The following is a 57,671-nucleotide window of genomic DNA, read 5'->3' as shown; positions in this document are numbered from 1 at the left end:
GGTGCTGGAGCGGGCCGCCGCGGCGGGCGGTACCACCGCAATGGCCGGTGGGCACTTCTATCTCGGCGGGGGAACCGCGGTCCAACAGGCAACGGGGAATGACGACTCACCCGACGAGATGTACAAGTACTTGGTTGCAGTGTCGCGCAACCCCGAGCACGACAAGATCCGGGCGTATTGCGATGGCAGCGTCGAGCACTTCAACTGGCTGGAGGATTTGGGCTTTCAGTTTGAGCGCAGTTACTTCCCGGGGAAGGTGGTCGTTCCGCCGGGCACAGAGGGCCTCAGCTACACAGGCAACGAAAAGGTGTGGCCCTTTTGCGAGCAGGCCAAGCCGGCGCCGCGCGGGCACTCCGTACCGGTGCCCGGCGAGTTGGGCGGCGCAGCAATGGTCGTCGACTTGCTGGTCAAACGTGCCGACGAATTGGGCGTGCAGATCCGCTACGAGACCGGGGCAACCAACCTCATCGTCGACGACGACGGCGTCGTTGTCGGCGTCGCCTGGAAGCACTTCACCGAAACCGGCGCGGTCAGGGCCAAAGCGGTCATCATCGCCGCCGGTGGTTTCGCCATGAATGCGGACATGGTCGCCGAGCACACTCCCGCGCTGGGCCGGCAGCGGCGCACCAAGCACCACGGTCTGGTGGCGCCATACATCCTGGGCAATCCCAACGATGACGGACTGGGCATACGGATGGGTGTTTCGGCGGGCGGGGCCACCAAGCATATGGACGAGCTGTTCATCACCGCGGCGGCCTATCCACCGGAAATTCTGCTGACCGGTGTGATCGTCAACAAGGAGGGCAAGCGTTTTGTCGCCGAGGACTCCTACCACTCGCGCACGTCAGCGTTCGTGCTGGAGCAGCCCGACCAAATCGCTTACCTGATCGTCGACGAAGCCCACACCGAAATGCCCGAGATGCCGCTGATCAGGTTCCTCGACGGCTACGAGACGATCGCCGAAATGGAGGCCGCGCTGGGCATTCCGGCGGGCAACCTCGCAGCAACGCTGGACCGCTACAACGAATTCGCGGCCAAGGGCGAAGATCCGGATTTCCACAAGCAGCCGGAATTCCTTGCAGCACAGGACAATGGCCCTTGGGCGGTGTTCGACCTATCGCTCGGGCGGGCGATGTATTCGGGGTTCACCATCGGCGGGCTCGCCGTCACGGTCGACGGCCAGGTGCTACGCGAGGACGGCACGGTCATCGCCGGCCTATATGCGGTGGGGGCGTGCGCGTCGAATATCGCCCAGGACGGCAAGGGGTATGCCAGCGGCACGCAGCTGGGCGAGGGGTCCTTCTTCGGCCGCCGCGCGGGCAGCCACGCGGCGCAGGCCCGCTAGACGCGGGCGGGCGCGCCTTCGACGGGGCCCAGGCGCCACTGGCCGCCCTCGCCGAGGAGCTCGAGGCGTTGGTGGTGATGCGGCTCGACAGTGCTGCGGTGGCTGACACTGACCAGGATGGTGCTCGGTAACTCGTTGCGCAGCAACCGATACATCGCCGACTCCAGTCCTTCGTCCATCGCGGACGTGGCCTCGTCGAGGAAGACTGCTTTGGGTTTGGTCAGCAGCACGCGGGCGAAGGCCACCCGCTGCTGTTCTCCGGGCGAGAGCACTTTCACCCAATCCTGTTGTTCGTCGAGCCGGTCAACCAGATGCGGCAGCACCACCTTGGTCAACGTGTCGCGCAGCTGCGGGTCGGGTATGTCGCCTGCCGCGGCCGGGTAGGACACCACCGCGCGCAGATCGCCCAGCGGCACATACGGCAGCTGCGACAGGAACATCGTCTCGTTCGGCCCGTCGGGCCGCCGCAAAGTCCCTGTTGCATAAGGCCACAACTGTGCGAGGCTGCGCAGCAGTGTCGTCTTGCCGCTGCCCGACGGACCGGTGATCACCAGCGTGTCACCCACCGGCAGGTGCAGGTCGAGCATGTCGATGAGCTGGTCGCCGTCGGGGGTGCGAACCTCCACCCCCTCGATGTCGACGGCGTCGTCGACGCTGGCGGTGCTGAGCAGTTCGGGTAGTTCGCGGGCTTCCGCGTCGGCCACGACCAGGCCGTGCAACCGGATGATCGCAGCGCGGTAGCTGGCGAACCGGTCGTAGGCATTGCGGAAGAAGGACAGGCCGTCGTGGATTTTCTCGAACGCGATCACCGACTGGGTGACGTCGCCGAATTTGATCTGGCGGTTGAACAAGCGCGGCGCTTGGAGCAGCCAGGGTAACGGCACGATCGCTTGGCTGGCCGAATAGTTCCAGCCGGTGAACCCGACGGTCCGGTTCACGAAACGCAGGTAATTGGTGATGATCGGCCGGAAGCGCTCGCGCAGTTGCACCCGTTCGGCATGCTCGCCCCGGTAGAACCCCACCGCCTCGGCGGCGTCACGAACCCGCACCAGCGCATAGCGAAACGCCGCGTTGGTGAGCTCGTTGCGGAAACTGAGCCAGATCAACGGCCGGCCGATCCAGAACGCGATTACGCTCGCCACAAGCACATAGAGGATGACGATCCAGAACATGGCCCTTGGGATGGTGAACCCGAGGATGGTCAGAGTGCCGGAAAGTTTCCAGAGGATGGCGGTGAAGGAAAACACCGACAGCACCGAATAGACCGCCCCGAATAGCAGTGTGCTGTTGCTGGCGTTGTGGGGCACGTTCGGGGTGGCCCCCACGCCGCTGGTGAACACGTCGATGTCTTGCTGGATGCGTTGGTCGGGGTTGTCGATGGTGCTGTCGATGAACCGTCCCCGGTAGTAGGCGCGGCCCTCCAGCCAGTCGCCGGTGAGTCGTTCGGTGAGCCAGATCCGCCACGACACGATGAATCGCTGCGTCAGATAGATGTCGAGCATCACCCGCAGCACGTACAGCACTGCCATGATGCTGAAAATCAGCAGCGACATCCAAAAGCCATGCACACCAGACTGTTTCACCTTCTGATTGCCGGTCGCAATGCCCTGCACCGCGGTCTGGACCGAGGAGTAGAGGTCGTTGGACTGGTAACTGAACAGGACGTCGAGGCGCACCGCGATCACGACCGACAGCAGCAGGACGCCCAGCATCAGCCAGACCGGAAGGCTGTGCCGGCCGGTGAAATAGCCACTGGTGATCCGCCAAAACTGATGGCCCCAGGGCGTGAGCAGCCGCAGCAGCGACAGCACGACGATCAGGCACGCCGCGCTGATCAGCCACGCCAGCGCCACCCACGACAACGAATCGGTCAGCGCGTGACCCCAATTGATGGATGGCTTGAACAGCTCCACGGTCCGACTCTCTACTTGACGAAACCTTCCCGCGAAGGTACCGGAGGATTGTCGATAGGCTGCCCGCATGGGCACTGATGCTCCGAGCAGCTACCACGCCGGCCGGCTGATCGCGCGGCGGCTGAAGGCAAGCGGGATCGACACCGTCTTCACGCTGTCCGGCGGCCACTTGTTCTCCATCTACGACGGGTGCCGCAGCGAGGGCATTCGGCTGATCGACACCCGCCACGAACAGACCGCCACCTTCGCCGCCGAGGGTTGGTCGAAGGTGACGCGGCAACCCGGGGTTGCGGCACTGACCGCAGGCCCTGGTGTGACCAACGGGATGAGCGCGATGGCCGCCGCGCAGCAGAACTGCTCGCCACTCTTGGTGCTGGGCGGTCGCGCGCCGGCGTTGCGGTGGGGCATGGGATCGCTGCAGGAGATCGACCATGTGCCGTTCGTGGCGCCGCTGGCCCGCTTCGCCGCCACAGCCCAGTCGGCCGACCAGGTCAGCGGACTCATCGACGACGCCTTGCGGGCCACGGTCGGGGCGCCGTCGGGAGTGGCCTTCGTCGATTTCCCGATGGATCACGTGTTTTCGGAAGCCTCGGACGACTCGCGGCCCGGCGCGTTGACCGACCTGCCGGCGCCGGCCCCGGCCGACGGCGACACACTCGACCGAGCCGTCGGCTTGTTGGACGCTGCCCGGCGTCCGGTGATCATGGCGGGCACCAACGTGTGGTGGGGTCACGCCGAAGCGGCGCTGCTGCAGTTTGCCGAGCAACGGCGGATACCCGTGCTGATGAACGGCATGGCGCGTGGGACGGTGCCCGCCGACCATCCATTCGCTTTTTCCCGAACACGGTCAAAAGCGTTGGGAGAGGCCGATGTTGCCATCGTCGTCGGGGTGCCGATGGACTTCCGGCTGGGCTTCGGCGGGGTATTCGGATCCGAGACTGCGCTGATTGTCGCCGATCGCGCCGCACCCGAGCGCGAACATCCCCGGGCCGTTGCCGCCGGGCTCTACGGTGGCCTGTCGGCGACTCTGACGGCGCTCAGCGAAAGCAAGGGCAGCGGCCATGACGACTGGGTCGCCGACTTGCGGGCGGCCGAGAGCGCAGCGCGTGAAGGCGAGCAGGCCGAGTTGGCCGACGAGCGAATCCCGTTGCACCCGATGCGGATCTATGCCGAGCTGGCGCCCCTGCTGGAACGCGACGCGATCATCGTCGTCGATGCCGGTGACTTCGGCTCGTACGCGGGGCGGGTGATCGACTGCTATGTCCCGGGCGCCTGGCTCGACAGCGGACCGTTCGGTTGCCTGGGCTCGGGTCCCGGCTACGCGTTGGCCGCGAAACTGGCCCGGCCCGAGCGTCAAGTCGTGTTGCTGCAAGGTGATGGCGCATTCGGGTTTTCCGGGATGGAGTGGGACACCCTGGTCAGGCACGGGGTGCAAGTCGTCTCGGTGATCGGCAACAACGGCATCTGGGCGTTGGAGAAGCACCCCATGGAGGCGTTGTACGGGTATTCGGTGGTGGCCGAATTGCGCCCGGGCACCCGCTACGACGAGGTGGCCCGCGCGCTGGGTGCCCACGGCGAGCTGGTTTCCACCCCTGCCGAACTTCGCCCCGCGCTGAAACGCGCCTTCGGGAGCGGCTTACCCGCCGTCGTCAACGTGCTCACCGACCCGGCGGTCGCCTATCCGCGCCGATCCAACCTGGCGTGAGTACCGTTGTTTTGTGCCTAAGACCACCACCGCGTCGCAGGGCCGCCTGAGCAGCCGATTCTGGCGACTGCTGGGCGCCAGCACTGAGAAGAATCAGAGCCGGTCGCTGACTCAGGTGCGCGCGTCGGCGGACTACGACGAGAAGGCCGCCGGCCTCGACGACGAGCAATTGCGCAAAGCCGCCGGCCTGCTCAAGCTCGGCGATCTCGCCGACTCCGCGGACATTCCGCAGTTTTTGGCCATCGCCAGGGAAGCCGCCGAGCGGTCGACCGGTTTACGGCCTTTCGACGTGCAGCTGCTCGGGGCGCTGCGGATGCTCGCCGGGGACGTCATCGAGATGGCCACCGGCGAAGGCAAAACGCTGGCCGGAGCCATCGCGGCCGCCGGATATGCGCTGGCCGGCCGACACGTGCACGTTGTCACGATCAACGACTACCTGGCCCGCCGTGATGCCGAATGGATGGGCCCGCTGCTGGAGGCGCTGGGCCTGACCGTCGGCTGGGTCACCGCGGAGTCGACGGCCGAGCAGCGCCGGGCCGCCTACAAATCTGACGTCACCTATGCGTCGGTCAACGAGATCGGCTTCGACGTGCTGCGCGACCAGTTGGTCACCGATGTCGAGGACCTGGTGTCGCCGAACCCGGATGTGGCGCTGATCGACGAGGCGGACTCAGTGCTTGTCGACGAGGCGCTCGTGCCGCTGGTGCTGGCCGGAACAACCCACCGGGAGACGCCGCGGCTGGAGATCATCCGGCTGGTCGGCGAGCTGCAACCGGGCAAGCACTACGACACCGACTCGGACAGCCGCAATGTGCATTTGACCGAGGACGGCGCGCGCTACGTCGAAGCCAAGCTCGGCGGCATCGACCTGTACTCCGAGGAACACGTCGCCACCACGCTCACCGAGGTGAACGTCGCGCTGCACGCACATGTTCTGTTGCAGCGCGACGTGCACTACATCGTGCGCGACGACGCGGTCCATCTGATCAACGCCTCGCGCGGGCGCATCGCCCAGCTGCAACGCTGGCCGGACGGCCTGCAGGCCGCGGTCGAGGCCAAGGAAGGCATCGAGACCACCGAAACCGGTGAAGTGCTGGACACCATCACGGTGCAGGCGCTGATCAACCGGTATCCAACGGTGTGCGGCATGACGGGCACCGCACTGGCCGCCGGTGAGCAGCTGCGCCAGTTCTACAAGCTCGGCGTCTCGCCAATTCCACCGAACACCCCCAACATTCGCGAAGACGAAGCCGACCGCGTCTACATCACCGCAGCCGCCAAGAACGACGCGATCGTCGCGCACATCATCGAGGTGCACGAAACCGGCCAACCGGTGCTGGTCGGCACCCGCGATGTCGCCGAATCGGAGGAGCTGCACGAGCGGCTGCTGCGCCGCGGGGTGCCCGCGGTGGTGCTCAACGCGAAGAACGATGCCGAGGAGGCCCGGGTGATCGCCGAGGCCGGCAAGCTCGGCGCGGTAACGGTGTCGACCCAGATGGCCGGCCGCGGCACCGATATCCGGCTGGGTGGCTCAGACGAAGCCGACCACGAGAAGGTGGTCGAGCTGGGCGGCCTGCACGTGATCGGCACCGGTCGGCACAACACCGAGCGGCTGGACAATCAACTGCGCGGGCGCGCCGGGCGTCAGGGCGATCCGGGGTCGTCGGTGTTCTTCTCCAGCTGGGAAGACGACGTGGCCGCGGCCAACCTGGAGTCCCACAAGCTGCCGACCCAGACCGACGAGGACGGCCGGATCACAAGCCCCAAGGCAGCTGGGTTGCTGGACCACGCACAGCGGGTCGCCGAGGGCCGGATGCTGGATGTGCACGCCAATACCTGGCGCTACAACCAATTGATCGCCCAGCAGCGCGCCATCATCGTCGAGCGGCGAAATACGTTGCTGTCCACCGCAACTGCGCGTGAGGAGCTCGCCGAGCTGGCGCAGAAACGATATGAAGAGCTGTCCGAGACGTTGTCCGAAGAGCGGCTGGAGAAGATCTGCCGGCTGATCATGCTCTATCACCTCGACCGCGGCTGGGCCGATCATCTGGCGTACCTGGCCGACATCCGGGAGAGCATCCACCTGCGTGCGCTGGGCCGCCAGAATCCGCTGGACGAATTCCACCGGATGGCCGTCGACGCGTTCGCGTCGCTGGCCGCCGACGCGATCGAAGCTGCCCAGCAGACCTTCGAAACCTCCCCGGCGATCGAGGAGGAACCGGGGGTGGATCTGTCCAAGTTGGCCCGCCCCACCTCGACATGGACCTACATGGTGCATGACAACCCGCTCGCCGATGACACCCTCTCCGCGCTGAGCCTGCCCGGGATCTTCCGATAGGGTCACGCCTCATGGAGCCCGCGGCCGCGCGCGACCGGGTGCTGACGGTGCCCAACGCGCTGAGCGCGATCCGTTTGGCGCTGATCCCGCTCTTCCTCTACCTGCTGCTGATCGCTCATGCCAACGCATGGGCGGTGGTCATCCTCGTGTTCAGCGGCGGATCGGACTGGGCCGACGGCAAGATCGCCCGGCTGCTGAACCAGTCCTCGAAGCTGGGGGAGTTGCTGGATCCGGCCGTCGACCGGCTGTACATGGTGACCGTGCCGATCGCTTTCGGGCTGCGCGGCATCGTGCCGTGGTGGATCATCGCCGTGCTGTTGGCGCGCGACGTCCTGCTGGCCGCGGAACTGCCGCTGCTGCGCAGCCGCGGGTTCACCGCACTGCCGGTGATCTACCTCGGCAAAGCCGCGACTTTCGCTCTGATGTCGGCCTTTCCGCTGATCCTGCTGGGACAGTGGGACGCCTTGTGGAGCCGCGTTGTGCTGGCCTGCGGCTGGGCGTTTTTGATCTGGGGTCTGTACCTGTACCTGTGGTCATTCGTGTTGTATGCGGCTCAGGTGGTGCTGGTGCTGCGCCGGATGCCCAGAGTGGATGCCCGGGGCGCCCATGGCTGACCAGGCGCTCGGCGGATATGATCCCCATGCCGGCCTCAATGTCCACGAGGCGGGACAACCGCAGCTCATCCCGGTGCCGTCGCTGCTGCGCGCCCTTCTGTCCGAGCACCTCGATCCCGGTTATGCGGCGGCCGCGGCTCGACGGGAAAGCTCAGGCAGGCCGCCGGCGCGGGTCGCCGCCTGGGGCTGGCAGGCGCTGGCGGCGTTGCTGGTGGCCGCGGTGTTCGCCGCCGCCGTCGCCCAGGCCCGGCTGGTCGCGCCCGGTGTCAGCGAGGCTCAGCAGGTGCTGGCGGCCAGCGTGCGCTCGGAAGAGGCATCCGTCAACGAATTGGCCGCGCGCCGTAGCTCGCTCGCGACGCGAGTCGACGACGTCCAGCGGCGGGCGCTCGTCGACGACGCTGAGGGCCAGCGACTTTTGGCCAGCCTCGACAAGCTGGGCCTGGCCGCCGCCAACACGCCGGTGATCGGTCCGGGGCTGAGCGTGACGGTGACCGAGCCCGGCGTCGGCCCCAATCTCTCCGACGTCTCCAAGCAGCGGGTTGCCGGCAGCCGGCAGATCATCCTCGACCGGGATCTGCAACTGGTGGTCAACTCGCTGTGGGCCAGCGGCGCAGAGGCGATCTCGGTCGGCGGCGTCCGAATCGGGCCGAACGTGACCATCCGGCAGGCGGGCGGCGCGATTCTGGTCGACAATAACCCCATCAGCAGCCCATACACGGTCCTAGCAGTCGGGCCACCGCATGCCATGCAGGATGTCTTCGACGGCAGCCCCGGCCTGCGCCGGCTCCGGCTGTTGGAGGCGTCTTACGGTGTCGGCGTCAACGAAAGCGCCCGCGACGGGCTCACGCTACCCGCCGCGGCGGTCCGAGATGTCAAGTTCGCCAAGCAGATTGGAGACCGACCTCGATGATCGGTATTGCGGCGCTTGTCGTCGGCATCGTGCTGGGCCTGGTTTTTCACCCCAGCGTGCCGGAGGTCGTCCAGCCGTATTTGCCCATCGCGGTGGTTGCCGCCCTCGACGCGGTGTTCGGCGGGTTGCGGGCTTACCTGGAGCGGATTTTCGACCCGAAGGTTTTCGTGGTTTCGTTCGTGTTCAACGTCTTGGTCGCCGCGCTGATCGTCTATGTCGGCGACCAATTGGGCGTCGGCACCCAGTTGTCCACCGCGATCATCGTGGTGTTGGGTATCCGCATTTTCGGCAATGCCGCGGCGCTGCGGCGCCGCCTATTCGGGGCGTGACGGCATGAGTGATTCCGATCCCGAAGCCACACCGCAACAGCCCGACGCCAAGGCCGACGAGACCGCCGCGCATCACGGCCGGCACGAACTGCCGCCGAACCAGCGGCGCGCGCTGCTCGTCGCGCTGCGGCGCGGCCGCACGGTGTTCGGCGCCCTGGCAGTCCTGCTGTGCCTGCTGCTGGGGGTCGCCATCGCCACCCAGGTCCGTCAGACCGAATCGGGGGACTCCTTGGACACGGCCCGTCCGGCCGACCTACTGGTGCTGCTGGATTCGCTGCGGCAACGGGAGGCCACGCTGAACACCGAAGTGGCCGACCTGCAGCGCACGCTGAGCGCGCTGCAGGCGTCTGGCAGCAGCGATCAGGCGGCGATCGAGAACGCCCAGTCCAGGCTTGCCGCGCTGTCGATCCTGATCGGCACCGTGGGCGCCACCGGGCCCGGCGTCACCGTGAAGATCGAGGACCCGGGACCGGGTGTGGCACCACAGGCGATGCTCGACGTGATCAACGAGTTGCGCGCAGCCGGCGCCGAGGCGATCGAGATCCGCGACGCCCACCAGGCGGTGCGAGCCGGTGTCGACACCTGGATCATCGGCGCTCCGGGCGCACTGACCGTCGACAACAAGACCCTTACGCCGCCGTATTCGCTTCTGGCAATTGGGGATCCGCCGACGTTGGCGGCCGCGATGAATATCCCCGGCGGCGCAGTCGACAGCGTCAAACGCGTCGGGGGCAGCATGACGGTCCAGCAAAACGACCGGCTTGAGATCACCACCTTGCGACAACCAAAACCGCGCCAATACGCTCGGCCCGTCAAGTGAGCCACCGAAGAACAGGAAGACCGTGAGCGAAATCCCGGCTGATTTGCACTACACCGCCGAACACGAGTGGGTCCGCCGCACCGGTGACGACACCGTCCGGGTTGGGATCACGGACTTCGCGCAGTCCTCGCTCGGCGACATCGTCTTTGTACAGCTGCCCGACGTGGGCACCGACGTGACCGCCGGGGAATCCTTCGGCGAGGTGGAGTCGACGAAGTCGGTGTCGGATCTGTTTGCGCCCGTCTCAGCGAAAGTCGTTGCCGTCAACGGCGATCTGGACGCCAGCCCGCAACTGGTCAACTCCGACCCCTACGGCGCGGGCTGGCTGCTCGACCTGCAGCTCGATGGTCAGGCCATCGAGCAGGGCTTCGCGGAGCTGCTGGACGCCGAGGGCTACCGCGGCACGCTGGCCGAATGACCCTTGTTATCGTCCCAACGCGGCTCAGGAGCCGCCGATCCGGCGGTGCAGGGCACATTGCGGTCCCGTGCGCGGTACGGTCGACACATCGACGGTCACGCGGGTAAGCAGCCGGCCCAGCGGGACCCAAAAGAAGCGCGACAGCGGCCAGTGAGGAGCAGCGGGTGACGGAGAAGGACAACGACCAGACCTCTGACGAAGTCACCGTGGAGACAACATCGGTTTTCCGCGCCGACTTCCTCAACGAACTGGACGCTCCCGCGCAAGCGGGTACCGAGAGCGCGGTCTCTGGCGTCGAGGGACTGCCGGTCGGCTCGGCGTTGCTGGTCGTCAAACGAGGACCAAATGCGGGTTCTCGCTTCCTGCTCGACCAGCCAACCACATCGGCTGGTCGGCATCCCGACAGCGACATCTTCCTCGACGACGTCACCGTTAGCCGCCGGCACGCCGAATTCCGGCTGGAGAGCGACGAGTTCCACGTGGTCGACGTCGGCAGCCTCAACGGCACCTACGTCAACCGGGAGCCGGTCGACTCGGCTGTGCTGGCAAACGGCGACGAGGTTCAGATCGGAAAATTCCGCCTGGTGTTTTTGACCGGGCCGAAGCCCGGTGGCGACGAGGGAGGACCAGGAAGCTAGTGACCGCGCCCGAGACCCCCGCGCTGGGCGGGATGTCAATCGGGACAGTCCTGGACTTGCTGCGGCCGGACTTCCCCGATGTGACGATCTCCAAGATCCGCTTCTTGGAGTCCGAGGGCCTCGTCACACCGCAGCGCGCCGCATCGGGCTATCGCCGCTTCACCGCCTACGACTGTGCCCGGTTGCGGTTCATCCTGACCGCTCAGCGCGACCACTACCTGCCGCTGAAGGTGATCAAGGCGCAACTGGACGCTCAGCCCGACGGCGAGCTGCCAGCGTCCGGATCGCCTTACGGCATACCGCGATTGGTGTCGGTGGTGGGCGAGGCTCGGGCGGAAACGGGGCCAGACCCGGCGGCGATGGCACCCGCCCGCGCTCGGCTGAGCCGGGAGGATCTGCTGGAACGCTCGGGCGTGGACGCCGAACTATTGACGGCGCTGCTCAAGGCAGGGGTGATCACCACGGGGCCGGGAGGGTTCTTCGACGAGCATGCGGTGGTGATCCTGCAATGTGCGCGGGCGCTCTCAGAGTACGGCGTCGAGCCACGCCACCTGCGGGCTTTTCGCTCGGCGGCCGACCGGCAATCCGACCTCATCGCCCAGATCGCCGGCCCGCTCGTCAAGGCCGGCAAGGCCGGCGCCCGGGACCGCGCTGACGACTTGGCGCGAGAAGTCGCCGCGCTGGCGATCACCTTGCACACCTCGCTGATCAAGTCGGCCGTGCGCGACGTTCTCCACCGCTAAAGGACTAGACTTTTCTCGACAGCTTGTCGCGTGCGGAGGGCAGACACAGATGGGTGAAGTTCGCGTGGTCGGCATTCGCGTCGAGCAGCCGCAGAACCAGCCGGTGCTGTTGCTGCGCGAGGCCAACGGTGATCGGTATCTGCCGATCTGGATCGGCCAGTCGGAGGCCGCCGCAATCGCCCTCGAGCAGCAGGGCGTCGAGCCCCCGAGGCCACTGACACATGACCTGATCCGGGATCTGATTGCTGCGCTTGGGCATTCGCTCAAAGAGGTGCGGATCGTCGACCTCCAGGAAGGCACGTTCTACGCGGATCTGATCTTCGACCGCAACATCACGGTGTCGGCGCGGCCGTCGGACTCGGTCGCCATCGCGCTTCGGGTCGGCGTACCGATTTACGTGGAAGAGGCCGTGCTGGCCGAGGCCGGGCTGCTGATTCCCGACGAGAGCGACGAGGAGCCCAGCACCGCCGTCCGGGAAGACGAGGTCGAGAAGTTCAAGGAATTCCTCGACAGCGTCTCGCCCGACGATTTCAAGGCGACTTAGGCCCGGCGACCGATGCAGGCCGGAACGGCCTGAGGAGGAGCCGGGCAGTCGGCCGAGCCAAGATCACGGATCCGTCTCATCTGCGCGCTCGACCAAGACACGCCCGCCGGATAGCGTGGAGTCATCGCCGCGGCGGCCATACTTTTGATGTCGACCTGATTGGTTCTACAAACACGACGGCGGGTCGGAAAGCGTATGCTCACAAGCACTCGGCCTGAGCAAACGCGGCTACCGGGCAGCCAGTAACGAGCGCGATCGGCGAGAGGAAGCATCGTGGGCGATCAACCACGTCAAGGCCAGCTGGACCTCGAGTCGGGCGCCGTGACCGCAGAAGACGCCGCAACCAGCCCCGACCAGACCGCCAGCAGGCCCAGCGAACCAGTGCAGGCCGGCCTCTTCCCCGACGACTCGGTGCCCGACGAGCTGGTCGGCTACCGCGGGCCCAGCGCGTGCCAGATCGCCGGAATCACCTACCGCCAGCTGGACTACTGGGCGCGCACATCGCTGGTGGTGCCGTCGATTCGCAGCGCCGCCGGGTCGGGCAGCCAGCGGCTGTATTCGTTCAAGGACATCCTGGTCCTCAAGATCGTCAAGCGGTTGCTGGACACCGGCATCTCGTTGCACAACATCCGCGTCGCGGTCGACCATCTGCGCCAGCGCGGGGTACAGGATCTGGCCAATATCACCCTGTTCTCCGACGGCACCACGGTGTATGAGTGCACCTCCGCCGAGGAGGTCGTCGACCTGCTGCAGGGCGGGCAGGGCGTGTTCGGCATCGCTGTTTCCGGTGCCATGCGGGAGCTGACCGGGGCGATCGCCGACTTCCCAGGCGAACGCGCCGACGGCGGTGAGTCGATCGCCGCCCCCGAAGACGAGTTGGCCTCGCGGCGCAAACACCGCGACCGCAAGATCGGCTGACGCTCGTCTCTCGTTGAGGCGGCCCAGTAGACTGGTCACCGCATCGCCGTTGCGCGGGAGAGTTCCGTGGCCGCCAGCTACGGACGCCGAAGGAGCAGCACCTCTCCGTCAACCTCTCAGGCACCCGGACCGCGCAGCCTAACGATGCTTCTGGAAAGCGGTGACGACCGGTAGCGGCCTTCACCCGCCGATGGGGAAAGGCGACCCGCACTGCAGGGGCGCCGAATCTCTCAGGCGCCCGGCGCGGGTGAAGACAGAGGGAGAGGGCCCATAGAGAACTGACGCCCTCTGCCCATGTCAGGAGTCCGCAATGGCCGACCACACAGAACCCCGGTTCGCCGACCGGCACATCGGCCTCGACGGCGAGGCCGTCGCAGCCATGCTCCACGTCATCGGCGTCGACTCGCTCGAGGATCTAGCGGCCAAGGCGGTGCCGAAGGGAATCCTCGATGCGCGCCTCAACGGCGGCGCGGCGCCCGGCCTGGACCAACTGCCGCCGGCGGCCAGCGAGGCCGAGGCATTGGCCGAATTGCGCGCGATGGCCGACGCCAACACCGTTGCGGTGTCGATGATCGGGCAGGGTTACTACGACACGCTGACGCCGCCGGTCCTGCTGCGCAACATCATGGAGAACCCCGCGTGGTACACGGCGTACACGCCGTACCAGCCGGAGATCAGCCAGGGCCGGCTGGAAGCCTTGCTGAATTTCCAGACCATGGTCGCCGACCTGACTGGTCTCGAGATCGCGAACGCCTCCATGCTCGACGAGGGCACCGCGGCCGCCGAGGCGATGACCCTGATGCACCGCGCGGTCAAAGGGAAAGGAGCTGGCCGGCTCGCGCTTGATGTCGACGTGTTCGGCCAGACCGCGGCCGTGCTGGCGACGCGCGCCGCGCCGCTCGGCATCGAGATCGTCACCGCCGACCTGCGCGATGGGCTGCCCGACGGTGAGTTCTTCGGCGTTATCGCGCAACTGCCCGGTGCCAGCGGCCGGATCACGGACTGGTCGGCGCTGGTGTCGGCGGCACACGAGCGCGGCGCGTTGGTGGCCGTCGGCGCCGACCTGTTGGCGTTGACGTTGCTGACCCCGCCTGGTGAATTCGGCGCGGACGTGGCGTTCGGCAGCACCCAACGGTTCGGTGTGCCAATGGGATTCGGCGGCCCGCATGCCGGATACCTGGCGGTGCACGCCAAGCACGCCCGCCAGCTGCCGGGCCGTCTGGTGGGTGTCTCCCGTGATGTGGATGGGTCGCCGGCCTTCCGGCTGGCGCTGCAAACCCGCGAGCAGCACATCCGCCGCGACCGGGCGACCAGCAACATCTGCACCGCACAGGTCCTGTTGGCCGTGATGGCGGCCATGTACGCCAGCTACCACGGCGCCGAGGGGCTGATCGGGATCGCGCGACGCGTGCACGCCCATGCCGAGACCATCGCCGGCGCCTTGGGCGATGCGCTGGTGCACGACAAGTACTTCGACACCGTGTTGGCCCGGGTCCCCGGACGCGCCGACGAGGTGGTCGCGGCGGCCAAGGCCAACGGCGTCAACTTATGGCACGTCGACGCCGACCACGTTTCGGTGGCCTGCGACGAAGCCACCACTGATGCCCACGTGGCGGCGGTGCTGGACGCGTTCGGAGTGGCGGCCGCGAAACCGCTGCGGGTCGAAATCGAAACCCGCACCTCGGAATTCCTGACCCATCCCGCCTTCACCCAATACCGCAGCGAGACGTCGATGATGCGGTATCTGCGTGCGCTGGCCGACAAGGATGTTGCCTTGGACCGCAGCATGATTCCGCTCGGCTCATGCACGATGAAGCTCAACGCCGCCGCGGAGATGGAACCGATCACCTGGCCGGAGTTCGCGCGCCAGCACCCGTTCGCGCCCGCCTCCGACACCGCCGGGCTCCGCCAGCTCATCGACCAGCTGGGCACCTGGCTGACCCAGCTCTCCGGCTATGACGCGGTCTCACTGCAGCCAAACGCCGGGTCGCAGGGCGAGTACGCGGGCCTGCTGGCGATTCACGCCTACCACGCCAGCCAAGGGGAGCCGCACCGCGACATCTGCCTGATCCCGTCCAGTGCGCACGGCACCAACGCCGCGTCGGCGGCGATGGCCGGCCTGCGGGTCGTCGTGGTGGCCTGTCGCGAGAACGGCGACGTCGACCTCGACGACCTGAGGGCCAAGGTCCGAGAGAACGCCGAGCAGCTGTCGACGCTGATGATCACCTACCCGTCCACGCACGGTGTCTACGAGCACGACATCGCCGAGATCTGCGCGGCCGTGCACGACGCCGGCGGCCAGGTGTATGTCGACGGCGCCAACCTCAACGCCCTGGTCGGCCTGGCCCGGCCCGGGCGGTTCGGCGGCGACGTCAGCCACCTGAACCTGCACAAGACGTTCTGCATCCCACATGGCGGCGGCGGCCCGGGCGTGGGGCCGCTAGTGGCCCGCTCGCATCTGGCCCCCTTCCTGCCGGGGCATCCACTGGCACCCGAACTCCCGGCGGGCCCGCCCGTGTCGTCGGCGCCGTACGGGTCCGCCTCGATCCTGCCGATCACGTGGGCCTACATCAGGATGATGGGCGCCGACGGCCTGCGAGCGGCGTCGCTGGCGGCGATCGCGTCGGCCAACTACATCGCGCGCCGGCTCGACGAGTACTTCCCGGTGCTCTACACCGGCGAGCACGGCATGGTCGCCCACGAATGCATCCTGGACCTGCGGCCGCTGACCAAGGCGACGGGCGTAACTGTCGACGATGTTGCAAAACGGCTGGCCGACTATGGTTTTCACGCTCCGACCATGAGCTTCCCGGTCTCGGGCACGCTGATGGTGGAGCCCACCGAAAGCGAAAGCCTGGCCGAAATCGACGCGTTCTGCGAGGCGATGATCGCAATCCGCTCCGAGATCGACCGGGTCGGCGCGGGCGCATGGCCGGTGGACGACAATCCACTGCGGGGCGCGCCGCACACCGCCGAATGCCTGGTGGCCGACCGGTGGGATCACCCGTACACCCGCGAGCAGGCCGCCTACCCGCTCGGCAAGGCGTTCCGGCCGAAGGTGTGGCCGCCGGTGCGCCGCATCGACGGGGCCTACGGTGACCGCAACCTGGTCTGCTCATGCCCGCCGGTGGAGGCCTACGCGCACTGACTACCGTGGGGCACATGCCCCGCGTGGACTACGTCATCCAATATGTCGAGTCGCTCGCCCGGTCGGTGCAGTTCTACCGCGACGTGATCGGGCTGCAGGTGCGGATCGAGGGCGACGGCTACGTCGAATTCGACATGGACAACACCAAATTCGCGCTTTTCGAGCGATCAAAGCTGCCGATGCTGATCGGCCGCGACGGCGGCAGCCCGCCGTGCGGCGAAATCGGCTTCCTGGTCGACGACGTCGATCGGGAAGCGGAGCGGTTGCGCGCGCTCGGGGCCGAGCTCCTTACCGGACCGATGGACCGGCCATGGCGTGAACGGACGCTGCACATCGCCGACCCGGACGGCAACGTCATCGAATTCGCCCAGAAGCTGCCGGCTGGTTGAGGATTCAGCTCAGGAAGGTGGCCAGGGCCGTGGCCAGCGCGGGCGAGGCCGAGGTGTCCAGGTTCTGGTAACCGCCACCGGACAGATGCGCGACGGCTTCCCAGGTCGCCCGGTCCGGATCGGAGCCGAAGTCGATCACGTTGACTTCCACCGGCTTGGCCGGGTCAACGCTCTTCTTGATGAAATCCTGCAGCCCCGGGCCGTCGAGAGTCTGATCGGTGTGCGGTCCCTTGGTTATCACCAGCACCGAATTCGATTGCCCGGGACGGAAATTGGCCAGCGCGTCCTTGTAGATCATCCGCAGAGTGGTGAACGACACCGCGCCACCGGCTGACGCGTGTTGCTTGTCGAGTGCGGCGGTGAGCGCGTCCGACCGCGGCTTGCCGTCGACGGTATCGGCCAGCGGGCCGGCCTTCACCTCCGTTCGGCCTTCCGTGCCGTCGAACGTCCACAGGCCGATCACCGAGTTGGGCGGCAGCGCCTTGATCCTGTCGTTGAGCGCAGCCACCACATTGGCCAGCCTGCTCTTGCCGCCCTCGTCGGTCGTCATCGACTGCTCGAGCATGATGATGGCCGCCGGGCCGCCCGACGGTGTGGTCACCGTATTTGCCAGCGTGGCCCGCATCGATTCATCACCGACCGACAGCGTCGACGGCAGCGCAGTGAAATGGGTGACGTCGCTCTTCGGCGGCTTGACCCCCTGAACGCGAAAACCCGCTTTGGCCAGGGCGTCCAGCTGGTCGGATTTGCGCATGAACCGGGCGAACGCGCTGGCGGCCGTCTGTTGGTCCTGCGACAGCCACGACCCACCGAGCAGGACGGTGGGGTAGTCGGCGACCGCGGCCGGTCCAGGCGGCAGCCAGGACGCCAGTGTGCTGCCGGCGTCGGGCAGCGACTTGCCGCGTTGGAACAGTTGCTGTTCGGTGGTGACCACCGCGTGCACCGGCGCCGTCGCTGGATCACCCGGCTGCAGCAGCGAATTCATCGCTTCCGTGAGTGTGTTGTCGGCCAGCTTGGGCTGGCCGTCGATCAGTGTGCGCACCGCGCCGCTACCGGCGGTGGGCGGCGCACCGGGCGGCGCGGAAGCCGCCGCCACGGCCTCGCCCGCCAGATACGTGGCGTCGCTGTTGTCGCCGAGCGGCAGCGCCAGCCGCAGCGACCCCCAGGCCGGCAGCTTCAACGCGGCCAATCCGTCGGGTTTGCTCTGCAGGCCGGGCAGCGTCGCCCAGTTCTGGCCGCCGAGCGCACGTTGAAGTTCGGGCCGCACCGCAAGCAGCACCGGGGAGGTGACCAGTGAGCGGCTGTCGGTGATGGTTTCCCTGCCGGCCGCCGCCGCCAACCGCGCCGCCGACACCGAACTGCCCGGGATCCACAGCGCCGGCCGCTGCCCCAGGTCTTTCGGCCAGTTCCCGATGAATCCGTCGACGACGGCGTCGGAGCCCGCGGATTTGACCCCGACGACCACGCAGTGGTCGCCGACCGGGCCGGCCGACTGGTTGTACCGCTCGGCGAACTCCTGCACCGGCTCGACGATCGATGGATCGACGATGACCGCGACCGTCTCCTTCGTCCCGACGCACCGCGCGGCCGCGGTATGGGAGCGATGGGACAACGCATCGCCGAAGAACCGCCACAGGATGACAGCGGCCACCACCACAACGACCGTGACGAGGGCCGCGATCACCCCGATGCTGACGCCGCGCCGCCCGCCGTCACTGCGGTGACCGCCGCGCCACTCGGCACCGCCGCGATGGCCGCCGCTCGATGGCGGGGGCGGGGCGGCCGGCGGCTGCTGCGCGCGGCGCGGGAACTCGGGGAACTCCTCGGTGGTCTCGGCGTCGCCGACGGACGGCTCCTCGGTGCGCTCGCCGAAATGGTCGTCGTAGTCGGCATAACCGGGGTCGTCGGGGAACTCATCCGGGTAGTCGTCGCGCGGGTGATCCTCGTGGCCCAGATCCCGTCGATCGCCGGCGGGTTCGTCCCCGGTCTCGTCGGGGTCGGGAATGCTGTGCCTACCCATCAGGCACTCGAGCGGGCCTTAAATTCACGACGGCGCCGATGCAGAACCGGCTCGGTGTATCCGTTGGGCTGCCGCGTCCCGGACAGAATCAATTCCTCGGCGGCCAAAAAGGCGACGCTGTCGTCGAAGTCGGGCGCCATCGGCCGATACGCCGAGTCGCCCTCGTTCTGCCGGTCCACCATCGGAGCCATCCGCTCCAGGCTGGCCCGCACATCCTCTTCGGTGATCACGCCGTGGTGCAGCCAGTTGGCCAACAACTGGCTCGAAATCCTAAGCGTGGCACGGTCTTCCATCAGCGCGACGTTGTGGATGTCGGGCACCTTCGACGAGCCTACGCCCTGGTCGATCCAGCGCACCACATAGCCGAGGATGGATTGGCAGTTGTTGTCGAGCTCCTCACGGATCTCCTCGGGCGCCCAGGCCAGCTCCTTGGACAGCGGGATCGTCAACAGCTCGTCGATGGTGGTGCGTTTCTTGCCGGCCAGCTCTTTCTGCACCGCGATGACGTCGACCTTGTGGTAGTGCATGGCGTGCAGCGTCGCCGCGGTGGGCGACGGCACCCAGGCGGTACTGGCGCCGGCGCGCGGCTGCGCGATCTTCTGCTCGACCATGTCGGCCATCAGCTCGGTCATCGTCCACATGCCCTTGCCGATCTGGGCGTGCCCGGCGAACCCGGCCGCCAGGCCGGTGTCGACGTTGTTGTCCTCGTAGGCCAGGATCCACGGCTGGCTCTTCATGGTGCCCTTGCGCACCATCGGCCCGGCCTCCATCGAGGTGTGGATCTCGTCGCCGGTGCGGTCCAGAAAACCGGTGTTGATGAACACAATCCGGTCGGCGGCGGCCTTGACGCACGCCTTCAGGTTCACGGTGGTGCGCCGCTCCTCGTCCATGACCCCGACCTTCAGCGTGGTCTGCGGCAGCCCGAGCACGTCCTCGACCCGGCTGAACAGCTCGGTGGTGAACGCGACCTCGTCGGGGCCGTGCATCTTCGGCTTGACGATGTAGATGGACCCGGTGCGGCTGTTCGCCAGCGGACCGTTGGCCTCGCCCGCCTTCAGCCCATGGATGGCGGTCAGGCCGGTGAACAGCGCATCCATGATGCCCTCGAACACCTCGTTGCCGTCGGCCCCGTCGTTGTCGAAGACGATGGCGTCGTTGGTCATCAGATGGCCCACGTTGCGGACGAACAACAGGGCACGCCCCGGCAGGGTGAACTCGCCGCCGTCGGGCGCGCTGTAGGTGCGGTCCTCGTTGAGCACCCGGGTGAACGTCTTGCCGTCCTTGTCCACCTCGGCGGCCAGGTCACCCTTGTTCAGGCCCAGCCAGTTGCGGTAGGCGCGGACTTTGTCGTCGGCGTCGACGGCGGCCACCGCGTCCTCGAAGTCGATGATCGTGGTGACGGCCGACTCCAGGACGACGTCCTTGATACCGGCGCGGTCGGTCTTGCCGATCGGCGATTCGGGGTCGATCAGGATTTCGATGTGCAGTCCGTGGTTGACCAGCAACACCGACCAGCCGGGCGAGCCGAGCTCCCCGGTGTAGCCGGCGAACTGGCCGGGGTCGGCCAGGCCGAGTGATCCGTCCTCGGTCGCGACCTTCAACTGGCCGTCTTCGAGGCTGAGCCCGGTGGCGTCGGCCCATGACCCCGATTCGAGGGGCACTGCGTCGTCGAGGAACTTGCGGGCATAGGCGATCACCTTGTCGCCGCGAACCTTGTTGTAGCTGGTGCCCTGTTCCGCGCCGTCGCTTTCCGGGATGACGTCGGTGCCGTACAGGGCGTCGTAGAGGGAACCCCAGCGGGCGTTGGCGGCATTCAAGGCGAACCGGGCATTGGTGACCGGCACCACCAGCTGCGGGCCTGCTGTCGTGGTGATTTCGGGGTCGACGCCGGACGTGGTGATCGTGAAGTCATCGGGCTCGGGAACCAGATAACCGATTTCGGTGAGGAATTGGCGGTACGCCTCCGGGTCGATCGGCTCGATGACGTGATGGCGGTGCCACTTGTCGATTTGCGCCTGCAACTCGTCACGGCGGGCCAGCAATTCCTGATTGCGCGGGGTGAGGTCGGTGACCACCTTGTCGACGCCGGCCCAGAAGCTGTCGGGGTCGATGTCGGTGCCGGGCAGAGCCTCGGTGTTGATGAAGTCGTACAGCACCCGGGCGACGCGCAGGTTCCCAACCGGCACGCGATCTGTCATCGTTCTCCTCCGCACTGACCTCGATGGAATTGTGCTCAGCCTACCGGCCAGTAGCCTCACGACTCGCACCCGGCGGCGCGTGTCAGCAGGTCACACCGGTCCAGCAGCGCCGCGCGCAGCGGCCCTGCACGCAGCGCAATGGCACCCTGGCAACGCACGTATTCGGCGCGGCCGGCGTGCTGATCGACGGCGATCGGTGTGTACCCGTAGCTGCTGAGGTCATACGGGCTGGCCCGCATGTCGATTTCGCGCGCATCGGCGGCCAGTTCGAGGCAGTCCAGCAGCAGCTCGGAATCGATCAGCGGGCTGAGTTTGTAACACCATTTGTACAGGTCCATGTTGGCGTGCAGGCACCCGGGCTGTTCCCAATCGGGCTGGCCGGCACGGGTCGGCACGCCGGCGTTGCGCGGCGCGGCGTCGGCGGTAAAGAACCGGAACGCGTCGAAGTGGCTGCACCGCAACGGCATTGACTCGACAAGCGAATCGGTCGCAGCGGCGCCCAGCCGCAACGGCACGCGGTCGTGGCGCACCGCACCGCTGCGATAGACCATCGCCCACTCGTGTAGACCGAAGCAGTTCAGCCGGGCCGGGCGCCGCGCGGTCGCCCGCAGCAGCCGCGACACGAAGCCGATCGTGTCCAGCCGGCTGCGTAGATAGCCCCCGCTGACCGTGATCCCGTCGACGTCGATTTGGTAGCCGCGACGGCCACGGTAGCGACGGATCGCGTCAGCGCCCGCGAGCACCACCCCATAGCCCGGATGCCAGCAGCGCAGCTGGCGGGGCCGCAGGTTGTAGTAGCTGAACAGGAAGTCCCACACCGGATGGGGCTGCGCCGCGCGGCGCGCATTCAGGAACGCCTCAACGCGCGCCCGATACTTGTCGGCGCGCGCCATCCACTGCTCGGCGTCCAGCACCTCACTGGACACGATGGGTCCCGTCACGCACGGCGCCGACGAGGTCCTCGACCAGATCCTCGAGCGCCACCATCGCCACCACGTCGCCGTTCTGCCCGGTGACCAGCGCCAGATGGCTGTTGCTGCGACGCATGCGCGACAGCGCCTCGGGCAGCGGCATGGCCTCGGGAATCTCCGGCAGGGGGCGCACTATCGACAGATCGACGACGGCGCGCGGGTCTTGGTCTTTTTCCAGACCCAGCTTCAGTACATCCTTGATGTGCAGGTAGCCGATGATCCGGCCGTTGGCGTCGACCACCGGAAACCGCGAGTAGCCGGTCTCGGCGAGGGCCTTTTCGACCGCGCCGATCGTCGGCCCAGACCCGGCCGCGGCCACCGGCACCGCACGGATGTCGGCGACCGGCACCGCGACGTCGGCGACGACTCTGCCGCGAATCTGCAGGGCCCTGGCCAGCCGGCTGTGCTCCTCGGGGTCCAGCAGCCCCTCGGAGACCGATTCGGCGATCATCTCGCTCAGCTCGACGGTGGAGACCGTGACGTCGAGTTCGTCCCGGGGCTCCACCCGCAACGCACGCAGCGTCGCATGCGCGCACCGGTTGTAGAACGCGATGATCGGCCCGGCGGCACGCACATACACCAGGTAGGCCGGGATCAGCAGCATCGCCGCCTTCTCCGGACCGGCGATCGCGATGTTCTTCGGCACCATCTCGCCGAGCAGCACATGCAGCGTCACCACAATGGCCAGGGCAACCACGAATGACACCGTGTGCAGCAGTGCATCCGGGATGCCGACCAGGTCGAACGGGGTGTGCAGCAGATCGGCGACCGCGGGCTCGCCGATCCGGCCGAGCAGGATCGACGACACCGTGACACCCAACTGGGCCCCCGCGAACATCAACGGGAGCTGCTCACCTGCCCGGATCACGGTGACCGCGCTCGACTTGCCCTGCTCGGCGAGCGCTTCGAGGCGGTCGCGGCGCGCGGAGATGAGAGAAAACTCCGCGCCCACGAAGAACGCGTTGGCGCCGACCAGCAAGATGGTCGCCAGCACGCTCAGCACGTCGCCCATCAGCGGGTCCTGCCCGAATCGGCTGGAGGCCGCAGTTCGGTCAGCTCGAGCAGGTCGATGCGGCGACCGTCCATCCTGACCACCCGGGCCTGCCAGCGGGTGGCGTTCTCGGATAGGCCGTCGGGCTCGAACGCGGTCAGCTGCACGGTGTCACCGCTCACCGGGATGCGGCCGAGCTGTTGCAGCACCAGCCCGCCGATCGTCTCGTACGCGCCCTCGGGCGCGCGATAACCGGTGGCGGCGGCAACCTCGTCGATGCGCAGCAGTCCCGACACCCGCCAGCCATCGCCGGCCGCCACCACGTCCGGCGTGGCGTCGTCGTGTTCGTCGCGAACGTCGCCGACGATCTCTTCGATCAGGTCCTCGACGGTCACCATGCCGGCGGTGCCGCCGTACTCGTCGACGACCAGCGCGGTTTGCAAACCGTTGGCGCGAATCTGCGCGATCAGCGCATCGCCGTCCAGTGTCGAGGGCACCACCGCGACGGGCTGCGCGACGGCGGTCAGCAGTGTGTGCTTCCGCTCGGCGGGCGGAACTTCGAACACCTGCTTGACGTGCACGATGCCGACGGTCTCATCGAGGTCTCCGTCGACGATCGGGAACCGCGAGAACCCGCTCTCGGTTGCCGCTGCGACCAGATCGGTGATGGTGTTATCCCGTTGTAGCGCAACAATTTTCGATCGCGGAGTCATCAGCTCTTCGGCGGTCAGGGTGCCGAACTGAAGCGATCGATGCAGCAATGTCGCGGTGGTGGGGTCCAGCGAGCCGCTCCGCGCGGAGGTACGGACCAGTGACACCAGTTCCTGCGGCGAGCGCGCCGACCGCAGCTCCTGGGCCGGCTCGATGCCCAGCCGGCGCAGGATCCAGTTCGCCGTTCCATTCGTCAGCCGAATGGGCACGGTCATCACCCACGAGAACAGCAGCTGCATACCGGCGACGGCGCGGGCGGTCGGCAGCGGGCGCGCCACAGCGAGGTTCTTGGGTACGAGCTCACCGAAGACCATCGACAGCGACGTGACGATCACCAGGGCCAGGAACGTGATGACCGCGTCAGTAACCCGGTTGGGCACGCCGAGCGCATCCACGGCCGGGTCCGGTAGCTCGGCGACCAACGGTTCGGTGAGATATCCCGTCACCAAGGTGGTGATGGAGATCCCCAGCTGGGCACCGGACAGCTGGAACGACAGCGTGTGGTGTGCCCGCCGGATGTGGCGGTCGCGGCGCCCGCCGTCGCGCGCGTTGGCCTCGACGGTGCTGCGCTCCAGCGTGGTCAGGGAGAACTCGGCGGCCACGAACAACGCGGTGCCGAAGGTGAGCAGCACGATGGCCAGCAGGCTGAGCAGCGTGATGAGAACATTCATCGGGTGCGCCCCCGGGTACCGCGAGCCATAAAAGCCCTCACCAGCCGAATGGCAGCGGGTGACCTTCGGCGAAGCCCGCCGCCGACTGCACGCCGATCACCGCCCGTTCGGACAATTCGGCCAGCGTCGAGGCGCCGACATAGGTGCAGGTGCTGCGCACCCCAGAGGTGATGTGGTCGAGCAGGTCCTCGACGCCGCCGCGGTCGGGGTCCAGTCCCATCCGGGAGGTCGAGATCCCTTCTTCGAACAGCGCCTTGCGGGCCCGCTCGAACGCGCTGTCGGCGGCGCTGCGGGCGACCACCGCACGCTTGGAGGCCATGCCGTAACTCTCCTTGTACGGCTGGTCGTCCCGGTCGCGCATCAGGTCGCCGGGGGATTCGTAGGTGCCGGCGAACCACGACCCGATCATCACGTTGGACGCGCCGGCCGCCAGCGCCAGGGCCACGTCGCGCGGGTGGCGCACGCCGCCGTCGGCCCACACGTGTCCGCCGAGCTGCCTTGCCGTCGAAGCGCATTCGAGCACCGCGGAGAACTGCGGCCGGCCGACACCGGTCATCATCCGAGTGGTGCACATGGCGCCGGGGCCAACACCGACTTTGACGATGGACGCCCCGGCGCTGATCAGGTCCCGCGTGCCTTCAGCCGACACCACATTGCCGGCGGCAAGTGGCACACCCAGGTCCAGTGATGAGATCGCCTTGATGGCGTCCAGCGCCTTCACCTGATGCCCGTGTGCGGTGTCGAGGACCACGATGTCGACCCCGACCTCGGCCAGGGCCTGGGCCTTGGCCGCCGCATCGCCGCTGATGCCGACCGCCGCGCCGATGCGCAGCCGGCGGTGCGCGTCGGTGGCCGGGGTGTAGATGCCGGCGCGGATCGCGCCGGTGCGGGTCAGCACACCGGCCACGGTGCCGTCGGCGCCGGTGAGCACCGCAACGTCGACCGGGGCGTGCTCGAGGAGATCGAAAACCTTTCGCGGGTCGGTGCCGACTGGGGCGGTGACGAAGTCGGTGATGGCGATGTCGCGGACTCGGGCGAAGCGATCGACGCCTTCGCAGCAGGATTCGGTCACCAGGCCGATCGGACGGCCCTCGAAGGCCACCACCGCCGCGCCGTGGGCGCGCTTGTGGATCAGCGCGGTCGCGTCGGATACCGAGTCGTCGGGTTCGAGCATCACCGGGGTGTCGACGACCAGGTCGCGGCTTTTGACGAAGTCCACCGTCTGCTGCACGGCGGTGATCGGAAGGTCTTGCGGCAGTATGACAATCCCGCCGCGGCGGGCCACGGTCTCGGCCATGCGCCTGCCCGCGACTGCGGTCATGTTGGCCACCACCACGGGGATGGTGGTGCCGGAGCCGTCGTGAGTGGACAAATCGACGTCGAACCGTGACTCCACGTCCGAGCGGTTCGGGACGATGAACACGTCGTCGTAGGTCAGGTTGTACGCGGGCCGTTGCCCGTCCAGAAACCTCATCGGTGTTGGTATGCCCCCTTTACGCCGATACCTCGCTGCGGTCCCCACTCCACAATGTATGGAATTTGCCCGGCGCGTCGATTCGCCCATAGGTGTGGGCGCCGAAATAGTCGCGGAGCCCCTGGGTCAGCGCGGCGGGCAGCCGTTCGGTGCGAAGCGCGTCATAGTAGGACAGCGCCGAGGAGAACCCGGGGATCGGGACACCCAGCTGGGTGGCCGTCACCACGACGCGCCGCCAGCCATCGATCGCCGATTCGATCGCATTGCGGAAATACGGCGCCACGATCAGCGTCGCCAGGTCCGGGTCGGAGTCGTACGCCTCTTTGATCCGGTTGAGGAATTTGGCGCGGATGATGCAGCCGCCGCGCCAGATGGTGGCCAGGTCGCCGGGCGTGATGCCCCAGTCGTATTCGGCGCTGCCGGCCTGAATCTGGTTGAAGCCCTGGGCGTAGGCGATGATCTTCGACGCGTACAGGGCCTGACGAACGTCTTCGATGAACTGCGATGCATCGCCGGGCTTGGCGCCGAGCTCGCCCGAGGCCAGCCCGGTGGTGGCCTTGCGCTGGGCCACCGAGCCCGACAGGGCGCGGGCGAACACCGCCTCGGCGATGCCGGTCACAGGCACGCCCAGGTCAAGCGCCGACTTCACCGTCCAACGGCCGGTGCCCTTCTGCTCGGCCTCGTCGAGGATGACGTCGACAAGCGGCTGGCCGGTCCTGGCGTCGGTCTGGCGCAGCACCTGCGCGGTGATCTCGACCAGGAAGCTGTCGAGATCGCCCTTGTTCCACTCGTCGAAGACGTCGGCGATCTCCTCGGCGTTCTTGCCGAGCCCGTCGCGCAGCAGCTGGTAGGCCTCGCCGATCAGCTGCATGTCGGAGTACTCGATGCCGTTGTGCACCATCTTCACGAAATGCCCTGCCCCGTCCGGGCCGATGTGGGTGCAGCACGAAACGCCGTCGACGTGCGCGGAGATCTCTTCCAGCAGCGGGCCCAGCGATTTGTAGGACTCCGCGGGCCCGCCCGGCATGATGGACGGCCCGTTGAGCGCTCCTTCCTCGCCGCCGGAAATGCCGGCCCCGACGAAGTGCAGCCCGCGCTCCCGCATGGCTCTTTCGCGGCGGATGGTGTCGGTGTAGAGCGCGTTGCCGCCGTCGATGATGATGTCGCCTTCCTCCATCTCGTCGGCCAGCTGTTCGATGACGGCGTCGGTGGGGTCGCCGGCTTTGACCATGATCAGCACCCTGCGCGGCTTCTCCAGCGCGGCAAGGAATTCGGTGACGGTTTCGCTGCGCACGAAATTGCCGTCGTCGCCATGCTCTTTCAGCAGCGCGTCGGTTTTGGCCACCGACCGGTTGTGCAGCGCCACGGTGTAGCCGTGCCGCGCGAAGTTCCTGGCGATGTTCGAACCCATTACCGCCAAGCCGGTGACTCCGATTTGCGCGGTACCGGCAGTGTTGGACTCCGACGGGCTCATGGGTTCGCCTTTCAGGTTCGCGGCTTGTGGCCAAGCCTTTCACCGAACACTGTGGCACAGCAGGATTCAGGCATCGGCAAAGCAGTCCGGCTCAGCCGATGACCGGGTAGCCGACGAACAACCTGTGCAGCTCGGTGAGCCAGGGGACCGCCAGCGCGACCGTGGGCACCACCAGCACCGCCGCCGCGGCGAGATAGGCGGCCGCCGACAGCAGCAGGCTGTTGCCGCGGCCCGACAGCCGGCGCACCCGCAGGAGCGTGTTGGCGGCACTGGCGGCCAACGCACCCACCGGGGTCCGACTCGAGGCACACGTCACCAACGCACGGGCCAGTGGAGCGCGGCCGGCGGCACGCACCGCGGCGTCGTCGGCCAGCAACTCGACCAGCAGCTGCACCGCGTCCAGCGCGCTGGCGCTGCGGACAAAGCGGGGGAAAGCGGCGTGCACGGCGGTGAACGCCTCGAGAACAAGATCGTGACGGGCACGCAGATGCGCACGCTCGTGGCTCAGGATGGCGGCAACCTCGGTTTCGCTGAGCGAGTCCAGTGTGCCCTCGCTGACCACCACTCGCCGGCGGACCCCGGGCAGACAGTAGGCAAGCGGTTGCGCGACCTCCAGGATGCGCAGGTCACGGCCCCTGGTACAGGCCCGGTCGGAGACGTCAGGTGCCACTCCGAGCAGATCGACCAGCATCCGGTGGTGGGCCCGCCGCCGCCGGGTGGCGATCGCCACCCGGATCACGGACATCGCCAGCCGGGCCCCGACAAGGAGGGTGAGCGCCAAGACCGCGACGTCCAGCACCCACAGCGGCAGGCCGAATCGGTTTATGTCACCGGTCAGAGTGGCCGTCGGCCGACCGTCGGGGCCGGGCACGAACAGCCGGCTGGCGATCGCGATGCCGGCGCTGAAGGTGGAAAGCACCGCGGCGACCGCGATGGCCTGCCAGAGCACCATTGCGGCGCGCGGGGCGCGCAGCGGCCAGGTCGCTCGTGCCAGCAGGGCCGGCACGGGGCCGACCAGCAGCACCGCGAGGATGGTGAAGGCCAGCGCGGACACGCTGCCAGTCTCCCTCAGCCCTCAGCTTGATCGCCAGCAGTTGGGCTATCGCGATGGCTGGCTTCCAATTCGGCCAGCGCCCGCCGAAGCGCGTCCGCCTCGTCGGCGCCGACCCGCTCGACGAAGTGCACCAGCGCGGCCTGCCTGCTGCCCGAGTCGGCGGCCTGATCCAACGCATCGACCATGAGTCCGGCGACCAGTTCGTCGCGTCCGTGCATGGGCGCGTAGCGATGGGCGCGGTCGTCGCGGATCTGGGATACCAGGTTCTTCTTGGCCAGCCGCTGCAGGACGGTCATCACCGTCGTGTAGGCCAGGTCGCGGTGCATCGACAACGCTTCGTGGACCTGCCGGACGGTTTGCGGTTCGGGTGTCGACCACAGGTGGTCCATCACCGCCCGTTCGAGATCTCCCAGGCGCGTCTGCTTAGCCATAGTCGTTCATCTCCTGTGCAATGACGTAAGCGTACTCCGGCTTACTACGGCGTGTCGTACCGGCCTGCGGCGAGCGGCAGATGTGACGGCCGTCACAGCGCGTACCTCCTTTGTATGGTTAGGCTAACCATACAAAGGAGGTCTGGTGGCTACCCTCATCGATGATCCGCTCATCGCGGCGATGACCGTCGACCGCGTGCTGCCGCTGCACGAGTCGAGTCGGCGGCTTCGCGAGCTGTACCCACAGTCGCCACGTGTCTACGGAGTCGCGGTAATGGCGGACGTCTCCATCCGCCGGTGGTGGCCGCTGGCATCGGCCCTCGCGACCAACCGCCTGCAGGACATGTTCGCCGCTGCGGCGGCGGACATGGACCGTCGCGCCGCCGCCCGGCAATTAGCGGGCACGCTGGTGCACACCGTGATCGGGCGAGTGGTCGCGCTGGTGGTGCTGGAGGGGCGGGCATGGGACACCGGCCTGGAGAACCTGTGGGTTCATGTCGACTCCGACGGGGCCATCGACTGGGCCGGCGTTGTCGATCCGACGGTTCGGGTGCTGCCCGACGACCCGTATTTCGCGGACCCGGAAGGCGATTCGCATGGAGTGGTTCGGCTACCGAGCGAGGCGGCGCTGGCCACCTGGGTCGCACACCGCTGTCACCGCACCCTGGAACCGCTGTTCGCCAAGCTGTACGCGGTCAGCGGCGGCGCGCTTTCGATCGCGGCGATGTGGCACATCGTCGGCTCCTTCGTGGTGGCCGCCGCGACCCAGGTGCCCCAACTGGCACGCGCCGACGAGGTGACGGCGATGCGCCGCGGGCAGGCCGTTCTCGATGCGCTGGTGGGCTTCGGCCTGCCGGTGCGCGGTCGATCGACACTGCGCCGTCGAACATGCGCAAACCCTTGCGAAATTAGGGCAGCCTTTCCTATGCTTCTTGCATCGAGCGATTAATGGCCGCGACGGCGTCCTGAGGGCTGCAGTGACCCCCGGTCAACTCGATCGGCGGACCCCGTGCCAGGCGCACGGGGTTCGCCCGTTTTCCGATGGTGTAGACACAAAGGCGTGCAACCTGTGCAAGGCTCCGTCGTCCCGCCGGGCTTCGAGTCGACGTTCGACAACGAGATCGGCCTGGTATTCACCGAGCTGACCCCCGACGGCGCGCGGGCGCAGCTTGAGGTGCAGCCAAAACTGTTGCAGGCGTTCGGCATCGTTCACGGCGGCGTGTACTGCTCGATGATCGAGAGCATGGCCAGCGCGGCCGCCTACACCTGGCTGGCCGCCAACGGCGGCGGTGCCGTCGTCGGCGTCAACAACAACACCGACTTCCTGCGCGCCATCAGCGAGGGCACGGTGTACGGAAAAGCAGAGCCGGTGCACCGCGGCAGGCTTCAGCAATTGTGGGTGGTCACCATCAGCGGCCAGGACGACCGGGTGGTGGCGCGCGGCCAGGTGCGGTTGCAGAACCTCGAAGCGCCGCCCGGCTAGCTTGCCTTGGCCGCCTCACCGGCGTGCGCCTCGGCGGCCAGTACCGCCAGCTGCTCCAGCCGGGTGCGGGCGAACGCCTGCTGTTCGGTGATCGTCAGCTGGCCACGCCGACCGCTCAGGAATGTCACCATCCACGACAGCACGGTGGTGATCTTGTTCTTGAAGCCGATCAGATACACAAGGTGCAGCAACAGCCACGCCAGCCAGGCGATCAGCCCGCCGAACTCCAGCGGGCCGATCTTGGCCACCGCGGAAAACCGGGAGACCGTGGCCATCGAGCCCTTGTCGAAATACTGGAACGGCTCGCGCTCGGCCGGGTCGGCGCCGGCGAGTTCGGCTTTGATCGTGCCCGCCGCGTACTTGCCGCCCTGGATCGCGCCCTGCGCCACCCCGGGCACGCCTTCGACGGCGGCCATATCGCCGACCACGAACACGTTGGGGTGGCCCGGAACAGTCAGGTCGGGTAACACCTTCACCCGCCCGGCGCGATCGAGTTCGACCCCGGATTGCCGAGCGAGATCCCGGCCCAACGGGCTGGCCGACACCCCGGCCGACCACACCTTGCAGGCCGATTCGATTCGCCGGGTGGTTCCGTCCGGGTCCTTGACCGTGATCCCGTTGCGGTCGACGTCGGTGACCATCGCGTCGAGTTGGATCTCGACGCCCATCTTCTCCAGCCGCGCGGCGGCCTTTTTGCCCAGCTTTTCGCCCATCGGCGGCAGCACCGCAGGAGCGGCGTCGAGCAGGATGACCCGCGCCTTGGTCGGGTCGATGTGCCGGAATGCGCCCTTCAACGTGTACTCGGCCAATTCGGCGATCTGCCCGGCCATTTCGACGCCGGTGGGACCGGCGCCGACGACGGTGAAGGTGAGCAGCTTCTTGCGACGCTCAGGATCGTTGGACCGCTCGGCCTGTTCGAACGCGCTGAGGATGCGGCCCCGCAGCTCCAGCGCGTCGTCGATCGACTTCATGCCGGGCGCGAACTCGGCGAAGTGGTCGTTGCCGAAGTAGGACTGCCCCGCGCCCGCGGCGATGATCAGGCTGTCGTAATGGGTTTCGTAGGTGTGGCCGAGCAACTCCGAGACGACGAACTTGCCGGCCAGATCGATATGCGTGACGTCCCCGAGGAGAACCTGGACGTTGCGCTGCTTGCGCAAAATCACCCGGGTCGGGGGAGCGATGGCTCCCTCGGCGACGATGCCGGTTGCGACCTGGTACAGCATCGGCTGGAACAGGTGGTGGGTGGTGCGGGCGATCAGCTTGATGTCGACGTCGGCGTGCTTGAGCTTTTTGACCGCGTTCAGCCCGCCGAATCCCGATCCGATGACGACCACCCGGTGCCGAGCACCCGGCGCAGCAGTGTCTCCCGGTTGGGCACTCATGGTTTGGGCTGCTCCTCGACGGCGACTGCAGTTCTCTAATCACCGTAGCCGCCCGGCCCTGCCATCACCCAGCGCGACGTTGTGTGATCAGCCACATCCGCGCTGCGTCGGTGGCGGGGAAATTGGGTACTCGCAACAACAGCCGATTCCAAGGAGGCACGATGGCCAAGGATCATGGCCCAAGCGTCAAGAACGACAAACAATACGAGGGCCTGCGCAAGAAGGGGATGAGCAAGTCTCGGGCCGCGGCGATTTCGAATTCGCCGGGATCCTCCAGCAGAGGGGGCAAGAGTTCAGGCAGCAGCCAAAGCAGCCGCAGCAGCGGCCGCGGCAGCGGCGGCAACACATCCCAGAAGAAGGCCGCGGGCCGCAAGGGCGGCAAGAAGTCGAGTTAGGCCGCCCGCAGCGCCTCGGCGGCCGCCGCGACAACGCCGGGCGTATAGACGGGCATGTTGATGATCACGCCGTCGACCCCGGCGTTGAACACTTTTGCTTTTATCTGGTCGGCCACTGACGCGGCCGAACCGACAACCATTCGTTGGCGCATCTCGGCGGGAATCATGTCCTCGGTGGCGTTCTCGTCGACCATCACGGTCAGCAGCATGCTGGTCTCCAGCGTCGAGCGGTCGCGCCCGACCTCGTCGCACCGCTTGGCCAGCGCGTCGAGCTTGCCGGGCAGCTCGTCGAATCCGGCCATGATGTTGAGGTGGTCGGCATACCGCGCGGCGATGGAAAAGGTCTTCTTCTCGCCGCGCCCGCCGATCAGTACCGGAATGCGGTCGCGGTAACAGGGATTGGCGAACGCCGACTCGGTGCTGTACCACTCGCCCGAGAAGGTCGACGGCTGGCCCTTGATCATCGGGTCGATGATCTGCAGTGTCTCTTCGAGCCGATTGAACCGGTCGGTGAACGTGCCGAACTCGAAACCGAGTTGGCGGTGTTCGAGTTCGAACCATCCTGCTCCGAGGCCGAGAATCGCCCGGCCCGCACTCACCACATCGAGGGTGGTGATGATCTTGGCCAGCAGCGTGGGATTGCGGTAGGTGTTGCCAGTCACCAACGCCCCCAACTGAATTCGCTCGGTCGACGTAGCCAATGCACCCAATGCGGTGTAGGCCTCGAGCATCGGTTGGTCGGGGGAGCCGAGCGCCGGCAGCTGGTAGAAGTGGTCCATCACGAAAACCGCGTCGAATCCTGCCGATTCGGCTTCGCGCGCTTGCGCAATGACCGTGGGGAAAAGCTGTTTGACGCCGGTGCCGTAGCTGAAGTTGGGGATCTGTAGTCCCAGCCGGATAGTCACGCGTTCACCGTAACGACCGGCGTTCGGCGAGGCTAGTTATGCGAACTGAGCCAGCGCGCCGTGGCTGACGTGCAGCACCTGCCCGGTGATGTGGCGAGCCGCGGGAGTGGTGAGGAACAGCGCCATCCGCGCGACCTCTGCGGCGGCCGACGGCGGCGTGCTGGTAAGCCCCTCGTAGCCCGGCTGGGCGCCGCGGCCCGCGGCGACGGCGTTGACGGTGATACCGCGGGTGCCGAAGATGGTGGCCTGCCCGGCCACCCAGTTCGCCAGCGCGGCCTTGATCGCGGCCTCGGCGCTGCCGGCGCGGGGATTCTCCGGGACCACGCTGATGATCGAGCCGCCCGATCGCAGGTGGTCACCGATGGCCTGCACGGCCAGCACGGTCGAGAGCACGGTGGCGTCCAACGCGTTGCGCCACGCTCCGGCCAGGTCGGCGAGGGTGTAGGTGCGGGGGTCACCGACTGCAAAGCGCGGCGCGGGCACGTTGACGATCGTGTCGAGGTGGTGCGGGAACAGCCCGCGGACCTCGGTCAGGCTGGCCGGGTCGGTGATGTCGCAGACGATCGCGTCGACGTCGAGCTCCTTGGCGACCACCTCGAGGTCGTCGCGGCGTGCGCCCGCCAGCGTCACCTTGTGGCCGGCATCGCGAAAGCCCTCGGCAACGACGCGACCCAGATCGGTGTCACCCCCGGTGACCAGCACATCCACCGCTATGACCTCCTTGTATTAGCGCTGAACCGCAGCAGCAGTCCAGTCGATGTTACTGGACAGTAGCTAGGGATGAAACTCCGGACCGGGCACGACACGGACACGAGTTGGAAAACCTTGACGGCTCGACGCCCATTAGGGTTCACCCATGCGTCGGATCTGGGTGCTGGCCGGTTTCCTGTCCCTGATCCTGGTGACGCACCTGACCGGCTGCGGCTCGAAATCACCGTCGGCTTCGCAGTCGTCGTCGCCCAGCCCCTCGTCGGGCAAGGTTGTGGTGTTTGCCGCCGCATCGCTGAAGCCGGCATTCACCCAGCTCGGCGAGCGGTTCCGAACCGAAAACCCAGGCGCGAGAGTCGATTTCGACTTCGCGGGCTCCTCAGAACTGGCAACACAGCTGACCCAGGGTGCCTCCGCCGACGTGTTCGCTTCGGCGGACACCGCGCAAATGGACACCGTCGCCAAGGCGGGCTTGACCGCCGGCACCCCGGTGAATTTCGCCTCCAACACGTTGGTGATCGTCACCGCGCCCGGGGATCCCAAGCAGATCCACTCCTTCGCCGACCTCGCCAAACCCGGGCTGAAGGTCGTGGTGTGCCAACAGCCGGTGCCCTGTGGATCGGCGACGGGACGCGTCGAGAACGACACCGGCGTGCATCTCAACCCGGTCAGCGAGGAGCCGTCGGTGTCCGACGTGCTCACCAAGGTCACCAGCGGCGAGGCTGACGCCGGCTTGGTCTATGTCACCGACGCGCTCCACGCCGGTGGCAAGGTGAGCACGGTCAAGTTCCCCGAAGCGGCCCGCGCGGTGAATGTGTATCCCATCGCCGTCCTCAAGCGTGCGGCCCAGCCGGCGCTGGCGCATAAGTTCGTCGATCTGGTGACCGGTGAGAAAGGCCAAAAAGTGCTGGGCCAGGCCGGTTTTGAGAAACCGTAAGCCAAGCCCTGAGAAGCAGCCGTGAACAGACCTGTCGGTGTGCCGCGCTGGGTGTACGTCCCTGCCGCGGTGGGAATCATCTTCGTCGCACTCCCGCTGGTGGCAGTCGCGGTCAAGGTCGACTGGCCGCACTTCTGGTCGCTGATCACCAGCACGTCGTCGAGGACGGCGCTGTTGTTGAGCGTCAAGACCGCCGCCTCCAGCACCGCGCTGTGCTTGATATTCGGCGTGCCGATGGCGCTGGTACTGGCGCGCAGCAACGCGCGGCTGGTTCGGTTGCTGCGACCGCTGATCCTACTGCCGCTGGTGTTGCCGCCGGTGGTCGGTGGAATCGCGTTGTTGTACGCGTTCGGCCGGCTCGGCCTCATCGGGACGTATCTGGACGCGGCCGGTATCAGTATCGCGTTCACCACCACCGCCGTTGTGCTGGCGCAGACCTTCGTGTCCCTGCCCTTCCTCGTCATCGCGCTGGAAGGTGCAGCCCGTAGCGCAGGAGCCGACTACGAGGCAGTCGCGGCCACCCTCGGTGCCCGCCCGAGCAGGGTGTGGTGGCGGGTGACGCTGCCGCTGCTGCTGCCCGGCCTGGCGTCCGGGGCGGTGCTGGCGTTTGCGCGCTCGTTGGGGGAGTTCGGCGCGACGCTGACCTTCGCGGGTTCACGGCAGGGAGTGACCCGGACACTGCCACTGGAAATCTATTTGCAGCGGGTGACCGACGCGGACGCGGCGGTGGCGCTGTCGATCCTGCTGGTGGCCGTCGCCGCCGTGGTGGTTCTGGGACTGGGCGCCCGCAGGTTGGCCGGGGTGGAGGCCAGGTAGCCGGCGATGAGCGAGTTAGAGCTTCGCGCCGCGGTAGCCGAGCGCAACCTCGATGTGCAGTTCTCGGTGGCCGCGGGCGAAGTGCTCGCGATCCTGGGTCCCAACGGCGCGGGCAAATCGAGCGCGTTGCACGTCATTGCGGGACTGATTCGGCCCGACCAGGGTCTGGTGCGGCTGGGCGACCGGGTGCTCACCGACACCGCCCGGCACGTGCACGTGGCCACCCACCAGCGCCGCGTCGGGCTGCTGCTGCAGGACCCGCTGCTGTTTCCGCACATGAGCGTCGTTGCCAATGTCGCCTTCGGCCCGCATGCCCGTGGGTGGTTCCGGGCGGCAAGCCTCCGCGACAAGGCGTCCGCGCTGCAGTGGCTGCGCGAAGTGGACGCCGAGCAGCTGGCCGACCGGCGGCCCGGGCAGCTGTCCGGCGGCCAGGCCCAGCGCGTCGCGATCGCGCGGGCGCTGGCCGCAGAACCCGACGCGCTGCTTCTCGACGAGCCACTGTCCGGTCTCGACGTCGCGGCCGCGGCGGCAATCCGCGCGGTACTGCGCAGCGTCGTCAACCGGGACGGGAGGGCCGTGGTGCTGATCACCCATGACTTGCTCGACGTGTTCACGCTGGCGGATCGCGTCCTGGTGATGGAGTCGGGCAGAATCGCCGAAATCGGTCCGGCCGCTGAGGTGTTGGCGGCGCCACGCAGCCATTTCGGGGCCCGCATTGCGGGAGTAAACCTGGTCAACGGCACGATCGGCGTCGATGGCACCCTGCACACCCCGTCGGGCGGTCGCTGGCACGGGATGCCCGCCGAAACGCTGAGCTCCGGAGCGGGCGCAGTCGCGGTATTCACGCCGGCGTCGGTAGCGGTATCCGGTGACGAGCCGCATGGCAGCCCGCGCAACACGGTGGCGGTGACGGTGGCCGAGGTGGACGGTCGCGGCCCGGCGGTCCGGGTGCGCGGTGAGGACCAGCCCGACGGCGCACCGGGCCTAGCGGCCGACATCACCGTGGATGCCGCCGCGGAGCTGCGCGTGACACCCGGACAGCGAGTCTGGTTCGCCGTGAAAGCTCAGGAGGTCGCGCTGTACCCGGCTGGCAAACCAATCACATAGTCAGCAATCCACACTTGCGTCACGGCTGTAACACAGTAGGTTTGCTCCTATGGACCAGGTGAACCAAAAATCGACATGGCCACAGGGTTGCTGGGGGGCGCTGAGGACCGCCGCGATAACCGTCGCGGGAGCCGTCACCATCGCGTTGCCGACGGCCACGGCAACCGCCGACCCGGTACCACCCCCGCCGCCCAATCCCAACGGCGCTGCCGCGCCCGGCCCGGCGGGGCCAGGCGCGGCGCCGCCGGCTGCCGACCCGGTCGCAGCACCGCCCGGCGCCGGCCCAAACGCACCGGCACCGCCCGGCAGCGACCCGAATGCGCCGCAACCCGGGCGGGTCGACAACCCGGCCGGCGCGTTCAGCTACATCATTCCGGCCGGCTGGGTGGAATCGGATGCCAGCCACCTGGATTACGGGTCGGCGCTGCTCAGCAAGGAGACCGGTCCGGCTCAGCCGGGGCAGCCCCCGCCGGTCGCCAACGACACCCGCATCGTGCTGGGCAGGTTGGATCAGAAGCTGTATGCCAGCGCCGAGCAGGACAACACCAAGGCCGCGACCCGGCTGGCCTCCGACATGGGCGAATTCTTCATGCCCTATCCGGGAACCCGGATGAACCAGGAGACCACTCCGTTGAGCGCTAACGGCATGACGGGGGCCGCGTCGTACTACGAGGTCAAGTTCAGCGACACCAGCAAGCCGAACGGCCAGATCTGGACAGGTGTGGTCGGTCCGGTCAAGCAAAACCAGGGTATGGGCGCGAACCAGCGCTGGTTCGTGGTCTGGCTGGGCACCTCCAACGATCCCGTGGACAAGGTCGGCGCCAAGGCTCTGGCGGAGTCGGTGCTGCCGCTGCTGCCGGCCCCGCCGGCTCCAGCAGGTCCCGCACCGGCACCCGGTGCTCCGGCACCCGCTCCGGGAGCTCCCGGGGCTCCGGCGCCCGCCCCGAATGCGCCACCGCCGCCGCCTCCCGCGCCCGGCCAGCCGACCGGACAAGGCGGCCCGGTCCCCGCCCCGGCGCCGGTTGCGACCTGACGGCCGATCACGGCGGTCCTGCCTACAAGTCAATACCCGAAGGAGATGGTCGTGGTCTGGCACATCATCTGGATGGTCATCCTCGGTTTCATCGTCGGCTTGATCGCGCGCCTTATTGTTCCCGGTAGTCAGCCGTTGGGTTTGATCGCAACCGCATTGCTCGGCATCGCGGGGGCCTATGTCGGCGGCACGCTGGGGAGCCTGGTCTTCCCTCCGCACCAGTTCGATATTCACCCTCCGATCAAGCACTCGTTTCTAGGTGCGCTGATCGGCGCAGTGATCGTGCTGGTGATCTACGAGTTCGTCACGAAACGCACTTCGAAGACCTGAGTCGGCCACAACGACGATGCGCGCATGGCAGGTGCGCCGGCCCGGCCCGATGACCACCGGCCCGCTGGACTGGGTGAATACCCAGCCGCCGCGGCCTGAGCCGTCCGAGCTGCTGGTCGCGGTGCGCGCATGCGGGGTATGCCGCACCGATCTGCACGTCGCCGAGGGCGACCTCCCCGTGCACCGCGACGCGGTGACCCCTGGACACGAAGTGGTCGGGGAGGTTGTCACGGTCGGCGCTGAGGCCGGCGACGAGTTCAGCGTCGGCGACCGAGTCGGGATCGCCTGGCTGCGGCACACCTGTGGGGTGTGCAAGTACTGTCAGGGCGGCGCCGAGAACCTGTGTCCCAACTCCCGCTACACGGGTTGGGACGCCGACGGCGGTTACGCCGAATTCGCCACGGTCCCCGCCGCTTTCGCTCATCACCTGCCGAGCGGCTACAGCGACACCGAGCTTGCACCGCTGCTGTGTGCGGGCATCATCGGCTACCGGTCGCTGCTGCGCGCCGAGCTGCCGCCCGGCGGCCGGCTGGGCCTGTACGGCTTCGGCGGCAGTGCCCACATCACCGCGCAGGTCGCACTGGCCCAAGGCGCCGAAGTGCATGTGATGACGCGCGGCGCCGGGGCCAGGGAACTGGCGCTGGAACTGGGCGCCGCGTCGGCCCAGGGAGCCGCCGACCCGCCACCGGTGAAACTGGACGCCGCGATTTTGTTCGCCCCGGTGGGTGATCTGGTGCTACCCGCGCTGGAGGCTTTGGACCGCGGCGGCACGTTGGCGATTGCGGGCATCCATCTCAGCGATATCCCTGCGCTGAACTACCAGCGTCACCTGTTCCAGGAGCGACAGCTTCGTTCGGTGACGTCGAACACCCGCGCCGACGCCCGCGCCTTCCTCGAATTCGCCGGGCACCATCACATGAAGGTGACCACGCCGGAATACTCACTCGGGCAAGCTGATCGGGCGCTGACCGATCTCAGCGAGGGCCGCATAGACGGCGCCGCCGTGCTATTGGTGTAAAAGGTCCCGGCATGCCGAGCGCGTTGACTGTGCGTCCAGGGCGACGACACGCCGACGAGGCCCGCCCTACATGCACACTCAAACTTCAAGTTGACAGCTGCCACACCAGAGCGGCGGCCAACGCTCCCAACCCGTTCAACGACCAGTGCAACGCGATCGGTGCGATCAGGCTTCCGCTGCGCCGGCGCAGCCAGCTGAACACGAAACCGGCCACCGCGGTGGCGAACACCGCCAGCGTCACACCGGCCAGCATGCCGACGATTCCACCGCCGAACAACCGGGTGAAGCCGACATTGCCGGCGGTCAGACCCAGCGAGGTCGCGACGTGCCACAGACCGAACAGCAGCGATCCCGCGACCGCGACACCGCGAAATCCCCACGCCCGGTTCAGCGCCCCGTGCAGCACACCGCGAAACGCCAACTCTTCGGGGATGACGGTTTGCAGCGGAATGATGATCATCGACGCGACCAGCGCGCCGGAGATCGTCGCGTAGTGGTTGTTCATGAACATCGGCCGGGTCAGCGGCAGCAGCGCACCGATCCCGATCACCGAAACCACCACGGTCACCGCCGCCAGCGCATACCCGACGCCGGCCCGCCAGTGCTCCCGGCCGAGGCCGAGCTCGGCCCAACCTAAACCGTTGCAGCGCAATAGAATTACCAGCCCGACGGCCGCGGCCGGAACGGTGGCGATGCCCGCCCACGGCGTGGTGAAGTGCGCGATCAGGTTCGTCAAGGCCAGCACCACAACGACGACGGCCACGTCGAGGTAGACCCGGAACCGGTGCAGCGCGGCAAGCTGCGACGCCAGCGGGTGCGTCGGCTGGGCTACGGCGCTTGCTTCACCAGACATTGCTAAGAGGTTACCCACTCGGCTCCCACCGCCACCCGGCGATCTGCGGGTCGTCGTCGCCGTGCTCGCGGGTGTACAGCCGAGCGGCCAGCCGCGCATCGGTCATCCGCTGGCGCAGGACGGCGGCTCGGGCGGCCAGCCCGTCCACCCGGTCAATAACGTCCATCACCAGGTGAAAGCGGTCCAGGTCGTTGAGCATCACCATATCGAACGGTGTCGTGGTGGTGCCGCGCTCCTTGTACCCGCGCACGTGAATGTGGGCGTGGTTGGTGCGGCGATAGGTCAGCCGGTGGATCAGCCACGGGTAGCCGTGATAGGCGAAGATCACCGGCTTGTCCCGGGTGAACAGCGCGTCGAACTCGATGTCCGGCAGGCCATGTGGATGGTCGGACTCCGGCAGAAGGCGCATGATGTCGACGACGTTGATCACCCGCACCTGCAGCTCGGGCAGCTCGCGGCGCAGGATGTCGGCGGCGGCCAGGGTCTCCAGCGTGGGGATGTCCCCGGCGCACGCCAGCACCACGTCGGGCTCGGCCTCCTCAGATCCCGGGGTGCTCGCCCACTGCCAGATGCCCAGGCCGCGCGTGCAGTGGGCGACCGCAGCGTCCATGTCGAGGTAGGCCAGTGCCGGCTGCTTGCCGGCGACGATGACGTTGATGTAGTCGCGGCTGCGCAGACAGTGGTCGGCCACCGACAGCAGCGTGTTGCCGTCCGGCGGCAGATAGACCCGCACCACCTCCGCGCGCTTGTTCGCGACCAGGTCGATGAATCCCGGATCCTGATGCGTGGCGCCGTTGTGGTCCTGACGCCAGACATGGGAGCTCAGCAGGTAGTTCAGCGATGCGATCGGCGCCCGCCACGGCAGTTCGCGGCTGGTGGACACCCACTTCGCATGCTGGTTGAGCATCGAGTCGACGATGTGCACGAAGGCCTCGTAGCAGTTGAACAGGCCATGCCGGCCGGTCAGCAGATAGCCCTCCAACCAGCCCTGGCACAGGTGCTCGGAGAGCACCTCCATCACCCGGCCGTCGGGTGCCAGGTTCTCGTCGGTGGGCAACATTTCCGACATCCACACCTTGCTGGTCGACCCGTATACCGCGTCCAGCCGGTTGGAGGCCGTCTCGTCGGGGCCCATCAGGCGGAACCGGTCGGGGTTACGGGCGATCACGTCGCGCAGAAAGCCGCCCAGTACCCGGGTGGCCTCATGCGTCGAGGCGGCGGGCCGCTCGACGTCCACCGCGTAGTCGCGAAAGTCGGGCAGGTCCAGGTCATGCAGCAACAAGCCGCCGTTGGCGTGCGGATTGGCGCTCATCCGTCGATCACCGCGGGGCGCCAGCGCCCTCAGCTCCCGGCGCAGTCTGCCGTCCTCGTCGAACAGCTCCTCGGGCGCATAGCTGCGCAACCACTCTTCGAGCTGCGCCCGGTGGGTGGGATTGTCGTGAGTCTCGGCCAGCGGAACCTGGTGCGATCGCCACGTGCCCTCCACCTGCTTGCCGTCGACCTCCTTCGGTCCGGTCCACCCCTTGGGAGTGCGCAACACGATCATCGGCCACAGCGGGCGATCGGTGACCCCGTCCACCCGGGCGGCCTGCTGGATCGCCGCGATCTGATCGAATGCCTCGTCGAGCGCGGTCGCCAGTTGCCGGTGCACGATCGCCGGGTCATCACCCTCGACGGTGATCGGCCGATAGCCGTAGCCGTAGAGCAACGACTCCAGCTCCTCGTGGGGAAGACGGGCCAGCACGGTCGGGTTGGCGATCTTGTACCCGTTCAGATGAAGGATCGGCAGGACGGCGCCGTCGCGCACGGGGTTGAGGAACTTGTTCGAGTGCCAGCTGGCGGCCAGCGGCCCGGTTTCGGCCTCGCCGTCGCCGACCACACACGCCACCACCAGATCGGGGTTGTCGAACGCCGCGCCGTAGGCGTGCACCAGCGCGTAGCCCAGCTCGCCGCCTTCGTGGATGGAGCCGGGCGTCTGGGCTGCCACGTGACTGGGGATGCCGCCGGGAAATGAGAACTGCCGGAACAACTTTCGCAGCCCGTCGGTGTTCTCACCGATGCCGGTGTACACCTCGCTGTAGGTGCCCTCCAGGTAGGCGTTGGCCACCAGTCCCGGACCACCGTGACCGGGCCCGGTGATGAAGATGACGTCGACGTCGCGGTTGCGGATGATCCGGTTCAGATGGGCATAGATCAGGTTCAGCCCCGGCGTGGTGCCCCAGTGCCCGAGCAGCCGCGGCTTGATGTGTTCGGGTGTCAGTCGCTCGCGCAGCAGCGGGTTGTCGAGAAGATAGATCTGGCCGACCGCCAGATAGTTCGCGGCGCGCCAGTAGGCGTGGATCCCGGCGCGTTCTTCATCGGAGAGTGTTGTCGGCGTCGCGGTGTCTGTGCTCATTCGCCCGATTGTCCTGACTGTCGGTCAAAGCCGCCAACTACGCTGAGGCCATGGTCGAGCATCTGCTGGCGGCGCTGCGGGTACTCGACCTGTCCGGCGAGGAGGGCGACGCGGTCACCCGCCCGTTCGCCGACCTGGGCGCCGACGTGCTGAAAGTGGAGCCGCCGGGCGGCAGTCCGGCGCGCACCCGGCCACCGACGCTGGGCGGCATGGGCGTGCAGTTCGCTTTGCACCACGCCAACAAGCGCAGCACGGTGCTGGACCCCTCCGACCGGAGCGATCGCGCACGGCTGATGGAGCTCGCCGCCAGCGCCGACATCGTCGTCGACAGCGGGATGCCCGGGCAGGCCGCGGCCTATGGAACATCGTGCGCCGAACTGGCCGATCGATTTGCGCACCTGGTGGCGCTGTCGGTCACCGATTTCGGCACCACCGGTCCGCGCTCGGCGTGGCGGGCCACCGATCCGGTGCTCTATGCGCTGTCCGGCTCGCTGTCCCGATCGGGCCCGACCACCGGGACTCCGGTGTTACCGCCTGACGGGATTGCCTCGGCCACCGCGGCGGTGCAAGCCGGCTGGGCTGCGCTTGTCGCTTACTACAACCGATTACGATGTGGCACAGGCGATTACATCGACTTTTCCCGGTTCGACGCTGTCGTGATGGCGCTTGACCCGGCCTTCGGGGCGCACGGTCAGGTCGCCGCGGGCATCCGCAGCCCCAACCGGTGGCGCGGACGCCCGAGGAATCAGGACGCCTACCCGATCTACCCGTGCAAGGACGGCTACGTCCGGATCTGTGTGATGTCGCCGCGCCAGTGGCACGGGCTGCGCCGCTGGCTGGGGGAGCCCGCGGAGTTTCAGGACCCCAAATACGACGTGATCGCCGCGCGTTTCGCAGCCTGGCCGCAGATCGGCGCGCTGGTTCAGAAGTTGTTCGCCGAGCAGACGATGCACGAGCTGGTATCGGCCGGGCAGGCGCACGGCGTGCCGATCGCAGCGGTGCTGTCCCCGGCGCAGATCCTGGCATCCGATCACTTTCAGGCGGTGGGCGCCATTGCCGATGCCGAGCTGGTCCCCGGTGTGCACGCCACGATCCCGGTCGGCTACTTCTCCGTCGACGGTCGGCGCGCCGGGTTCCGGGCACCCGCGCCGGCCGCCGGGCGAGACGACGCGCGCTGGCTGGCCGAGGAGGTTGCTATTCCGGTGCACGGACGGGCCACCCGGCCGTTCGACGGGCTGCGGATCATCGACCTAGGCATCATCGTGGCCGGCGGCGAACTCAGCCGGCTCTTCGGTGATCTGGGGGCCGAGGTGATCAAGGTCGAAAGCACCGCCTATCCCGACGGCTTGCGACAGACCCGGGTCGGTGACGCGATGAGCGAGTCATTTGCCTGGACCCGCCGCAACAGCCTCGCCTTCGGTGTCGACCTGCGCAGCGAAGCGGGCAAGCACGTCTTCGGCGACCTGGTCGCCTGCGCCGACGCGGTGTTCGCCAACTTCAAACCGGGAACGCTTGCCGCCCTTGGCTTTCCGTATGAGACGCTGCGCAACCTGAACCGGCGGATCGTGCTCGCGGAGAGCAGCGCCTTCGGCGACACCGGCCCGTGGAGCAGCCGACTGGGCTACGGACCGTTGGTTCGCTCCACCGCGGGGGTCACCAAGCTGTGGACCTCCGAAGAGGCCGTCACCGATGACGCACGGCATAACTTCTACGACGCGACAACGGTCTTCCCCGACCACGTCGTCGGGCGAATCGCCGCGATGGGGGCCTTGGCCGCGCTGATCCACCGCGACCGCACCGGCGAGGGGACGCGTGTGCATGTCTCGCAGGCCGAGGCCGTCGTCAACCAACTCGACGCCCGTTATGTCACCGACGCTGCACGCGCGGCCGGCCGCGCCGAGTTGCGCGACGACACCACCGTGCACGACGTCTACCCGTGCGCCGGTGACGACGAATGGTGTGTGATCTCGGTCCGCTGCGATGCCGACTGGCGCTCGGCCACAGCGGTTTTCGGCCGGCCCGAGCTGGCTGCTGACGAGCGGTTCGCCACCGGCGAGGCGAGAACCGCCCACCGGCGCGAGTTGCGCGCGGAGGTATCCGCGTGGACCCGCACCCGCACCCCGGTGGAGATCGCCGAGGCGCTGCAATCCGCCGGCGTGCCCGCCGGCCAGATGAACCGCCCGCCGGATGTGCTCGAAGACCAGCAGCTGGCCGAGCGAAAGCTGTTCGCCGACATGACGCATCCCCTCTTCGACCATGCGCTGCCGGCCGAAACCGGCCCCGCGCCGTTTCGCCACATCCCGCCGGCGCTGCAACGGCCGGCGCCCCTGCCCGGCCAGCACACCCGCGAAATCTGTCGCAAAACGCTCGGGATGAGCAGCGAGCAAACCGAGCAGCTGATCAGCGATGGTGTGCTGTTCGCACTCGTGGAGAACCCCTAGCATGCCCGTCGACCCCAGGACACCCGTGCTGATCGGCTACGGCCAGGTCAACCAGCGCGACGACTGGGATGACGTGAACACCGTCGAACCCGTGGATTTGATGGTCGCCGCGGCCCGCCGGGCCGCCGATCCGCGCGTGCTCGAGGCGGTCGACGCCATCCGGGTGGTGAATATTTTCTCGGCGCGCTACCGCGACCCCGGTCTGCTGCTTGGCCAGCGCATCGGCGCCGACCGGCCGGCCACTCGTTACAGCGGCGTCGGCGGCAACGTGCCGCAGTCGCTGGTCAACCAGGCCTGCCTGGACATCCAGCGCGGCCGCTCGGACGTGGTGCTGCTGGCCGGGGCGGAAATGTGGCGCAGCCGAATGCAATTGCGGGCCAAGGGCGCAAAACTCGTCTGGACCCGGCAGGACGAGTCGGTCCCGGTGGCCCCGGGCGGTGACGACCACGTGCCGATGGCCGGTCCGGCCGAGGAGCGCATCCGGCTGGATCGCCCCGCGTACGTGTATCCATTGTTCGAGCAGGCATTGCGGATCAGCGCGGGGGAGTCGATCGAGGACCACCGCAAGTTCATCGGCGAGCTGTGGGCACGGTTCAACGCTGTGGCAGTACGCAATCCCCACGCTTGGATTCGCAAACCCGTTGCGGCCGAAGAGATCTGCCAGGACGGTCCGACGAACCGGATGATCAGCTGGCCCTACACCAAGCTGATGAACTCCAACAACATGGTCGACCAGTCCGCAGCACTGATCCTGGCATCGGTCGAGGCCGCCAACCGGCTGCAGGTCCCGACCGAGCGCTGGATCTACCCGTACGCGGGCACCGATGCCCACGACACCTACGCGATCAGCGAACGCGACGAGCTGCACCAGTCGCCGGCCATCCGGATCGCCGGTGCGCGCGCACTGGAGCTGACCGGTATCGGCATCGACGACGTGGACTACGTCGACCTGTACTCGTGCTTTCCGTCCGCAGTGCAGGTAGCGGCTGCCGAGCTGGGGCTGTCGGTTGACGATCCGGCCCGGCCGCTGACCGTCACCGGCGGGCTGACCTTTGCCGGCGGCCCGTGGAACAACTATGTCACCCACTCGATCGCGACGATGGCCGGGCTGCTGGCCGCCAACCCGGGGCGGCGCGGCCTGATCACCGCTAACGGCGGCTACCTGACCAAACACAGCGTGGGCGTATACGGCACCGAGCCACCACCGTCGGAATTCCGTTGGGAAGACGTGCAATCCGCGGTCGATCGAGAGCCCACCAGGCGTGCGGCAGTGGAATGGGAAGGTGTCGGCACCATCGAATCCTGGACCACGCCGTTTGACCGCGACGGCCGGCCGGAGAAGGCTTTCCTCGCGGTTCGCACACCTGACGAGAGTCGGACCTTGGCGGTGATAGTCGATCCGGCGGCGGCGGAGGCGACGGTGCGTGACGACATCGCCGGCGCCAAAGTGGCCATCCGCGCCGACGGCACCGCGACGCTACCGTAACCCGGTTGGACTTAACCAATTCTGACGTAAGTGTTAAAAGCCGCGTGACAACGCTGGCCGCGCGCCTATTGTCAAAAGTGCACCTGTTGGAGGTGAGCCGGCGTGCACATTCTGGTAACTGGCGTCACCGGAGTGGTAGGGCGGGCTGCGGCCCGACAGCTGATCGCCGCTGGACACGCCGTCACCGGCATCGCCAGACACCCGCACGCATACCTGGACCCCGACGTCGACTTGGTTTGCGCATCGCTTCGCGGCCCGATTCTGCAGCGTCTGGCCGACGAATCCGACGTGGTGATTCACCTGGCCCCAGTCGAGCACGCCGCGCCGGGCGGCACCGGGATCGACGGGGTAGTGCAAGTCACCCATGCGGCGGCCCGTGCGGGCGCCCGGCTGATCTACCTGTCCCAGGCAGCCGGGCAGCCCGAGCTGTACCGCCAGGCCGAGGCGCTGGTGTCCACCGGTTGGGCGCCGAATTTGATCGTCCGGATGGCGCCGCCGATGGGTCGCCAGCTCGACTGGATGGTCTGCCGCACCGTCGCCAGCCTGTTGCGCGCCAAGGATTCGGCCACGCCCCTGCGGCTGCTGCATCTGGACGACCTGGCGCGCTTCCTGGTGCTGGCGGTGGCGACCAACCGCACCGGGGTGCTCGACTTGGCGACCCCGGACACCACTCATGTGGTAACCGCGCGCCAGCTGCTCCGATCCGTCGACCTGCGGCCCCGGCTTGCCCGGCTGCCGACCTGGGCACAACTGATTCCCGCGATGGACGTCACCGCGGTGCAGGAGGACTGGCAGTTCGAATTCGGCTGGCGCGCAGCCGACGCCGTCGCCGATACGGCGCGCGGACTCGCCGGTCGCCGGGTTGACCGCCAGGGCGCTTTCGACCTGCCCGGCCATCTGCCGGTTCCGCTGGAGGCCGCCCCGCGGGCCGCGCCGTTCGACGGCAGACCGTTGCAATCAGCCGCGCCCGACGGCCTGGAAGGCGAGTTCGACGACCGGATCGACCCCCGGTTCCCGGTCTTCAGCGCGACCACCTTGGCGCAAACGCTGCCGGGCCCGTTGACCCCGATGACGCTCGACGTTCAGCTGGCCGGCCTGCGCACTGCCAACCGGGTGATGAGCAAGGTGATGGCGCTGGGCGACGTCGTCGCCACCGAGTGGGGAAGTCGGGCCATCGCCGTGTTCGGTCACCGCCCGTATGTCGGAATCTCGGCCAGCGTGATCGCTGCGAGCCAGCTGCCCGGCTGGGACGTCGATACCCTTGTGCAACATTCGCTGGGCGACCTGCACACGCGCGTCCTTTTACCGCTCGGCGGGCCGCCGCTGCCCGGCGGGGTGCTCGGGTCCGCCGCCAAGGCCGTGTTGCTGAAGCGGGCACTGGCATTGTTGCGCCACCTGAAGAACGACACCCAGGCCTACGTCGCCGCCGCGACCGCCGAGCACCTCGGCGCCGCCCAACTGAGCTCGCTCTCGGACGCCGGCCTTGCGGTGCGAACACGATTCCTGCGCGACCGAATCCACCAGGGCTGGTGCCTCACCGCGCTCTGGGTGATCGACACCGGCTTCACCGCGGCGACGCTGGAGCGCACCGGCACACGTGCCGCCGTTTCCGGCGTGCCCGGGCTGGGCGCGCTGGTGGACAGCAGCCGCATCGCAGTCGAGACCGCGGCGCTGGCCGTGCTGCTCCGCGGTGATCCACGGGTGTGCACATTGGCACGAGACGGCGATGTCGACGGCATCCGCAGGCTGTCTCCGGGCATCGCCGCGGCTGCCGACGCGGCCGCGGCCCGGATCGCGCACCGCGGGCCCGGTGAAGGGGAGCTGGCCAACCCGATGTACGACGATAATCCGGCGATGCTGCTCGGCGCCGCCGCGCGTGCTACTACCGTGTCCGCAGGGGAGCCGGGATGGTCGCCGGACGGGGCGGCGGACGGCCTTGCTGAGCGCATGGCGATCAACGCCCGTGCATCTCGGGAGCTGGCCAACGACACCACCATGCGTTTCACGCATGAACTGCGAATGACTCTGCGCGAGTTGGGGTCTCGGCGGGCTGCGGCTGAGCTCCTCGATGCCGCCGATGACGTGTACTACCTCACTTGCGACGAGCTGCTCAGCATGCCCGCCGATGCGCGCCTGCGGATCAAACGCCGGCGCGCCGAACGCGAGCGGCTACAGGGCCTGCGCCTGCCCGACGTGTTCGACCACACCTGGCACCCGCTCGACTGATTCAGCGGGCCAGCTGGTAGACGTTGTCGGCCGAAGTCGAGGCGACACCGAGTTCGGCCGCGACCGTGTCGATCGCTTTCTGGGCGACGTCGATGTCCACTCGGCCGTCGGCACTGAAATACGGCTTGATGTAGCGGTCATAGTGCTGCTGCGCCTCGTCGCGGGTCAGGCGATTGAGCAATGCGGCGACGTAATCGACGGCCAGATCGGGCTGTTCGGCGATCGCTTTCAGCGCGCGCCGGTTGGCCCGCACCAACGCCTGAAGCGCCGGGCTGACAATCGAGAGCCGTGACGTGTCGGCGGCGATTCCCACCGCGGGGATCTGAAAGTGATCCCCGACCCAGGCCAGCACGTGGAAACCCTCTTCCGCGGCGACCTGTTCGGGTGCCAGCGTGCTGCCGACGTATGCCGCGTCTACAGAGCCGTCCCGAAGCCGCCGCAGATCCATCTGATAATCGCCCGGAGACCGGATCACGCAATCGAGATCATGGTCGGGGTCAAGACCGTGCTTGCGCAACACGATCCGCGCGAAGCATCCGGGGGCGGTGTGCGGCGCGTGAACGGCGAGCCGACGACCGCGCAGATCGGCCATGGATTGCACGTCTGCGCCGCCGAGGAACCAAAACAGCGGACGATGCGTGTTGACGCACAGCGCCTGCCACTCGAGCCCGTCGGTCAACCGCGACACCAGCGCGCGGCCGATACCGATCGACGCACCGCCTCGCAGCCTTTCCGTCTCCCAACCGCTTCCGTCGCGCAGCGCCACATGGACACCTTCGTCGTCGAAATAGCCTTCCTGTTCGGCGACGTGGGCGACCAGTTCCTCGTGGATGCCGCGCCCGACATAGGCCAAATCGATCGTGTGCATGTTCAGTCCATTGCAAGCCCGCCGTTGACGGGAATGTAATGCCCGGTGGTGAAACCGGAATCGTCACTCGCCAAGAACGCCACGGTCTTGGCCACCTCGTCGGGAGTGACGAGCCGTCCCATCGGTGCGGCCGCGCCGAGTGCGCGCATCTGCTCGGGCGTCAGCTGCTCGGTCACCCGTGTTTCATCGACCGTCGCCGGCGCGACGAGGTTGGCCGTGATACCGCGCGGCGCAAGCTCGAGCGCGACGAAGCGGACGAACTGGTCCAGCGCCGCCTTGGCAGTGCCCAGGGTGATCATCCCGTCACGCGGACGCCGCGACAGCCCGGTGGTGAGATAGATCAGTCGTCCGTAGCCACTGGAAAGCATCTTCGGCACAACGGCTTTCGTCACCAAGAACGCAGCATGCAGTTCTTGTTCCAGCTTGCCGCCGAGCTGTTCCCAGGTGAGCTCTGCGAAGGATGTGACCGCAAACGGTATCAACGCGTTGTGCACCAGCACGTCCACTCCGCCCCACCGCTGCCCGATTTCATCCGACATCGCCGACACATCATCGGCGGCGGTGACATCGGCCCGAATCGGGACGGCTTCACCCCCGGCTGCGGTGATGGCGCCGACCACCTCCTGCGCCTCCGCGGCGCTGGCGCGGTAGTTGACCACCACCCGAAACCCGCGGCCGGCGAGAACCCGGGCGGCGGCCGCGCCGATTCCGCGGCTGGCGCCGGTGATCAGCGCAACTCGGGACATCGGCACAGGCCTAGCCGACCAGCTCGCCCAGCGGCGCCTGTGGATCGGCCAACCGATCGCGGTCTACCGGGCGCCTGGACCGGATCAGTTCCTTGACGTCGTCGAGCACATCCCAGATGTTGACGTTCATTCCGGCCAGCACCCGGTTGTCGGCGTCGAGCCAGAACGCGACGAATTCACGCCCGTCGACGTCGCCGCGGAACACCACCCGGTCATAGCTCGGCGCGTGGCCGGCATACTCCATCCCGAGGTCGTACTGGTCGGTGAAAAAGTAAGGCAATTCGGCGTATTCGGTCGATTCACCGAGCATGCCGGCGACCGCAATGGCGGGCTGTTTGAGCGCGTTGGCCCAGTGTTCGGTGCGGATTCTGGTACCGAACAGCGGATGTTCGGCGGCGGCGATGTCACCCACCGCGTAGATGTCGGCATCGCTGGTGTGCAGCGTTGCGTCGACCAGCACCCCGCCATCGCCCATCGCCAGACCGGCTTGTTCGGCGAGTTCGATGTTGGGTTGCGCGCCGACAGCCACCAGCACGGCGTCGGCGGCGATCGTCGACCCGTCGCGCAGACGCAGCCCCGTGGCCTTGCCGTCGGCGGTCGAGATCTCCTCGACCGCAGACTCCAACCGCAGGTCGACGCCATGGTCACGATGCAGCTTGGCGAATACGGTGCCGACCTCTTCGCCGAGCGCGGCCATCAGCGGCAGCTTCGCGGTCTCGACGACGGCGACGTTGACACCGCGCTGGCGGGCGCTGGCGGCCACTTCCAGCCCGATCCAGCCGGCGCCCACCACGGCCAGCGAAGAGCCTTCCGCCAGTTGGGAATTCAGCGCTTCGCCGTCGTCATATGTCCGTAGATAAAGAACTCCGGCGGCATCGGCGCCCGGGATGGGCAAGCGCCGGGAGCGCGACCCGGTGGCCAGTAGCAGCTTGTCGTATCCGACGGTGCTGTCGTCGGCGAGACCGACGGTGTGCGCAGCCGCATCCACCGATACCGCCAGGGCACCAAGCCGCAGGTCAACATCGTGCTCCTGGTACCAGGCGGAGTCGTGCACGGTGAACTCGCTCAGCGACTTTTTGCCGGCGAGGAATTCCTTCGAGAGCGGAGGCCGCTCGTAGGGCAGATGCTCTTCTTCGGCGATGAGAACGACTTGCCCGTCGAAGTCTTTGTCGCGCAAGGCTTCCGCCGCCTTGGCTCCGGCGAGCCCGCCGCCCACGATGACAAAAGTAGTCGACTTGGCCATGCAGACAGCCTACTCGGCGCGGGTCAACCCAAAAGGTCCCGCAAAAAGAGGGCGTTGCGAACGGCATGGCCGTGCGGGTCGTTGTTGAAGTACAACCAGACGTCTCTGCCTTCGCCGTCCCAGGCCGCGATCCGGTCGGCCCAGCTTTTCAACTCATCGGGCGAGTAGGAGCCCGCGTACATCGAATCCGGGTCCGGGCCATGCATCCGCGCATACACGAAATCGGTGGTTGCCCGCGGAATGCAAGGCAGCCCGGCACCGCTCATCACGACGTAGGCGGCACGGTGGCTGTGCAGCACGGCATACACCGCGGGGTCGTTCCAGGACGGGTGGCGCAGTTCGACGGCCACCCTGATGGACTCCGGCACACTGGCGAGAAAGCCATCGAGGCGCGCGTCATCGCGGCGTTGCTCGGGATGCAGCTGAACCAGCAGCACACCGCGGCGATCACCGAGCAGCTGCCAGCAGCGCTCGAATCGCTCAATCCACGGCTCCGGCGCGGTCAGCCGCCGGTAGTGGGTGAGGCCGCGATGCGCCTTCACCGACATCGCGAATCCATCGGGCAGCTGCTGGCGCCACCCGGCGAACGTCGAATCCTTGGGCCAGCGATAGAAACTGGCGTTCAATTCGACCGTGTCGAACACTTCGACGTAGCGGGCCAATCGGCGCGACGACGCCAATCCGGGCGGGTAGAGCACGTCGGCCCAATGGTCATAAGACCATCCGGAGGTGCCGATCCGCACGCTCACCGGCGGCTCAACCGGACACCTGCCGGCGCACGTCGGCATCCAGTGACGCCCGCACCAGGGCTGCGGCCAGGCGTGCGTTGGAGCGCGGCGCCAGCGAACCCAGTTCCGCCGGATCGGTGGGCAAACCCAGCTGCTTGGCGGCGCCGGTGGCCCGCTTGTCGAAATACGGCCTCGCCCAAGTCCATACGTCTTGCACTTCGCGCAGGAAGATGTCGGCACCGGTGGCTCCGATTCCGTTGAACTGCTGGAGCATCCCGGCGGCCGTCCGTGCATTGTGTTCGCTGCGTCGTGCGAGTTCGCGCAAATCACCGGAGTACTCGTCGCGCACCCGCTCGGCGATGTCGGTGAGCCGGGTGGCTGAGCTCTCGTCGTAGCGCACATAGTGGGCGCGACCGAACGCGCTGATCATGGTGCGCCGGTTCGACGCCAGCACCGCCTTCGGCGTTCGCAAACCCGCTTTGAACAATTCACGCCCCGCGCGCATGGCGATCGATGCGTCAATCGGCTTGCTGGACAACATGCACAGCACCAGCAGCTGGAAAAGCGGCATCGGCTTATCGCTGACGCGGACTCCCGCCTCCGCCGCGTATGTGGTGCCCGCGACCTTCAGCAGCCGTCGCACCAGCTGCGCCTGCTCGTCCATAACGCACGGCGTACCCGCGAGGCCAGCTCACAAACGCGCCGTCATTTGGGCGGCAGGCTGCTGGCGTAGTCAGCCCCACGGGTCACCCAGGTCTGCAGCTGACGTTTGGTTTTCACCCCGTCGGCGTCCACCCGCAGCCAGCCGCGGGCTTCGCGGCCCCGCATCACCATCGGGCTGACGTGGGCGCGATCGAGCAGCTTGTCTGAGTCCTGCGGCGAGACTCGCACCAGCAGGCCGCCCTGACCGCTGGCCGCCACGGACATGTTGCCGTTGATCAAGAAGGCGAGCCCGCCGAACATCGGCTTTTCCTCGACGCCCCGCACGCCGGACAACGCCTCGCGGATCCGCTCGGCAAGCTCCCTGTCATACGCCATGCGCAGACGTTAGTCGAGATCCACCCGGATGGTCAGTAAGTCGCTGCCCATCAGGCGGACCGCGGCGCTGTTGAGTCCGGGCAGGCTACGCAGGCGCGCTTTCGCGTCGTCGTCGGGCATCAGGTGGGCGGTTCCGGTGCGCCACCGCCCGTGAACCCGCACCCGCACCTTCGGATTGGCCTTGATGTTGAGCACGTAGTGCGATCGCTCGCCGTGCTCGGAGACCATCCAGAACTGGTTGTCGATCACCCGGCCACCGATCGCGGTGCGCCGAGGCTGGCCCGACTTGCGGCCGATGGTTTCCAACATCGTCAGCGGCAGCTTTCGGCCAACCGGGTTGACGACGAGGCGCTGCACATTGTGGACGACGCGCCGCTTGAGGTTGTTCACGCCCGCGAACGTTACGCGGCCGCCACACCCACCTCAACGGGCTCCAGCGCCTGGGCGACGATCTCGGCGACGTCGGTCATCGGCTTGACGTCCAGCGCGTCGAGCACCTCGGTGGGCACGTCGTCCAGGTCAGGCTCGTTGCGCGCCGGGATGAACACCGTTGAGAGCCCGGCCCGCTGGGCGGCCAGCAGCTTCTGCTTGACGCCGCCGATCGGCAGCACCCGGCCGTTCAGTGTCACCTCACCAGTCATCCCGACATCGGCACGGACCTGGCGGCCGGTGGCCATCGACACCAGTGCGGTCACCATGGTCACGCCGGCCGAAGGGCCGTCCTTGGGGACGGCACCGGCGGGCACGTGCACATGGATGCGCCCGCTGAGGGCCGTCGGGTCGACACCGAGCTCCGATGCGTGTGAGCGCACATACGACAGCGCGATCTGCGCGGACTCCTTCATCACGTCGCCGAGCTGTCCGGTGAGCTGCAATCCGGGCTCACCGTCGTTGCTACTGGCCTCGATGTAGAGCACGTCGCCGCCCAGGCCGGTCACGGCCAGCCCCGTCGCCACCCCGGGCACAGCGGTGCGCTCGGCCGATTCCGGTGTGAACCGCGGCCGACCGAGGTAGCCGACCAGGTCGGGTTCGTCGATCGTCACCGGCCCCGCAGCATCGCCGAGTTTGGTGGTGACCTTGCGCATCGCCTTGGCCAGCAGTCGCTCGAACTGCCGCACGCCGGGCTCGCGGGTGTAGTCGGCGGCGATTTTGCGCAGCGCCGCGTCCGTCACCGTGACTTCGTCGGCAGTCAGGCCGGCCCGCTCGCGCTGGCGCGGCAGCAGGAAGTCGCGGGCGATGGCCAGCTTGTCGTCCTCGGTGTAGCCGTCGATCTGCACCAGCTCCATGCGGTCCAACAGCGCCGACGGGATGTTCTCGATGACGTTGGCGGTAGCCAGGAACATCACATCGGAGAGATCCAGATCCAGGTCGAGGTAGTGGTCGCGGAAGGTGTGGTTCTGCGCCGGGTCCAAGACCTCGAGCAGCGCGGCGGCAGGGTCGCCGCGATAATCCGAGCCGACCTTGTCGATCTCGTCAAGCAGCACAACCGGATTCATCGACCCGGCCTCACCGATCGCGCGCACAATGCGGCCAGGCAACGCGCCCACATAAGTGCGCCGATGCCCGCGGATCTCGGCCTCGTCGCGCACGCCGCCCAGCGCGACCCGGACGAACTTGCGGCTCAGTGCCCGCGCCACGCTCTCGCCCAGCGACGTCTTGCCGACGCCGGGCGGGCCGGCCAGCACCATCACCGCGCCGGAGCCGCGACCGCCGACGACCTGCAGACCGCGCTGCGCGCGGCGGGCCCGCACGGCCAGGTACTCCACGATGCGGTCCTTGACGTCCTCCAGGCCGTGGTGGTCGGCGTCCAGGATTTCTCGCGCCGCTTTGAGGTCGGTGGAGTCGTCTGTCTTGACGTTCCACGGCAGGTCGAGCACGGTGTCCAGCCAGGTCCGGATCCAGCCGCCTTCGGGGCTTTGCTCGCTGGCGCGTTCCAGCTTGCCGACCTCCCGCAGCGCGGCCTCGCGCACCTTTTCGGGTAGATCGGCGGCCTCGATGCGGGCCCGGTAATCATCGGAGCCTTCGGGCTCGCCCTCGCCAAGCTCCTTGCGGATCGCCGCCAACTGCTGACGCAGCAGGAACTCCTTCTGCTGCCTTTCCATGCCTTCCCGCACATCCTCGGCGATCTTGTCGTTGACCTCGACCTCGGCGAGGTGGTCGCTGGTCCAGTCGATCAGCACGCGTAGCCGCTCGGCGACATCGGCGGTCTCCAGCAGCTGACGTTTCTGTACGTCGGTCAGATACGACGCATATCCGGATGTGTCGGCCAGCGCGGACGGGTCGCTGATCTGGTTGACGACGTCGACGATCTGCCACGCCTCGCGTCGCTGCAACATCGCCAGCAGCAGCTTCTTGTATTCGGCCGCCAGCGCACGAGTCTGGTCGGTGGGTTCGGGCTCGGTGACCTCCGTCACCTCCACCCAGAGCGCGGCTCCGCTGCCGCTGGTGCCCGCGCCGATCTGGGCCCGGCGCTCACCGCGGACGATCGCGGCGGCCCCGCCGCCGGCGACGCGGCCGACCTGCAGGATCGACGCCAGCACGCCGTAGGACGGGTAGCGGTCGTCGAGCCGTGGGGCGATCAGCAGCTGGCCAGACGCGCTGGCCCGGGCGGCGTCGACCGCCGTTCGGGCGGCGTCGTCAAGGGCGATCGGGACCACCATTCCGGGCAGCACGATCGGGTCGCTGACAAACAACACCGGCACTGATTTGGCTTCAGCCATCAATCCTCCAAAGTTAAGTCTTGTGCACTCAACCTTGGTGATGGCCGGTTTGTTCCCGTCGCGCGGACCCGCGCTGACGGGCCCGGAACGCCTGGACTTTGGCGCGGTTGCCGCAGGTGCTCATCCCGCACCACTGCCGGTTCTTGGCTCGTGAGGCATCCACGTAGAGGCGTGTGCAGCCCGGGTCGGCACACCGTTTGACGTTCTCGATGTCGGCTCCGGCGAGCAGGTCAAGCGCATCCGCGGCCAGGCTTGCAAGCAATTGCGATGCGGTGCCCGCGCGGCGAACAGACCCGCTTCGCAGCAGTCGCGGTGTGAGCCGGCCTCCGGATGCGTGCTCGTTGAGCAGGTCGACGTGGGCGGATGCAGGCCGCCGGTCTTCGAGTCGGGCCATAACGGTCCGGTAGATGGCCTCTCGCAGCGCGAGGGCGGCGGCTAAATCGTCGTCGGTGACATCGATGGCAGCGTCCAGCAGCCCCGCTTGAACTGCCCAATCCGACAGCAGTTGCGGGTGGGTCAGCAGTTCTTCGTGCGCGGAATCCCGGCGCCTCACCGTCGCGGCGAAGTCGAGGCAGCGGCGCCCGCTCACGTAGACGAACCTCACAGGTAACCACCTTGACCGGTTTCATCGCCGAGCGCAAGCTGAAACCATATGAACCGGTTACGCAGCTGGACCGTCCTAGTGAGTAACCAGCCGCTGTATCTAGCAAATGAACGGTGAAAGGAGCCAACCGAAATGGACCTCTACCGCATCACGCACCCGCTGAGGTTGGCCAAAGGATCACACCAACCGGGCTCCGGCAAAGGCTGCGCAATGAACGTGGTTTCCTACATCAACGGTGATGAGCAGGTCACCGACTTTCCGACCTGCTCGGCCCGCCCGCTGAGCCTGCTCGTCCAGTCGTGCAACGACCTACTGGCCGGGCCCGACGGGTACCTGTCACCGGACAACAGCGTGCTCGCGCTCGACCTCGCTTGGCAGACGGTGGGAACCGCCGATGTTTGCGAGACCGTGGTCCACGCGTGGATCGCCGAGCTGTTGACAACTCCAACATGGGGCCTGCTGCGATACGCCAAAATCACTGCGCACAAAGCGATCCTCGATGTCGCCGCGTTGCACGAGGCCGCCGCATCTGGCGACGTGCCATCCATCGCCGACTGGGACGCCGCTGCCCGCGCCGCCCGCGCGGTGGCGATGACCCTCACAGGTGCCGGAATGCGCGCTGTCCAGGCCGCATACGAGTCGACCTCGTTCGTGCACAACGACCTGATGACACTTGACCGGGTGATCGCCCACACCCAGAACGTTCACGCGCTCGCAGGCGGAGGCACCACGGCGAACCGGCTGGCCGAGTTGACCCGGCACGCGATTCGCTCGTGGCGTCGTCTTGCTGGCCTGGACGAGGCGGGTGAGACCAGCCCGTCACCCGGCTCAGTCGATGTGGGTCGGTGGGTCGGCGAAGGCGAGGTCCCCAGGGTGCTGGTCGGGACCCATCAAGTCGCAGCGCCTCTCCGGCACTAGGTAGGAGCTGGCGCCGCGATACTCCAGGCGGGGCGCTGCCACACAACGTTGCCAGGTGCCGTCGGGCTGGATGGGTCCATCGCATTTGCTGATGACGGACCCTCCGTACTGGCAGCCGGCGCTGGCCGGCGGCGCCACGGCGATCAGCTCTGCGGCCATCAGCAGGCCAGCCAGTCCTCCGACGATGCAGCGCTTCATGGTGTCTCCCGTCCAACTGACGCTACCGCTTATCTAACTGGTTTCAGCGCGCTCGCAGGGGCGAACGACGTGCTGGTGTCCAGCACGCTGCGCGACCGCGTGATCGGGTCAGGAATTCGCAGTCGCCTCTGCGTAAAACCGTTGGGCCGCAGTCAGAAGGGTGGGGGGTCGTCGTCGCTGTCGGGTGGGGCCGGCCCGAAGTAGATCATGTATTCGGCCCGTCGGGCCATGCGGGCGTCGTGGTTTTGTCGGCGTTCGGTGGCGATGCGGTGGGCGCGGTTTTGCGCGCGGGTGCGACGGCGTTTGGGCATCATCGCACTCCGCTC

The 57,671-nt window shown here is 67.5% G+C and carries 53 protein-coding genes and 2 riboswitches (1 of these 55 running past the window's edge); of the genes, 28 read left to right on the top strand and 25 right to left on the bottom strand.

All coding sequences use genetic code 11. From position 1 onward, the window contains the following. Positions 1–1,345, top strand: the 3' portion of a protein-coding gene (locus AWC06_RS06410) for an FAD-binding protein (protein WP_085195556.1). 140 nt of this gene lie to the left of the window's left edge; 1,345 of the gene's 1,485 nt are visible here — the last part of the coding sequence; its start codon lies off the left edge, out of view; it ends in the stop codon at positions 1,343–1,345. On the opposite strand, the gene AWC06_RS06405 is transcribed toward AWC06_RS06410, so the two are convergent. Beyond that, complete coding sequence (locus tag AWC06_RS06405) at positions 1,342–3,258, bottom strand: ABC transporter ATP-binding protein/permease (RefSeq protein ID WP_227371103.1); 1,917 nt, start codon at positions 3,256–3,258, stop codon at positions 1,342–1,344. The two genes, AWC06_RS06410 and AWC06_RS06405, sit on opposite strands and share 4 nt — an antisense overlap. 67 nt (positions 3,259–3,325) lie before the next feature. On the opposite strand from AWC06_RS06405, the gene AWC06_RS06400 reads away from it, so the two are divergent. From AWC06_RS06400 to AWC06_RS06340, 13 genes are all read left to right on the top strand, one after another. Continuing rightward, positions 3,326–4,963 (top strand): acetolactate synthase, encoded by a 1,638-nt coding sequence (locus tag AWC06_RS06400; protein WP_085195552.1) that lies wholly within the window; start codon positions 3,326–3,328, stop codon positions 4,961–4,963. A 13-nt stretch (positions 4,964–4,976) separates the two neighbouring features. Then, positions 4,977–7,301: an accessory Sec system translocase SecA2 gene (gene secA2, locus AWC06_RS06395; protein ID WP_085195550.1), complete on the top strand. Its 2,325-nt coding sequence runs from the start codon at positions 4,977–4,979 to the stop codon at positions 7,299–7,301. 11 nt (positions 7,302–7,312) lie between these two features. Beyond that, positions 7,313–7,915: a CDP-alcohol phosphatidyltransferase family protein gene (locus AWC06_RS06390; protein ID WP_085195548.1), complete on the top strand. Its 603-nt coding sequence runs from the start codon at positions 7,313–7,315 to the stop codon at positions 7,913–7,915. After that, the gene (locus tag AWC06_RS06385) at positions 7,908–8,825 is read left to right on the top strand and encodes a DUF881 domain-containing protein (RefSeq protein WP_085195591.1); all 918 of its coding nucleotides are present in this window, start codon (positions 7,908–7,910) and stop codon (positions 8,823–8,825) included. The genes AWC06_RS06390 and AWC06_RS06385 overlap by 8 nt, the downstream gene beginning before the upstream one ends. Then, positions 8,822–9,154 carry a small basic family protein gene (locus AWC06_RS06380; RefSeq protein ID WP_085195546.1) on the top strand — a complete coding sequence of 111 codons (333 nt, stop codon included), beginning with the start codon at positions 8,822–8,824 and terminating at the stop codon, positions 9,152–9,154. Before AWC06_RS06385 ends, AWC06_RS06380 begins: the two co-directional genes overlap by 4 nt. A gap of 4 nt (positions 9,155–9,158) precedes the next feature. Beyond that, a complete protein-coding gene (locus tag AWC06_RS06375; protein WP_139819934.1) occupies positions 9,159–9,974 on the top strand; it encodes a DUF881 domain-containing protein in 816 nt (271 codons plus the stop codon). A gap of 22 nt (positions 9,975–9,996) precedes the next feature. Beyond that, positions 9,997–10,392: a glycine cleavage system protein GcvH gene (gene gcvH, locus AWC06_RS06370; RefSeq protein ID WP_085195542.1), complete on the top strand. Its 396-nt coding sequence runs from the start codon at positions 9,997–9,999 to the stop codon at positions 10,390–10,392. A 164-nt stretch (positions 10,393–10,556) separates the two neighbouring features. Further along, positions 10,557–11,030 (top strand): glycogen accumulation regulator GarA, encoded by a 474-nt coding sequence (gene garA, locus AWC06_RS06365; protein WP_085195540.1) that lies wholly within the window; start codon positions 10,557–10,559, stop codon positions 11,028–11,030. Continuing rightward, positions 11,030–11,773, top strand: a complete 744-nt coding sequence (ftsR, locus tag AWC06_RS06360) for a transcriptional regulator FtsR (RefSeq protein WP_085195538.1) — start codon at positions 11,030–11,032, stop codon at positions 11,771–11,773. Before garA ends, ftsR begins: the two co-directional genes overlap by 1 nt. 49 nt (positions 11,774–11,822) lie before the next feature. Next, positions 11,823–12,317 (top strand): bifunctional nuclease family protein, encoded by a 495-nt coding sequence (locus AWC06_RS06355; protein WP_085195536.1) that lies wholly within the window; start codon positions 11,823–11,825, stop codon positions 12,315–12,317. 273 nt (positions 12,318–12,590) lie between these two features. Beyond that, positions 12,591–13,235, top strand: coding sequence for a MerR family transcriptional regulator (locus AWC06_RS06350; protein ID WP_085195534.1), 645 nt, complete (start codon positions 12,591–12,593; stop codon positions 13,233–13,235). 44 nt (positions 13,236–13,279) lie between these two features. Continuing rightward, a riboswitch (glycine riboswitch) is annotated at positions 13,280–13,377 on the top strand. A 2-nt stretch (positions 13,378–13,379) separates the two neighbouring features. Beyond that, positions 13,380–13,502, top strand: a riboswitch (glycine riboswitch). A 43-nt stretch (positions 13,503–13,545) separates the two neighbouring features. After that, complete coding sequence (gene gcvP, locus AWC06_RS06345) at positions 13,546–16,383, top strand: aminomethyl-transferring glycine dehydrogenase (RefSeq protein WP_085195532.1); 2,838 nt, start codon at positions 13,546–13,548, stop codon at positions 16,381–16,383. Between the two features lie 14 nt (positions 16,384–16,397). Further along, a complete protein-coding gene (locus AWC06_RS06340; protein ID WP_085195589.1) occupies positions 16,398–16,772 on the top strand; it encodes a VOC family protein in 375 nt (124 codons plus the stop codon). Positions 16,773–16,776: 4 nt separating this feature from the next. Here the strand turns inward: AWC06_RS06340 and AWC06_RS06335 are convergent, their stop codons facing one another. The 9 genes from AWC06_RS06335 to AWC06_RS06295 form a co-directional block, all read right to left on the bottom strand. Continuing rightward, the gene (locus AWC06_RS06335) at positions 16,777–18,792 is read right to left on the bottom strand and encodes a substrate-binding domain-containing protein (RefSeq protein WP_085195530.1); all 2,016 of its coding nucleotides are present in this window, start codon (positions 18,790–18,792) and stop codon (positions 16,777–16,779) included. Beyond that, positions 18,792–20,990 (bottom strand): malate synthase G, encoded by a 2,199-nt coding sequence (locus tag AWC06_RS06330; protein ID WP_085195506.1) that lies wholly within the window; start codon positions 20,988–20,990, stop codon positions 18,792–18,794. Before AWC06_RS06330 ends, AWC06_RS06335 begins: the two co-directional genes overlap by 1 nt. 56 nt (positions 20,991–21,046) lie before the next feature. Next, positions 21,047–21,883: a 3-methyladenine DNA glycosylase gene (locus AWC06_RS06325; protein WP_139819936.1), complete on the bottom strand. Its 837-nt coding sequence runs from the start codon at positions 21,881–21,883 to the stop codon at positions 21,047–21,049. A gap of 22 nt (positions 21,884–21,905) precedes the next feature. Then, entirely contained in the window at positions 21,906–22,973 is a 1,068-nt protein-coding gene (locus AWC06_RS06320; RefSeq protein WP_085195502.1) for a hemolysin family protein, read from the bottom strand. Further along, the gene (locus AWC06_RS06315) at positions 22,973–24,334 is read right to left on the bottom strand and encodes a hemolysin family protein (RefSeq protein WP_085195500.1); all 1,362 of its coding nucleotides are present in this window, start codon (positions 24,332–24,334) and stop codon (positions 22,973–22,975) included. The genes AWC06_RS06320 and AWC06_RS06315 overlap by 1 nt, the downstream gene beginning before the upstream one ends. Positions 24,335–24,371: 37 nt before the next feature. Next, positions 24,372–25,808 (bottom strand): GuaB1 family IMP dehydrogenase-related protein, encoded by a 1,437-nt coding sequence (locus AWC06_RS06310; protein ID WP_085195498.1) that lies wholly within the window; start codon positions 25,806–25,808, stop codon positions 24,372–24,374. A gap of 19 nt (positions 25,809–25,827) precedes the next feature. Beyond that, on the bottom strand, positions 25,828–27,282 hold the full coding sequence (gndA, locus tag AWC06_RS06305; protein WP_085195497.1) for an NADP-dependent phosphogluconate dehydrogenase: 1,455 nt from the start codon (positions 27,280–27,282) through the stop codon (positions 25,828–25,830). A gap of 91 nt (positions 27,283–27,373) precedes the next feature. After that, the gene (locus AWC06_RS06300) at positions 27,374–28,336 is read right to left on the bottom strand and encodes a M56 family metallopeptidase (RefSeq protein ID WP_085195495.1); all 963 of its coding nucleotides are present in this window, start codon (positions 28,334–28,336) and stop codon (positions 27,374–27,376) included. A gap of 14 nt (positions 28,337–28,350) precedes the next feature. Continuing rightward, positions 28,351–28,767 carry a BlaI/MecI/CopY family transcriptional regulator gene (locus AWC06_RS06295; protein WP_085195493.1) on the bottom strand — a complete coding sequence of 139 codons (417 nt, stop codon included), beginning with the start codon at positions 28,765–28,767 and terminating at the stop codon, positions 28,351–28,353. A 145-nt stretch (positions 28,768–28,912) separates the two neighbouring features. Here AWC06_RS06295 and AWC06_RS06290 point away from each other — a divergent pair, with 145 nt between their 5' ends. Together AWC06_RS06290 and AWC06_RS06285 are read left to right on the top strand one after the other, a co-directional pair. Next, positions 28,913–29,716, top strand: coding sequence for an iron reductase (locus AWC06_RS06290; protein ID WP_227371102.1), 804 nt, complete (start codon positions 28,913–28,915; stop codon positions 29,714–29,716). 111 nt (positions 29,717–29,827) lie between these two features. Next, entirely contained in the window at positions 29,828–30,250 is a 423-nt protein-coding gene (locus AWC06_RS06285) for a PaaI family thioesterase (RefSeq protein WP_085195491.1), read from the top strand. On the opposite strand, the gene AWC06_RS06280 is transcribed toward AWC06_RS06285, so the two are convergent. Further along, positions 30,247–31,632: an NAD(P)/FAD-dependent oxidoreductase gene (locus AWC06_RS06280; protein WP_085195489.1), complete on the bottom strand. Its 1,386-nt coding sequence runs from the start codon at positions 31,630–31,632 to the stop codon at positions 30,247–30,249. The two genes, AWC06_RS06285 and AWC06_RS06280, sit on opposite strands and share 4 nt — an antisense overlap. Before the next feature lie 161 nt (positions 31,633–31,793). Here AWC06_RS06280 and AWC06_RS06275 point away from each other — a divergent pair, with 161 nt between their 5' ends. Then, positions 31,794–32,027, top strand: coding sequence for a DUF7218 family protein (locus tag AWC06_RS06275; RefSeq protein WP_085195587.1), 234 nt, complete (start codon positions 31,794–31,796; stop codon positions 32,025–32,027). On the opposite strand, the gene AWC06_RS06270 is transcribed toward AWC06_RS06275, so the two are convergent. Continuing rightward, positions 32,024–32,932 carry an LLM class F420-dependent oxidoreductase gene (locus tag AWC06_RS06270; RefSeq protein WP_085195487.1) on the bottom strand — a complete coding sequence of 303 codons (909 nt, stop codon included), beginning with the start codon at positions 32,930–32,932 and terminating at the stop codon, positions 32,024–32,026. The genes AWC06_RS06275 and AWC06_RS06270 overlap by 4 nt on opposite strands. 36 nt (positions 32,933–32,968) lie before the next feature. Next, entirely contained in the window at positions 32,969–33,646 is a 678-nt protein-coding gene (locus AWC06_RS06265) for an SDR family oxidoreductase (RefSeq protein WP_085195485.1), read from the bottom strand. A gap of 142 nt (positions 33,647–33,788) precedes the next feature. Between AWC06_RS06265 and modA the strand changes: the two genes are divergently transcribed. From modA to AWC06_RS06235, 6 genes are read left to right on the top strand one after another with little or no spacing between them, the layout of a single operon-like run. Next, positions 33,789–34,577 (top strand): molybdate ABC transporter substrate-binding protein, encoded by a 789-nt coding sequence (gene modA / locus AWC06_RS06260; RefSeq protein WP_085195483.1) that lies wholly within the window; start codon positions 33,789–33,791, stop codon positions 34,575–34,577. A 21-nt stretch (positions 34,578–34,598) separates the two neighbouring features. After that, complete coding sequence (locus AWC06_RS06255; RefSeq protein ID WP_169715304.1) at positions 34,599–35,393, top strand: ABC transporter permease; 795 nt, start codon at positions 34,599–34,601, stop codon at positions 35,391–35,393. A 6-nt stretch (positions 35,394–35,399) separates the two neighbouring features. Further along, the gene (locus AWC06_RS06250; protein ID WP_085195481.1) at positions 35,400–36,500 is read left to right on the top strand and encodes a sulfate/molybdate ABC transporter ATP-binding protein; all 1,101 of its coding nucleotides are present in this window, start codon (positions 35,400–35,402) and stop codon (positions 36,498–36,500) included. Between the two features lie 49 nt (positions 36,501–36,549). Then, positions 36,550–37,533 carry an alanine and proline-rich secreted protein Apa gene (locus AWC06_RS06245; RefSeq protein WP_085195479.1) on the top strand — a complete coding sequence of 328 codons (984 nt, stop codon included), beginning with the start codon at positions 36,550–36,552 and terminating at the stop codon, positions 37,531–37,533. A 51-nt stretch (positions 37,534–37,584) separates the two neighbouring features. Beyond that, positions 37,585–37,863 (top strand): GlsB/YeaQ/YmgE family stress response membrane protein, encoded by a 279-nt coding sequence (locus AWC06_RS06240; RefSeq protein WP_085195582.1) that lies wholly within the window; start codon positions 37,585–37,587, stop codon positions 37,861–37,863. A gap of 16 nt (positions 37,864–37,879) precedes the next feature. Continuing rightward, positions 37,880–38,881, top strand: a complete 1,002-nt coding sequence (locus AWC06_RS06235; protein ID WP_085195477.1) for a zinc-binding alcohol dehydrogenase family protein — start codon at positions 37,880–37,882, stop codon at positions 38,879–38,881. 85 nt (positions 38,882–38,966) lie between these two features. Here AWC06_RS06235 and AWC06_RS06230 read toward each other — a convergent pair whose 3' ends face one another. After that, positions 38,967–39,734, bottom strand: a complete 768-nt coding sequence (locus tag AWC06_RS06230; RefSeq protein ID WP_085195475.1) for a CPBP family intramembrane glutamic endopeptidase — start codon at positions 39,732–39,734, stop codon at positions 38,967–38,969. A gap of 10 nt (positions 39,735–39,744) precedes the next feature. Beyond that, entirely contained in the window at positions 39,745–42,129 is a 2,385-nt protein-coding gene (locus AWC06_RS06225; protein ID WP_085195474.1) for a phosphoketolase family protein, read from the bottom strand. Between the two features lie 50 nt (positions 42,130–42,179). On the opposite strand from AWC06_RS06225, the gene AWC06_RS06220 reads away from it, so the two are divergent. The 3 genes from AWC06_RS06220 (at position 42,180) to AWC06_RS06210 (ending at position 48,282) form a co-directional block, all read left to right on the top strand. After that, entirely contained in the window at positions 42,180–44,570 is a 2,391-nt protein-coding gene (locus AWC06_RS06220) for a CaiB/BaiF CoA transferase family protein (RefSeq protein ID WP_085195472.1), read from the top strand. A gap of 1 nt (position 44,571) precedes the next feature. Next, a complete protein-coding gene (locus AWC06_RS06215; RefSeq protein ID WP_085195470.1) occupies positions 44,572–46,056 on the top strand; it encodes an acetyl-CoA acetyltransferase in 1,485 nt (494 codons plus the stop codon). Positions 46,057–46,158: 102 nt separating this feature from the next. Then, a complete protein-coding gene (locus AWC06_RS06210; protein ID WP_085195468.1) occupies positions 46,159–48,282 on the top strand; it encodes an NAD-dependent epimerase/dehydratase family protein in 2,124 nt (707 codons plus the stop codon). Position 48,283: 1 nt separating this feature from the next. On the opposite strand, the gene AWC06_RS06205 is transcribed toward AWC06_RS06210, so the two are convergent. From AWC06_RS06205 to AWC06_RS06165, 9 genes are read right to left on the bottom strand one after another with little or no spacing between them, the layout of a single operon-like run. Further along, complete coding sequence (locus tag AWC06_RS06205; protein WP_085195466.1) at positions 48,284–49,150, bottom strand: ABC transporter substrate-binding protein; 867 nt, start codon at positions 49,148–49,150, stop codon at positions 48,284–48,286. A 2-nt stretch (positions 49,151–49,152) separates the two neighbouring features. Beyond that, positions 49,153–49,896, bottom strand: a complete 744-nt coding sequence (locus AWC06_RS06200) for an SDR family NAD(P)-dependent oxidoreductase (protein WP_085195464.1) — start codon at positions 49,894–49,896, stop codon at positions 49,153–49,155. A gap of 10 nt (positions 49,897–49,906) precedes the next feature. Continuing rightward, the gene (locus AWC06_RS06195) at positions 49,907–51,139 is read right to left on the bottom strand and encodes an NAD(P)/FAD-dependent oxidoreductase (RefSeq protein WP_085195462.1); all 1,233 of its coding nucleotides are present in this window, start codon (positions 51,137–51,139) and stop codon (positions 49,907–49,909) included. 23 nt (positions 51,140–51,162) lie between these two features. Further along, the gene (locus tag AWC06_RS06190) at positions 51,163–51,888 is read right to left on the bottom strand and encodes a DUF72 domain-containing protein (RefSeq protein WP_085195460.1); all 726 of its coding nucleotides are present in this window, start codon (positions 51,886–51,888) and stop codon (positions 51,163–51,165) included. Between the two features lie 7 nt (positions 51,889–51,895). Further along, positions 51,896–52,531: an endonuclease gene (locus AWC06_RS06185; protein WP_085195458.1), complete on the bottom strand. Its 636-nt coding sequence runs from the start codon at positions 52,529–52,531 to the stop codon at positions 51,896–51,898. Positions 52,532–52,572: 41 nt separating this feature from the next. Further along, the gene (locus tag AWC06_RS06180) at positions 52,573–52,905 is read right to left on the bottom strand and encodes a TfoX/Sxy family protein (RefSeq protein WP_085195456.1); all 333 of its coding nucleotides are present in this window, start codon (positions 52,903–52,905) and stop codon (positions 52,573–52,575) included. Positions 52,906–52,914: 9 nt separating this feature from the next. Beyond that, the gene (locus tag AWC06_RS06175) at positions 52,915–53,295 is read right to left on the bottom strand and encodes a nitroreductase family deazaflavin-dependent oxidoreductase (protein WP_085195454.1); all 381 of its coding nucleotides are present in this window, start codon (positions 53,293–53,295) and stop codon (positions 52,915–52,917) included. Between the two features lie 11 nt (positions 53,296–53,306). Beyond that, positions 53,307–55,625, bottom strand: a complete 2,319-nt coding sequence (gene lon, locus AWC06_RS06170; protein ID WP_085195452.1) for an endopeptidase La — start codon at positions 55,623–55,625, stop codon at positions 53,307–53,309. Positions 55,626–55,653: 28 nt separating this feature from the next. After that, the gene (locus AWC06_RS06165) at positions 55,654–56,229 is read right to left on the bottom strand and encodes a CGNR zinc finger domain-containing protein (RefSeq protein WP_085195450.1); all 576 of its coding nucleotides are present in this window, start codon (positions 56,227–56,229) and stop codon (positions 55,654–55,656) included. A gap of 132 nt (positions 56,230–56,361) precedes the next feature. On the opposite strand from AWC06_RS06165, the gene AWC06_RS23560 reads away from it, so the two are divergent. After that, positions 56,362–57,147 carry a hypothetical protein gene (locus AWC06_RS23560; RefSeq protein ID WP_227371101.1) on the top strand — a complete coding sequence of 262 codons (786 nt, stop codon included), beginning with the start codon at positions 56,362–56,364 and terminating at the stop codon, positions 57,145–57,147. Here the strand turns inward: AWC06_RS23560 and AWC06_RS23555 are convergent. Next, positions 57,058–57,306, bottom strand: a complete 249-nt coding sequence (locus AWC06_RS23555; protein ID WP_227371104.1) for a CDGP domain-containing protein — start codon at positions 57,304–57,306, stop codon at positions 57,058–57,060. The two genes, AWC06_RS23560 and AWC06_RS23555, sit on opposite strands and share 90 nt — an antisense overlap. Between AWC06_RS23555 and AWC06_RS23385 the strand changes: the two genes are divergently transcribed. Beyond that, positions 57,239–57,382, top strand: coding sequence for a hypothetical protein (locus AWC06_RS23385; RefSeq protein ID WP_211281918.1), 144 nt, complete (start codon positions 57,239–57,241; stop codon positions 57,380–57,382). The genes AWC06_RS23555 and AWC06_RS23385 overlap by 68 nt on opposite strands. Positions 57,383–57,671: the final 289 nt, after the last annotated feature.

The sequence above is a fragment of the Mycobacterium fragae genome, assembly GCF_002102185.1.
Taxonomy (GTDB): Bacteria; Actinomycetota; Actinomycetes; order Mycobacteriales; family Mycobacteriaceae; genus Mycobacterium; species Mycobacterium fragae.
The sequence above is the reverse complement of the archived record's forward strand: the minus strand, read 5'-3'. Positions and strand labels throughout refer to the sequence as shown.

Coding starts and splice junctions, on each gene's coding strand:
- AWC06_RS06195 (WP_085195462.1), bottom strand. CDS start 51,139: ATGGCCAAGTCGACTACTTTTGTCATCGTGGGCGGCGGGCTCGCCGGA.
- AWC06_RS23560 (WP_227371101.1), top strand. CDS start 56,362: ATGGACCTCTACCGCATCACGCACCCGCTGAGGTTGGCCAAAGGATCA.
- modA (WP_085195483.1), top strand. CDS start 33,789: ATGCGTCGGATCTGGGTGCTGGCCGGTTTCCTGTCCCTGATCCTGGTG.
- AWC06_RS06400 (WP_085195552.1), top strand. CDS start 3,326: ATGGGCACTGATGCTCCGAGCAGCTACCACGCCGGCCGGCTGATCGCG.
- AWC06_RS06390 (WP_085195548.1), top strand. CDS start 7,313: ATGGAGCCCGCGGCCGCGCGCGACCGGGTGCTGACGGTGCCCAACGCG.
- AWC06_RS06295 (WP_085195493.1), bottom strand. CDS start 28,767: ATGGCTAAGCAGACGCGCCTGGGAGATCTCGAACGGGCGGTGATGGAC.
- AWC06_RS06185 (WP_085195458.1), bottom strand. CDS start 52,531: ATGGACGAGCAGGCGCAGCTGGTGCGACGGCTGCTGAAGGTCGCGGGC.
- AWC06_RS06340 (WP_085195589.1), top strand. CDS start 16,398: ATGCCCCGCGTGGACTACGTCATCCAATATGTCGAGTCGCTCGCCCGG.
- AWC06_RS06335 (WP_085195530.1), bottom strand. CDS start 18,792: ATGGGTAGGCACAGCATTCCCGACCCCGACGAGACCGGGGACGAACCC.
- AWC06_RS23555 (WP_227371104.1), bottom strand. CDS start 57,306: ATGGCCGCAGAGCTGATCGCCGTGGCGCCGCCGGCCAGCGCCGGCTGC.
- AWC06_RS06380 (WP_085195546.1), top strand. CDS start 8,822: ATGATCGGTATTGCGGCGCTTGTCGTCGGCATCGTGCTGGGCCTGGTT.
- AWC06_RS06385 (WP_085195591.1), top strand. CDS start 7,908: ATGGCTGACCAGGCGCTCGGCGGATATGATCCCCATGCCGGCCTCAAT.
- AWC06_RS06330 (WP_085195506.1), bottom strand. CDS start 20,990: ATGACAGATCGCGTGCCGGTTGGGAACCTGCGCGTCGCCCGGGTGCTG.
- lon (WP_085195452.1), bottom strand. CDS start 55,625: ATGGCTGAAGCCAAATCAGTGCCGGTGTTGTTTGTCAGCGACCCGATC.
- AWC06_RS06235 (WP_085195477.1), top strand. CDS start 37,880: ATGCGCGCATGGCAGGTGCGCCGGCCCGGCCCGATGACCACCGGCCCG.
- AWC06_RS06280 (WP_085195489.1), bottom strand. CDS start 31,632: ATGAGTGCCCAACCGGGAGACACTGCTGCGCCGGGTGCTCGGCACCGG.
- AWC06_RS06200 (WP_085195464.1), bottom strand. CDS start 49,896: ATGTCCCGAGTTGCGCTGATCACCGGCGCCAGCCGCGGAATCGGCGCG.
- AWC06_RS06250 (WP_085195481.1), top strand. CDS start 35,400: ATGAGCGAGTTAGAGCTTCGCGCCGCGGTAGCCGAGCGCAACCTCGAT.
- AWC06_RS06215 (WP_085195470.1), top strand. CDS start 44,572: ATGCCCGTCGACCCCAGGACACCCGTGCTGATCGGCTACGGCCAGGTC.
- gndA (WP_085195497.1), bottom strand. CDS start 27,282: ATGAGCCCGTCGGAGTCCAACACTGCCGGTACCGCGCAAATCGGAGTC.
- AWC06_RS06220 (WP_085195472.1), top strand. CDS start 42,180: ATGGTCGAGCATCTGCTGGCGGCGCTGCGGGTACTCGACCTGTCCGGC.
- AWC06_RS23385 (WP_211281918.1), top strand. CDS start 57,239: ATGACGGACCCTCCGTACTGGCAGCCGGCGCTGGCCGGCGGCGCCACG.
- AWC06_RS06245 (WP_085195479.1), top strand. CDS start 36,550: ATGGACCAGGTGAACCAAAAATCGACATGGCCACAGGGTTGCTGGGGG.
- AWC06_RS06225 (WP_085195474.1), bottom strand. CDS start 42,129: ATGAGCACAGACACCGCGACGCCGACAACACTCTCCGATGAAGAACGC.
- AWC06_RS06315 (WP_085195500.1), bottom strand. CDS start 24,334: ATGAATGTTCTCATCACGCTGCTCAGCCTGCTGGCCATCGTGCTGCTC.
- AWC06_RS06325 (WP_139819936.1), bottom strand. CDS start 21,883: ATGGCGCGCGCCGACAAGTATCGGGCGCGCGTTGAGGCGTTCCTGAAT.
- gcvP (WP_085195532.1), top strand. CDS start 13,546: ATGGCCGACCACACAGAACCCCGGTTCGCCGACCGGCACATCGGCCTC.
- AWC06_RS06205 (WP_085195466.1), bottom strand. CDS start 49,150: ATGCACACGATCGATTTGGCCTATGTCGGGCGCGGCATCCACGAGGAA.
- AWC06_RS06375 (WP_139819934.1), top strand. CDS start 9,159: ATGAGTGATTCCGATCCCGAAGCCACACCGCAACAGCCCGACGCCAAG.
- AWC06_RS06320 (WP_085195502.1), bottom strand. CDS start 22,973: ATGGGCGACGTGCTGAGCGTGCTGGCGACCATCTTGCTGGTCGGCGCC.
- AWC06_RS06180 (WP_085195456.1), bottom strand. CDS start 52,905: ATGGCGTATGACAGGGAGCTTGCCGAGCGGATCCGCGAGGCGTTGTCC.
- AWC06_RS06355 (WP_085195536.1), top strand. CDS start 11,823: ATGGGTGAAGTTCGCGTGGTCGGCATTCGCGTCGAGCAGCCGCAGAAC.
- AWC06_RS06275 (WP_085195587.1), top strand. CDS start 31,794: ATGGCCAAGGATCATGGCCCAAGCGTCAAGAACGACAAACAATACGAG.
- AWC06_RS06230 (WP_085195475.1), bottom strand. CDS start 39,734: ATGTCTGGTGAAGCAAGCGCCGTAGCCCAGCCGACGCACCCGCTGGCG.
- AWC06_RS06310 (WP_085195498.1), bottom strand. CDS start 25,808: ATGAGGTTTCTGGACGGGCAACGGCCCGCGTACAACCTGACCTACGAC.